The organism is Candidatus Baltobacteraceae bacterium, assembly GCA_035502855.1.
Taxonomy (GTDB): domain Bacteria; phylum Vulcanimicrobiota; class Vulcanimicrobiia; order Vulcanimicrobiales; family Vulcanimicrobiaceae; genus Aquilonibacter.
Map to the genome: position 1 here is coordinate 285,566 of DATJTX010000021.1, position 45,187 is coordinate 330,752.

The 45,187-nt window shown below is 64.8% G+C and carries 43 protein-coding genes (1 of these 43 only partly in view); 27 read left to right on the forward strand and 16 right to left on the reverse strand.

The window, feature by feature from the left end; translation table 11 throughout:
• Positions 1 to 965 carry the 3' portion of a sulfotransferase gene (locus tag VMF11_07650; GenBank protein ID HTU70182.1) on the forward strand. 280 nt of this gene lie to the left of the window's left edge, so only the last 965 of its 1,245 coding nucleotides appear in the window; its start codon lies off the left edge, out of view; its stop codon occupies positions 963 to 965.
• Between the two features lie 6 nt (positions 966 to 971).
• A complete protein-coding gene (locus tag VMF11_07655; GenBank protein ID HTU70183.1) occupies positions 972 to 2,186 on the forward strand; it encodes a hypothetical protein in 1,215 nt (404 codons plus the stop codon).
• Here the strand turns inward: VMF11_07655 and VMF11_07660 are convergent.
• Positions 2,171 to 2,839 (reverse strand): PilZ domain-containing protein, encoded by a 669-nt coding sequence (locus VMF11_07660; GenBank protein HTU70184.1) that lies wholly within the window; start codon positions 2,837 to 2,839, stop codon positions 2,171 to 2,173. The genes VMF11_07655 and VMF11_07660 overlap by 16 nt on opposite strands.
• A 115-nt stretch (positions 2,840 to 2,954) precedes the next feature.
• Between VMF11_07660 and VMF11_07665 the strand changes: the two genes are divergently transcribed.
• Genes VMF11_07665 through VMF11_07680 form a run of 4 tightly spaced genes read left to right on the forward strand, consistent with a single transcriptional unit; the run spans position 2,955 to position 8,217 of the window.
• Positions 2,955 to 3,725 (forward strand): alpha/beta hydrolase, encoded by a 771-nt coding sequence (locus VMF11_07665; protein HTU70185.1) that lies wholly within the window; start codon positions 2,955 to 2,957, stop codon positions 3,723 to 3,725.
• 38 nt (positions 3,726 to 3,763) lie between these two features.
• The gene (locus tag VMF11_07670) at positions 3,764 to 5,683 is read left to right on the forward strand and encodes a PAS domain-containing protein (GenBank protein ID HTU70186.1); all 1,920 of its coding nucleotides are present in this window, start codon (positions 3,764 to 3,766) and stop codon (positions 5,681 to 5,683) included.
• On the forward strand, positions 5,676 to 6,122 hold the full coding sequence (locus tag VMF11_07675; GenBank protein HTU70187.1) for a response regulator: 447 nt from the start codon (positions 5,676 to 5,678) through the stop codon (positions 6,120 to 6,122). The genes VMF11_07670 and VMF11_07675 overlap by 8 nt, the downstream gene beginning before the upstream one ends.
• A gap of 4 nt (positions 6,123 to 6,126) precedes the next feature.
• Entirely contained in the window at positions 6,127 to 8,217 is a 2,091-nt protein-coding gene (locus tag VMF11_07680) for an EAL domain-containing protein (protein HTU70188.1), read from the forward strand.
• Here VMF11_07680 and VMF11_07685 read toward each other — a convergent pair.
• On the reverse strand, positions 8,174 to 9,658 hold the full coding sequence (locus VMF11_07685) for an aspartyl protease family protein (GenBank protein HTU70189.1): 1,485 nt from the start codon (positions 9,656 to 9,658) through the stop codon (positions 8,174 to 8,176). The two genes, VMF11_07680 and VMF11_07685, sit on opposite strands and share 44 nt — an antisense overlap.
• 4 nt (positions 9,659 to 9,662) lie before the next feature.
• Here VMF11_07685 and VMF11_07690 point away from each other — a divergent pair, with 4 nt between their 5' ends.
• Genes VMF11_07690 through VMF11_07725 form a run of 8 tightly spaced genes read left to right on the forward strand, consistent with a single transcriptional unit; the run spans position 9,663 to position 17,269 of the window.
• Positions 9,663 to 9,971, forward strand: a complete 309-nt coding sequence (locus VMF11_07690; protein HTU70190.1) for a hypothetical protein — start codon at positions 9,663 to 9,665, stop codon at positions 9,969 to 9,971.
• 24 nt (positions 9,972 to 9,995) lie between these two features.
• Positions 9,996 to 10,334, forward strand: coding sequence for a hypothetical protein (locus VMF11_07695; GenBank protein HTU70191.1), 339 nt, complete (start codon positions 9,996 to 9,998; stop codon positions 10,332 to 10,334).
• A complete protein-coding gene (gene nagZ, locus VMF11_07700; GenBank protein HTU70192.1) occupies positions 10,331 to 11,806 on the forward strand; it encodes a beta-N-acetylhexosaminidase in 1,476 nt (491 codons plus the stop codon). The genes VMF11_07695 and nagZ overlap by 4 nt, the downstream gene beginning before the upstream one ends.
• On the forward strand, positions 11,793 to 12,836 hold the full coding sequence (locus VMF11_07705; protein ID HTU70193.1) for a serine hydrolase domain-containing protein: 1,044 nt from the start codon (positions 11,793 to 11,795) through the stop codon (positions 12,834 to 12,836). Before nagZ ends, VMF11_07705 begins: the two co-directional genes overlap by 14 nt.
• An 8-nt stretch (positions 12,837 to 12,844) precedes the next feature.
• A complete protein-coding gene (locus VMF11_07710; GenBank protein ID HTU70194.1) occupies positions 12,845 to 13,996 on the forward strand; it encodes an anhydro-N-acetylmuramic acid kinase in 1,152 nt (383 codons plus the stop codon).
• Positions 13,981 to 14,880, forward strand: coding sequence for a BadF/BadG/BcrA/BcrD ATPase family protein (locus VMF11_07715; GenBank protein ID HTU70195.1), 900 nt, complete (start codon positions 13,981 to 13,983; stop codon positions 14,878 to 14,880). Before VMF11_07710 ends, VMF11_07715 begins: the two co-directional genes overlap by 16 nt.
• Entirely contained in the window at positions 14,877 to 15,755 is an 879-nt protein-coding gene (locus VMF11_07720; protein HTU70196.1) for an N-acetylmuramic acid 6-phosphate etherase, read from the forward strand. The genes VMF11_07715 and VMF11_07720 overlap by 4 nt, the downstream gene beginning before the upstream one ends.
• 23 nt (positions 15,756 to 15,778) lie before the next feature.
• Entirely contained in the window at positions 15,779 to 17,269 is a 1,491-nt protein-coding gene (locus VMF11_07725; GenBank protein HTU70197.1) for a DUF4127 family protein, read from the forward strand.
• Positions 17,270 to 17,280: 11 nt separating this feature from the next.
• Here the strand turns inward: VMF11_07725 and mce are convergent, their stop codons facing one another.
• The 5 genes from mce to VMF11_07750 form a co-directional block, all read right to left on the reverse strand.
• On the reverse strand, positions 17,281 to 17,682 hold the full coding sequence (mce, locus tag VMF11_07730; GenBank protein ID HTU70198.1) for a methylmalonyl-CoA epimerase: 402 nt from the start codon (positions 17,680 to 17,682) through the stop codon (positions 17,281 to 17,283).
• The gene (locus tag VMF11_07735; protein HTU70199.1) at positions 17,679 to 19,256 is read right to left on the reverse strand and encodes a methylmalonyl-CoA mutase family protein; all 1,578 of its coding nucleotides are present in this window, start codon (positions 19,254 to 19,256) and stop codon (positions 17,679 to 17,681) included. The genes mce and VMF11_07735 overlap by 4 nt, the downstream gene beginning before the upstream one ends.
• A gap of 90 nt (positions 19,257 to 19,346) precedes the next feature.
• On the reverse strand, positions 19,347 to 21,155 hold the full coding sequence (locus VMF11_07740; protein HTU70200.1) for an acetyl-CoA carboxylase biotin carboxylase subunit: 1,809 nt from the start codon (positions 21,153 to 21,155) through the stop codon (positions 19,347 to 19,349).
• Positions 21,136 to 21,312, reverse strand: a complete 177-nt coding sequence (locus VMF11_07745) for a hypothetical protein (protein HTU70201.1) — start codon at positions 21,310 to 21,312, stop codon at positions 21,136 to 21,138. Before VMF11_07745 ends, VMF11_07740 begins: the two co-directional genes overlap by 20 nt.
• The gene (locus VMF11_07750) at positions 21,309 to 22,097 is read right to left on the reverse strand and encodes an enoyl-ACP reductase (GenBank protein HTU70202.1); all 789 of its coding nucleotides are present in this window, start codon (positions 22,095 to 22,097) and stop codon (positions 21,309 to 21,311) included. Before VMF11_07750 ends, VMF11_07745 begins: the two co-directional genes overlap by 4 nt.
• A gap of 57 nt (positions 22,098 to 22,154) precedes the next feature.
• Between VMF11_07750 and VMF11_07755 the strand changes: the two genes are divergently transcribed.
• Together VMF11_07755 and VMF11_07760 are read left to right on the forward strand one after the other, a co-directional pair.
• Positions 22,155 to 22,424, forward strand: a complete 270-nt coding sequence (locus tag VMF11_07755) for a YciI family protein (protein ID HTU70203.1) — start codon at positions 22,155 to 22,157, stop codon at positions 22,422 to 22,424.
• 3 nt (positions 22,425 to 22,427) lie between these two features.
• Positions 22,428 to 23,972 carry a glycosyltransferase family 39 protein gene (locus tag VMF11_07760; GenBank protein ID HTU70204.1) on the forward strand — a complete coding sequence of 515 codons (1,545 nt, stop codon included), beginning with the start codon at positions 22,428 to 22,430 and terminating at the stop codon, positions 23,970 to 23,972.
• On the opposite strand, the gene VMF11_07765 is transcribed toward VMF11_07760, so the two are convergent.
• The 3 genes from VMF11_07765 to VMF11_07775 are packed head-to-tail and all read right to left on the reverse strand — an operon-like array spanning position 23,969 to position 27,806.
• Positions 23,969 to 24,643: a hypothetical protein gene (locus VMF11_07765; protein ID HTU70205.1), complete on the reverse strand. Its 675-nt coding sequence runs from the start codon at positions 24,641 to 24,643 to the stop codon at positions 23,969 to 23,971. The genes VMF11_07760 and VMF11_07765 overlap by 4 nt on opposite strands.
• Positions 24,644 to 24,661: 18 nt before the next feature.
• The gene (locus VMF11_07770; GenBank protein HTU70206.1) at positions 24,662 to 26,215 is read right to left on the reverse strand and encodes an acyl-CoA carboxylase subunit beta; all 1,554 of its coding nucleotides are present in this window, start codon (positions 26,213 to 26,215) and stop codon (positions 24,662 to 24,664) included.
• A gap of 49 nt (positions 26,216 to 26,264) precedes the next feature.
• Positions 26,265 to 27,806 (reverse strand): DHA2 family efflux MFS transporter permease subunit, encoded by a 1,542-nt coding sequence (locus VMF11_07775; protein ID HTU70207.1) that lies wholly within the window; start codon positions 27,804 to 27,806, stop codon positions 26,265 to 26,267.
• Between the two features lie 58 nt (positions 27,807 to 27,864).
• Between VMF11_07775 and VMF11_07780 the strand changes: the two genes are divergently transcribed.
• Genes VMF11_07780 through VMF11_07790 form a run of 3 tightly spaced genes read left to right on the forward strand, consistent with a single transcriptional unit; the run spans position 27,865 to position 29,805 of the window.
• The gene (locus VMF11_07780; protein HTU70208.1) at positions 27,865 to 28,455 is read left to right on the forward strand and encodes a TetR/AcrR family transcriptional regulator; all 591 of its coding nucleotides are present in this window, start codon (positions 27,865 to 27,867) and stop codon (positions 28,453 to 28,455) included.
• Positions 28,443 to 29,315 (forward strand): alpha/beta fold hydrolase, encoded by an 873-nt coding sequence (locus VMF11_07785; GenBank protein HTU70209.1) that lies wholly within the window; start codon positions 28,443 to 28,445, stop codon positions 29,313 to 29,315. Before VMF11_07780 ends, VMF11_07785 begins: the two co-directional genes overlap by 13 nt.
• Positions 29,293 to 29,805: a PaaI family thioesterase gene (locus VMF11_07790; GenBank protein HTU70210.1), complete on the forward strand. Its 513-nt coding sequence runs from the start codon at positions 29,293 to 29,295 to the stop codon at positions 29,803 to 29,805. The genes VMF11_07785 and VMF11_07790 overlap by 23 nt, the downstream gene beginning before the upstream one ends.
• A 4-nt stretch (positions 29,806 to 29,809) precedes the next feature.
• On the opposite strand, the gene VMF11_07795 is transcribed toward VMF11_07790, so the two are convergent.
• Positions 29,810 to 30,121 carry a metal-sulfur cluster assembly factor gene (locus VMF11_07795; protein HTU70211.1) on the reverse strand — a complete coding sequence of 104 codons (312 nt, stop codon included), beginning with the start codon at positions 30,119 to 30,121 and terminating at the stop codon, positions 29,810 to 29,812.
• A gap of 232 nt (positions 30,122 to 30,353) precedes the next feature.
• Between VMF11_07795 and VMF11_07800 the strand changes: the two genes are divergently transcribed.
• Genes VMF11_07800 through VMF11_07815 form a run of 4 tightly spaced genes read left to right on the forward strand, consistent with a single transcriptional unit; the run spans position 30,354 to position 37,005 of the window.
• A complete protein-coding gene (locus VMF11_07800; GenBank protein HTU70212.1) occupies positions 30,354 to 32,852 on the forward strand; it encodes an ATP-dependent Clp protease ATP-binding subunit in 2,499 nt (832 codons plus the stop codon).
• On the forward strand, positions 32,849 to 33,829 hold the full coding sequence (locus VMF11_07805; GenBank protein ID HTU70213.1) for an AAA family ATPase: 981 nt from the start codon (positions 32,849 to 32,851) through the stop codon (positions 33,827 to 33,829). Before VMF11_07800 ends, VMF11_07805 begins: the two co-directional genes overlap by 4 nt.
• Positions 33,829 to 34,824 carry an aldo/keto reductase gene (locus tag VMF11_07810; protein ID HTU70214.1) on the forward strand — a complete coding sequence of 332 codons (996 nt, stop codon included), beginning with the start codon at positions 33,829 to 33,831 and terminating at the stop codon, positions 34,822 to 34,824. Before VMF11_07805 ends, VMF11_07810 begins: the two co-directional genes overlap by 1 nt.
• 42 nt (positions 34,825 to 34,866) lie before the next feature.
• On the forward strand, positions 34,867 to 37,005 hold the full coding sequence (locus tag VMF11_07815) for a SulP family inorganic anion transporter (GenBank protein HTU70215.1): 2,139 nt from the start codon (positions 34,867 to 34,869) through the stop codon (positions 37,003 to 37,005).
• A 6-nt stretch (positions 37,006 to 37,011) separates the two neighbouring features.
• Here the strand turns inward: VMF11_07815 and VMF11_07820 are convergent, their stop codons facing one another.
• From VMF11_07820 to VMF11_07835, 4 genes are read right to left on the reverse strand one after another with little or no spacing between them, the layout of a single operon-like run.
• The gene (locus VMF11_07820; GenBank protein ID HTU70216.1) at positions 37,012 to 37,464 is read right to left on the reverse strand and encodes a MaoC family dehydratase; all 453 of its coding nucleotides are present in this window, start codon (positions 37,462 to 37,464) and stop codon (positions 37,012 to 37,014) included.
• Positions 37,461 to 38,156, reverse strand: coding sequence for an acireductone synthase (mtnC, locus tag VMF11_07825; protein HTU70217.1), 696 nt, complete (start codon positions 38,154 to 38,156; stop codon positions 37,461 to 37,463). Before mtnC ends, VMF11_07820 begins: the two co-directional genes overlap by 4 nt.
• A gap of 7 nt (positions 38,157 to 38,163) precedes the next feature.
• Positions 38,164 to 38,721 carry a hypothetical protein gene (locus VMF11_07830; GenBank protein ID HTU70218.1) on the reverse strand — a complete coding sequence of 186 codons (558 nt, stop codon included), beginning with the start codon at positions 38,719 to 38,721 and terminating at the stop codon, positions 38,164 to 38,166.
• On the reverse strand, positions 38,718 to 39,332 hold the full coding sequence (locus VMF11_07835) for a methylthioribulose 1-phosphate dehydratase (GenBank protein ID HTU70219.1): 615 nt from the start codon (positions 39,330 to 39,332) through the stop codon (positions 38,718 to 38,720). The genes VMF11_07830 and VMF11_07835 overlap by 4 nt, the downstream gene beginning before the upstream one ends.
• Positions 39,333 to 39,350: 18 nt before the next feature.
• Between VMF11_07835 and VMF11_07840 the strand changes: the two genes are divergently transcribed.
• Both VMF11_07840 and VMF11_07845 read left to right on the forward strand, forming a co-directional pair.
• Positions 39,351 to 40,826 carry a hypothetical protein gene (locus VMF11_07840; protein HTU70220.1) on the forward strand — a complete coding sequence of 492 codons (1,476 nt, stop codon included), beginning with the start codon at positions 39,351 to 39,353 and terminating at the stop codon, positions 40,824 to 40,826.
• A 71-nt stretch (positions 40,827 to 40,897) separates the two neighbouring features.
• Positions 40,898 to 41,938, forward strand: a complete 1,041-nt coding sequence (locus tag VMF11_07845; GenBank protein ID HTU70221.1) for a WYL domain-containing protein — start codon at positions 40,898 to 40,900, stop codon at positions 41,936 to 41,938.
• Here the strand turns inward: VMF11_07845 and VMF11_07850 are convergent.
• Positions 41,896 to 42,600, reverse strand: coding sequence for a hypothetical protein (locus VMF11_07850; GenBank protein ID HTU70222.1), 705 nt, complete (start codon positions 42,598 to 42,600; stop codon positions 41,896 to 41,898). The two genes, VMF11_07845 and VMF11_07850, sit on opposite strands and share 43 nt — an antisense overlap.
• A 360-nt stretch (positions 42,601 to 42,960) precedes the next feature.
• Between VMF11_07850 and hutH the strand changes: the two genes are divergently transcribed.
• Both hutH and VMF11_07860 read left to right on the forward strand, forming a co-directional pair.
• The gene (hutH, locus tag VMF11_07855) at positions 42,961 to 44,505 is read left to right on the forward strand and encodes a histidine ammonia-lyase (GenBank protein ID HTU70223.1); all 1,545 of its coding nucleotides are present in this window, start codon (positions 42,961 to 42,963) and stop codon (positions 44,503 to 44,505) included.
• Between the two features lie 2 nt (positions 44,506 to 44,507).
• The gene (locus VMF11_07860) at positions 44,508 to 45,050 is read left to right on the forward strand and encodes an NTP transferase domain-containing protein (protein HTU70224.1); all 543 of its coding nucleotides are present in this window, start codon (positions 44,508 to 44,510) and stop codon (positions 45,048 to 45,050) included.
• The last annotated feature ends 137 nt before the right edge of the window (positions 45,051 to 45,187 follow it).

Consider the following 45,187-nt stretch of genomic DNA (forward strand, 5'->3'; position numbering starts at 1 on the left):
AGTTGGACGCGCTCACCCGCGATTGCGCGCTCGACGACGCCGCCCGCATCGATCTCTTCTTCGCGCTAGCGACTGCGTACGCGAGCGAGCGTCCGGAGCTGGCATTCCAACATCTCTTGCACGCCAACCGGCTCAAACGCTCGACGATCGCCTACGATGAGTCGCCCGAGCGAACCCTATTGGGATCGCTGTGCGCGACGTTCAGCCCCACGCTCGTGCGCGCGATGCGCGGGTGCGGAAATCCGAGCACGCTCCCTGTCTTCGTCATCGGGATGCCCCGCGCGGGAAGCACGTTGGTCGAACAGATCCTGGCTGCTCATCGCGACGTCCATGCCGCGGGCGAACTCGAGCTCTTCGAGCGCGCGTTCGGTCTTTTCCCGCCGATGCTCTCCGATCCGCGCGATGCGCGCGCATTTGCGGCTGAACTGCGTGACGCCTTGGCAAACCTGGGCACGCGCTATCTCGAGCAGCTTCCCGCGGTGCAGGCATCGCGCATCACCGACAAGATGCCGTCCAATTTTCGCTTTGCGGTACCGATTCATCTCGCTCTGCCGAACGCGAAGCTGGTGCACGTGCGGCGAAATCCACTCGACACGTGCCTCTCGTGCTTTGCCACGCATTTCGTCGACGGACAGCTTTACACATACGACCTACGTGAGCTGGGCCGATACTACCGGCTCTACGAGAAGCACATGCAGTACGTTCGCGCGCTCGTTCCTTCCGGCACGCTGCTGGAGATCGAGTACGAAGCACTCGTGGCGGACTTCGAGGTGCAGGCGCGCCGGATCGTCGCGCACTGCGGACTCGACTGGGACTACGCGTGTTTGGAATTCTGGCGCGTCGATCGTCCGGTCCGGACGGCGAGCGCCGTGCAGGTACGCCGGCCGCTCTATTCGGAATCGGTGGGACGATGGCGCCGGTACGAAAGAGAACTCGCGCCGCTGATCGAAGCGCTGGCCGAGTGATTGCGGTTGGAGACGACGCCTGAATCGATCGCGCGCGAGATCGAGCGCCTGCACCGGACGGGAAAGTCCGAGGATGCCTTCGCGCTCGCGCTCGAATGTGCGGCGAGCTTCCCACAAAGTTCCCTCGCGCTGACCAACGCGGGGTACTTTTATCTCCTGCGCGGCGAACCGTCGCTCGCGCTCGAAGCATACGAAGCCGCCATCCGTGCGAATTCGACCAACGCGGAGGCTCGCCGCGGCCTTGCCGTCGCGAAGACGCAGTGCGGTATCGCCGCGCAGGGCGATTCGACGACGGCGGTTCCATATCGCGGAACCGGCCGCCCGATCGAGGTGCTGGTCCCGATCACGCTGGGCAGCGGCAACGTCGTCACCGAGCGGCTCTTCGACGAGCGCGTCTTCGCGGTAACCAAACTCGCGGTTGAATTGCACCCGCCCGACGCGCCGTTGCCCGGTCACGACGTCGTCTTCAATGCGATCGGCGAAGCCGACAGTTCGGGCGCGGCGCTCGCGAAGGCGCGCGAACTGCTCGCGCGTTCGAACAAGCGCGTGCTCAACGACCCCGCTCGCGTGGCACGCACGGGGCGCTACGAGCAGACGCGGCGTTTTGCCGGGCTCGACGACGTGATCGTACCGAGGCTCGAGAGGGTCTCGCGAGCCCGCGTTCGAGATTTACCGATTCCGGTTCTACTGCGCGTTCCCGGATACCATGCCGGCGAACACTTCGCGCGCATCGAAGGCGCCGGCGACCTCGAGAGCGCGCTCTCGCGGTTACCGGGCGATGATTTCTTTGCGTTCGAGTATCTCGACGTGCGCGAGCCGGCCGGTACGTTTGCGAAATACCGCGTGATGATCGTCGACTCGCAGCTCTACCCGCTGCATCTCGCGATTTCCAACAACTGGAAGGTTCACTATTTCAGTGCGGCGATGGCGGAGGTTCCGACCTATCGAGCGCGCGAGGGAGCCTTCCTGCGCGATCCGCGGAAGACCGTCGGCGAACGCGCCTGGGCGGCGCTCGAGCGCGTTGCGAGCGCGACGGAGCTCGACTATGGCGGTATCGATTTCGCACTCGACGCGCAAGGACGGGTCGTGCTCTTCGAGAGTAATGCCACGATGGCGGTTCGCTATCCGCCCGAAGATCCGATGTGGGCCTACCGCCGTCCGGCGGTCGATCGCGTGATTGCCGCGATCAGCGCGATGCTGCGGCGCTATTCGTCGATCTGAACGTTGCCGCCCTGATCGTCGAAGAGAAAGCGCGTATCGAACGCCTTGACTTCGTGCGTGGCCGAATCGCGCACGCGCGAATGAATCGCGAGGCGATGCAGTGCGCGGCCGCTGCGCTTGACGACGCCGCCATACGCGTATTGCACGAGCGGTGTCTTGTCGTCGATCGGAGCCAATCGTCCCTTCTGCACCAGCATCGAGAGCATCGTGTCCTGCAGTTTCTTGGGAATCAAGCGCGCAACGTCGTCGGCCTTCAGGCGGACGAGTTCGAGTTCTTTCTGCGCCTTGTTCTCTACCGTGACCGCATCGTTGTTGGAGAACCGGACGACCGCGTCCCAATCGTCCGCGCTGATGCCGGTAAAGGTGAGCCCGTAGCGCCATGCCGGTTTGCCCTGCGCGGTTCCCGGCTGCTGCCACACGCGCTTGGCGCGAATGACGATGTTGCGGCCCTCGATCTGCACGCGGAAATTACACTCCTCCGGAAGGGCGGTTGGGGAGACGACTCCGAGGCCGCTGCCGGAGATGTCCAGGCACGCGCAATTTGCCCACTGCGTGCCAATAGCGACCCACGCCGGGAAGGGTCCCGCGCGTCGTGCGTATTTTCGCCGGTTCTGTGGTGCCCCGGTGAAAAACGTGATGAGGTCGTTCAGCATCTACCTCTCTATCATCGACGCTCTGGGCCAGAATTTGCATGCTTGCCTGGTAAGTCCCCTCTTCGAGCGTCCCGGGCGGCAGGATTGCGGGCTTACCCCGGCCGGATAGGTGCGCGTGCCGGCTTCGAGCTTTGAGATCGACGGAGCGACGCTGGAGGTCCTGCGGCTGCCCGGCGATTCGCCCGCGCGGCCGACCCTCGTCCTCCTCCACGAGGGGTTGGGATCGGTGGGTTTATGGCGCGACTTGCCGCAGCGCTTGCACGCGCGCACCGGCTGCGGGATTTTCGCATACTCGCGCCGCGGCAACGGATTTTCCAGCGTTCTCGAGGAGGCGCGCGCGCCCGACTATATGCATCGCGAGGCCCTGCAGACCTTGCCTCGTTTGTTGGACGCAGCCGGGATCGAACGTCCGATTCTCGTCGGACACAGCGACGGCGCGTCGATCGCGTTGATTTTTGCGGGTGCGCATCCGCGGGAGCCGCGCGCATTGGTGTTGCTCGCTCCGCACGTCTTCGTCGAGGAGATTTCGCTTCGCAGCATCGCCGCGATCGGCACAACCTATCGCGCCGGCGTGCTGCGCGAGCGGCTCGCCCGCCATCATCGCGACGTCGACCACACGTTCTACGCCTGGCACGATATCTGGCTTGCGCCTTCTTTTCGCGACTGGAACATCGAAGAATACTTGGCTCGCATCGAAGCTCCGGCCGTGCTCGTGCAGGGCCGCCAAGACGAGTACGGAACGCGCGCGCAACTCGATGCGATCGAACGCGCAATGCTCGCGCCCTGCGATCGCGTCGTGCTCGATCGCTGCGGCCACTCGCCCCATCGTGATCGGCCGGCGGCGGTAGAAACGATCGTTGCCGCGACGGCGCAGGCGGGCTGGTAACAGCACCAGAACCAGCGCTCATGGCGGATGCGTCAGCCTTGCGGCCCGATCTGTCACTGGTGCTCGAACGCATCACCGACGGGTTCTTCGCTCTCGATGCGCAGTGGCGCATCGCCTACATCAATGCGCAAGCGCGCCAGCTCTTACACGCCCCGCACGACTGTATCGGCGAGTTCTGGCTCGACGTGTTTCCGAAAGCGCGCGGGCGCCTCTTCGAGCGAGAGTATCAGCGCGCGATGCGCGATCAGCAGCCGGTTCAATTCGTCGAATATTCGGCTACCGCCGACCTTTGGTTCGAAGTGAAGGCGTATCCCTCGCCGGACGGGCTCTCGATCTATTTTCGCGACGTCAGCATGCGCATCCAAGCGCAGCGCGAGGTCGAACGGACGACCCGTCGCCAGCAGGCTCTGATCGAATTCGGCCGAGGCGCGCTCACCGGCGCGAGCTTCGATCAGACGTTGGCCGAGGCAATGGAGCTGGTTCGCGAGTTTCTCGAAGCAACCGTCGTGGATCTCTACGAATACGATCGTTCGCGGGGCGCGCTCGCGGTGACTCGAAGCTTTGGTTGGGACGTGCGCGCCGCCTTCGATCCGCAAAACCCGCCGCTCGATCATCTTACCTACATTCTGCGGACCGGCGAGCCGTTCGTGTGCTCCGACGTCCGGATCGATCCGCGCGCGCGGTCGCTCGCGGCGCTCGAGTCCGGCGGCGTTCTCTCGTGCGTAGCGGTCTTGATCGGCACGGCTCGCGCGCCGATCGGCGGCCTCGTCGCCTACCATCCGCACGCGCGAACGTTTTCGGTTGGCGACGTGCGCTTCGTGCAGGCGATCTCGCAGACAATCGCCGAGATTGCTTCGGCCTGGGAATCGAATCAGCGCATGACCGAAGTGTTGGAAAGCATTCACGACGCGTTCGTCGCCGTCGACCGCGGTTTGCGCATCACGTACGTCAATCGCCGCATGGCCTCGTTTTGGGGCCGTATGCCCGCCGAACTGATCGGCATGCCCCTTTCCGCCTTCACCGACGAGTTCGGGGACGGCGGGCGAGCCTACGAACAGTTCCGTGACGCGCTGCACGAACGGCGCTCGATTACCTTTGAGACGCTCTTTGCCGGACGCTGGTACGAAACGCGCCTCTTTCCGTTCGCGGGCGGCGTTGCGGCGTACGTGCGTGACGTGACCGCGCGCAAGAGCGAGCAGCAGCGCGTGCTCGAGGTGAACGCGGAACTCGAGCGGCGCGTTGCCGAGCGCACGATGCAGCTCGAGCTTGCCAACAAGGAGCTCGAGTCGTTCTCGTACTCGGTCTCGCACGACCTGCGCGCGCCGCTGCGGGCGATCGACGGTTTCTCGCAAGCGCTGCTCGAAGATTACGGCGAGGGGCTCGAGCCGCGCGGCCGGCGATATTTGGATCGCGTGCGGCGGGCAGCGCAGCGTATGGCCGATTTGATCGACGCGCTCCTGAAACTCGCCAAAGTCGCGCGCGCACCGATCGGTTACGCTAAGATCGATTTGAGCGCCATGGCCGCGGCAGCGATCGCGGAATTGCGCGAGGGCGAGCCGAAGCGCGCCGTCGCGGTCGAGATCGAGCCGGGTCTGCGGGCGCTCGGAGAGCCGCACCTGGTTCATATCATGTTAGTCAACCTGCTAGGCAATGCATGGAAATTTACACGGCGCACACAACACGCGCAGGTTTGCGTCGGCAAAAACAGCGAAGGCGAGTTCTATGTTCGCGACAACGGGGCCGGCTTCGAAATGGACTACGCGAACAAGCTATTTGGAGCGTTCGCGCGGCTTCACTCCAGCGACGAATACGAGGGGACCGGAATCGGGTTGGCGACGGTAGCCCGCATCGTTCATCGTCACGGCGGCGTGATCCGCGCCGAGGGCGCGCCCGAAGCGGGCGCAACGTTCTACTTCACCTTGCCGGGAGAGGAAGCGCCGGAGACGCACGATGAGTAGACCGTACATTCTCCTGGTCGAAGACAATCCCGACGACATCGATTTGACCGAGCGGGCATTCTCCAAGAACCACATCGCGAACGAGGTGGTCGTCGTGCGGGACGGAGCGCAAGCCTGCGATTTCCTCTTCGACGAAAAGCTGATGGCGCAGCGCGGAATGCCGGCGCTGATCTTGCTCGACTTGAAATTGCCGAAGGTCAGCGGGCTCGAGGTGCTCGAGCGCATTCGTAACCACGACGGAACCCGTCTCTTGCCGACCGTCATTCTCACCTCGAGCAAACAGGAAGAAGATTTGCTCGAAGGATACCGTCTCGGCGTGAACAGCTACGTGCGCAAACCGGTCGACTTCAACGAATTCGTCGATGCCGTGCGGCAGGTCGGGCTTTACTGGCTGGTGCTCAACGAAGCGCCTCCTCCGGCGGGAGGGGGAGGAATGTAGCGGCGTGACACTGAGGGTGCTCTGCATCGATGATTCGTCCGACGATGCCGAATTGAATGTCCTGGCACTCGAGCGTCATGGCTTCACGGTGGAAAGCGCGCGCGTCGACGAGCGGGACGCCGCGGCAAGCGCCTTGGCGGAACATTCCTGGGATCTGATCCTGTGCGACTATTCGATGCCCCGCTTCAGCGCGCAGGATATGTTGGAGATGTTGCGGCGGATCGGAGCCGACGTTCCTTGTCTGGTCGTTTCGGGTGCAATCGGTGAAGAAGCGGCGGTCGAGACGATCCGTCTGGGCGCCTATGACTACATCTTCAAGAACAACCTCAAACGATTGGGGCCGGCCGCCGAACGCGCGTTACGCGACGCGGAGCTGCGACGCGCCCGCGCGCTGATGGAGATTCAGCTGCGCGAGCGGGAGACGCGGCTGCGGCTGCTCTTCGAACAGCTTCCCGCGCTGGTGATCTCTTGCGACACGACGCTGACGGTGACGTCCGTAGAAGGAGCGCAGCTCGCACAGGTTCCCGACGATCCCGAGTCGCTGATCGGCATGCACGTCGCCGGGTCGGCACTGCTCGCCGACGAATCGCGCTTTCCGATCCGGCACGCACATCTGCAGGCGCTGCAAGGCGGGTCGGCCGAGTATGAGATGATTTGGGGCGGCAAGACCTTCCGGGGTCACGTGGAGCCGTTGCGGGAGGTCGACGGGCGCATCGTCGGAACGATCGCCGTGGCGTTCGACATCACCGAACGCAAGATCGCCGAACAGCGCATCGCCTATTTTGCGCAGTACGATCCGCTCACCGATCTGCCGAACCGTGCACTGCTCGAGGATCGTCTTACGCAAGGCATTGCGATGGCGAAGCGGCATCGCACGCCGGTACTCGTGATAACGACCGACATCGACGACTTCGTGGAGATCAACGAACTCTACGGATCCGCCAACGGCGACGAGGTCTTACGGTTGCTGGCCGCGCGTATGCGCCGGCTGGTCGACGCCGGCGCCACGGTTTCGAGAACCGGCGAGGATCAGTTCGTAACGCTGCTCGTCGACGCGGCGGATGCCCGTGACGGGACCGCGTTTCTCGAACGGCTTCACGCGATCTTCGAGGCGCCGTTCGTCATCGGCGACGTCGACGTCTACGTGAACGCGAGCTCAGGGCTGGCCGTCTTTCCCGACGACGGCGACGACACGCAAACGCTGCTGCGCTCGTCGGAGGCCGCGATGCAGGCGGCGAAAGCGGGCGGCGGGCACGGCTTCCGGCTCTTCCTGCCGAACATGATCGCCTCGTCGTCGGAACGGCTTGCGCTCAAACGCGACCTGCGCGGCGCCGCGGCGCTGGGCCAGTACCGGCTGCATTACCAGCCGATCTTTCGCACGTCGGATCTGTCCTTCACCGGATTCGAGGCGCTGGTGCGTTGGCAACATCCCGATCTCGGACTTCTGCCGCCCGAGCACTTCGTCCATCTCGCTGAAGAGTCGGGTGCGATCGACGACCTCGGCCTGTACGTATTGCGTGAAGTCTGCAACCAGCTGGTGATATGGGACGCGCAAGGCATTACCGTGCCGCGCGTCAGCATCAACATCTCAGCGCGTCAATTCGAGCGCAGCGGATTGACCGAGTCGATCGCGCATACGCTCCACCAGCACGGCATCGCGCCCTCGCGCCTGGAGGTCGAGCTCACGGAAAGTTCGGTGATGCGGGATATTTCCGGCGGTATCGCGGTGCTGCACGAACTCAAGAGTCTGGGGGTACGCATCTCGGTCGACGATTTCGGCACCGGGTATACCTCGCTCAGCTATCTGCGCCGTTTTCCGATCGACGTGCTCAAAATCGACAAGAGTTTCTTACGCGATATGCTTCCCGGCTCGCAAGACGAGGCGATCGTCAAGGCGATCGTCATTCTGGCCGAAAATTTGGGCCTGACCTCGGTTGCCGAAGGCGTCGAATCGCGGGTAACGCTCGAACAGCTTCGCCGGATCGGCGCCTACGAAGTCCAGGGCTTCTTCTTGGGCGAGCCCGTCCCCGCCGAAGATGCGCTGGACGCGCTCAGTGATTTGCAGGCTGGTCCGCGTCGCTCGCGAGCGGAATGAAGTGAATTTCGCTGGACGCGTAGTCGATCGTCACGTCGAAGCGCGAGAGCAGCGCCGCACCGAGATGACCGAGCGCCGTTCCCGCAAGAGTTTGGGTGGCGCCGATCGTCGATGAGCGAATCGAGAGATTGCCGATCTCGACCTGGGGAATCGTGCCGAGGATTTCGACGCTCGTTCCGCCGACGCCCTCGACGGGGCGCTCGCTGGTCGGCGGAAAAAGATCTCGATGTGCTTGGTAAAAATCGTAGGCGAGGTTGATGCTCGACTCGTCGCCGGTATCGAGGGCGAGTTGGGCCGGAAGCGACCCGAGCAGAACGTCGACGACCGGCACGAATTGTTCGAACGCCAACGGCACGGTCACGCTGCGCGGCGGCACCGGAGCGCCGAAAACGACTTGGTGCGAGGCGTTGTTCAACTCCACCGTCGTTGCGGCGAAGACGTCGGCGCCGAGCACGACCTGATAGCCGAACCGGTCGATATCGCGCAGCACGACATAGTTCGCAGGCGGCAGCGTCATGCTCCCCGCGCGCAATTCCCCGGCGTGCACGACCTCGGTCGTGTAGTTGCCCAGCCCGCGCACTTGAAATGAGCCGACCGCCTGCGCCCGGATCTGCTGCGCGAGCGACGGGCTAATTGCCATGCCGGAGTTTCCCGAATCGAGCAGGCATTTGGTGACGACACCAGAGAGCGTGCACGGGAAAATCGGGGTGACGTACTCTTGGTCCGTCGCGACCGTGGCGGGACGCGAGGAGAAGGTGGGAACCAGCCCACGCGGGAGTTCGAGATTGCCTTGCGCCGGTTCTCGCCGGTCGTAGCGTTCGAGCAAGGCGCCGTTTTGGTAAACTTCGAGCGGCAATTGGTAGCGCTCGCCCACGGGTACGTAATCGTCGTAGGCGATCGTGGTGTCAGCGTTGACGTCCCGCATGTACGCGACGGCGAACGTCTTCGGGTCCACGTACACCAGCATCGGCGTGGCGTCGCCGTTGGTTACGAGCAGCGTGCGGTAGGGAACGTTCGAAATCAGCGTGAGGCCGTCGTCGTAGACGTGCCCGCCGGTTTCGGCGAAGTCCGGCGCAAGGAAGGAGAGCGAGGCGATCGTGCGCTCCGCGCGCAGGAACGGGTCGGCGCCGTGGGCCTGTGGGAGCATCGTGCCGTTGATGTTGATCGAGTAGAGCCGTTCGCCGTCGAAGTACGTGCCTTCGCACAGGCTCGCGGTGCAGTCGTAACTCACGAAGCGCAGGCCCTGCGACTCGCTCTTGAGGTCGACGGTCTCTCCGCTTTCGGTGACGTGCGAGACCGATGCCAGATGTGCGCTCCAGACCGGCCCGCTGTGTAGGCGCATCGCGGCCAGAAACTCGGCGAGCGAGTCGTGCGGCGGTGCGGCGCCGACCGTCAGGGCGGCGACCGCGAAGAGCAAACCGAACCGCACGGCGAAGGCCATCGCCATGCACTTCGAGTTGATCGATGAGTATCTTCTCACCGGGACGCCGCGCAAGTCCGAGGTGATCGAAGCTTTGCTTGCAAATCGCAGCGAGTTGGCCGCCGCGGCGCCGTTCTACGAGGGAATCCGGATGCTCGGAGCACGCACGCCGGATTTGACCTTGGTTGCTTTACGGCTCATCTTGGCCGGCAAACGGGCCGATGACGCCGGTGTGGTGGAATTGCGCGAGCTTGCGGAACGTTCTCGAAGCGGAGGGCTCGACGGCCTTTCGGCGCGCGAGGCCTATGTGCGTCTACTTGAGAACGGGGACTGAATCGTGCAGGTCAAGCGAGCGGCAGTGATTTTTGTCTGTATCGGCGCGTGCCTCGCGTCGAGCGCTGCCGCTTTCGCACAGGCGCAGACGGCAACGCCGAACGTGTACCGCTCGCTCGACTCGGGGAGCAGAGCGCGCCCCGCCAACGAGATCCGCGGACGAATCGAATCGGTCGATTATCCGGGCGGTATGCTCGTCGTGCGCGACGGCCCGCACCGCACGCTCGTGGCGGTCGTGCCGTCCACGACGATCTACCGCCGCGGCGGGTATGGCACGCTCTCCGATCTGCGGCGCGGAGAGCACGTCGATATCTCCGTCTACATGGTGGGCGGCCGGCTCGTCGCGCAAACGATCCGCATTTGAGAACGTCCTTGACCCTGCTCGAACTCGCGAGCGGCGTCATCGTCACGGGCTTCTCCGGCACTTCGATGGATGCGGAATTGGAGCATGCGCTGTGTCGCGTGCCGTTTGCCGGGTTCATTTTATTCGCGCGCAATCTCGAAGAGCCGCGGCAGGCGCGCGCGCTCACCGACTCTTTGCGCGCGCGCGTGGAACCGTCCCCGATCGTTGCCATCGATCAGGAGGGGGGACGAATCATGCGTCTGCGCGCGCAGGTCGAAGGGCTCCCGTCGATGATGGCCGTAGGCGCGGTGGCCGATCAAGCGTTCGCGGCGTCAGCGGGCGAGGCGGTGGCGTACGATCTGCGGCGCATCGGCTGCACGCTCGATTTTGCTCCGGTCCTCGATTTGGCGATCGATCCGCGCAATACCGTAATCGGCACGCGCGCGTTCGGGTCTTCCCCGGATTTGGTGACGCGCCTGGGCGGGGCATTTGCGCGCGGCCTGATGCGCGGCGGAATCACCCCGACCTTCAAGCACTTTCCCGGTCATGGCGCGACTTCATTTGATACGCATCTCGGCGGCGCGCGGCTGGATGTCGATGAAGCGATGCTGCGCGGGCGTGACCTGGTTCCGTTTCAAGCGCTCGCGCGCGAGGCCGATGCGATCATGGCGGCGCACGTCGCCGTGCCGTCCGTCGATGACGAGCGGCCCGCCTCGCTCTCACGTCACTTTCTGACCGGTGTGCTGCGCGAAGCGTGGCGGTACGACGGCGTCGTCTTTACCGATTGCATGCAGATGGACGCGATTGCCAAGAGCGTGGGCACGGTCCGCGGCGTGACCGAAGCGATCGCCGCGGGCGCCGATTGCGCCTTGGTCAGCCACGATCCCGAACTCGCATTCGAGGCAGCGCAGCACCTTGCGGCCGCGGTCGAACGCGGGGAGGTGCCGCTCGAGCGGCTGCAGGAGGCGCACGGGCGGGTGCAGCGATTGCGCGCGCGCGCGCAGCCGCCGCTCACCGACGACGTTCCCGCGCCCCATCCGGGTATCGGACGACGCATCGCTCGGGATGCGATCACGCTCGTGCGCGGCGTACCGCGAGCCGATGCCGTTGCCGACATCGCTGTCGTATTCGGTGAAGGATCCCTCGCCGAACACGTGCCGGTGCTGGAAGAACGGCGCGTCGCAATCGATCCCGGCGAACGCGACCGAATGCACCTGCTCGAAGCGCTCGCCGCATCGAACTTGCGGCCGCTCGTGCTCGCTCACCGCGCGCATCTTCATGACGGGCAACGGCACGCGATCGAGGCGATCATCGATCAGGCCCCCGACACGTTGGTTGTCTCGACCGGCGAGCCGTACGACGTACCGCTGCTGCACCGAGCGCGTCACCTGCTCGCCGCATACGGCAACGACGCGACGAGTTTGGCCGGTTTAGCCGACGTGATCTTCCACGGTGTACCGTCGTTCGGGGTGTTGCCGGTTGCGCTCGCTTAGCGCGGCTAGCACCTTCGAGGCGGTCGACGACGTCCTGCGTGCTGCGCTTGGCCGGCGCTTCACCGCTGCGGTGGCACGCATCGAGCGCGGCGGCGAACTCGTCTACGAGCGCGCGTTCGGCACGACCCGCCTCGATGCGTGCGGACGCCCGGTGTACGTCGATACGCGCTTCGACCTCGCGTCGATCACCAAACTGTACGTCGCAACGTTGGCGTTGGGGCTGGTTGCATCGGGGTCGTTGACGCTCGATGCACCGCTCTCCGGCCACATTACGCAGTGGAAGGGCACGCCGCACGAAGCGATCACGCTGCGCATGCTGCTCGCGCACACGTCGGGCATGAACTCGGGCGCCGACTATCGCGCGATCCTCAACGACGACGTGCGCAGCTTCGCGCTCTCGCGGCCGCTGGTCGCGCAGCCGGAAGCACGCGTGATCTACAGCGATCTCGGTTTCATCGCGCTCGGCGTCGTGCTCGAGCGGACGAGGTCGCGCTCGCTCGCCGCGCAAATCGGCCGCATTTGGGGAGGCGGCGTCGGGTTCAATCCCCACGAGCGCGAGCGGCTCGCTATTCCGGCGACCGAAGATGACGGCTGGCGCGGGCGCGTGCAGGGACGGGTGCACGATGAGAAGGCGTATCTGATGAACGGCGCCGCCGGTCACGCCGGGCTCTTCGCCGGCGCGCGCGACGTAGCCGCACTGGTCGAACCGTATCTGGCCTCGGCCTGCGGGCGCGCGCAAAGCGCGTTACCGTCCAGCCTCGCCCGCGAAGCGATCGCATGTGCGGCCGACGATCCGGTGCTGCGCCGCGGTCTCGGCTGGGCGCTCAAGACGACCGACGAAAATTCATGCGGCGCGCGCTTCGGGCCGCGCAGCTTCGGGCACACCGGTTTTACGGGAACGTGCGTGTGGGCCGATCCCGATCGCGACCTCCAGGCAGTGCTGCTCACCAACGCCGTCTATTTCGGGCGCGAAGATTCCCGCCCGCTGCGAGCGGCGTTTTACGACGCGGTCATCGAAACGTTCGGCTAGGGGGTCTGGTGATTGCCATCGGTTTGATGAGCGGTACGTCGCTGGACGGTATCGATGCGGCACTGGTGCGCATTGCGCCGCGCGATGACGGCTATGCGATCGGCCTGATGAACTTCGTTACGCTGCCGTACGATCGGGAGCTGGCGGGCGCGCTGCGGGCCGCGCTTCCGCCCAACGAGGCGAATGCGCCGGCGATCGCGGATTTGCACCGGCGGCTCGGGTCGGCCTACGCGCGGGCTGCGCGCGCCGCGTGCGGATCGCTCACCGTCGACTATATCGCTTCGCACGGACAAACGATCTTTCACGACGGCGCCGCGCACGTGACCATGCAGATCGGCGATCCGTTCGTCTTGCGTGAGGCTCTGCAAGCCACCGTTTGTTACGACTTCCGCAGTGCCGACTGCGTCGTCGGCGGAACCGGCGCGCCGCTCGTGCCCTACGTCGATGCGATGCTGCTCGCGGACGCGAACGAGGATCGCGTTGCGGTGAACATCGGAGGCATCGCGAACCTCACCGCGCTGCCCCGGGGCTGCACGCCGCACGACCTGACGGCATTCGATTGCGGACCGGGCATGATGCTGATCGACGCCTTCGTGCAGCAGCGTACGGAGGGCGCGCTCCGATACGACGAGGACGGCGCGCTTGCCGCGGCAGGGACGGCGAACGAGGCCGCCTTGATCGCGATGCTCGGCGATCCGTACTTTGCGCAGCCGCCGCCGAAGTCGACCGGGCGCGAGCGTTTCGGCGCGCAGTTTCTGCAGGCATACGCGCAGGAGTTGGATCGGCTCTCGATCGAGGACGGCGCCGCAACGTTGACCGAACTGACCGCGATTGCCGTTGCCGGTGCGATCGCGTCGCTCGGCCTGGCGCAAGCGCGCGTCCTGTGCAGCGGCGGCGGTGCGCGGAATCTTGCCTTGATGCGCCGCATCGCGGAGCGGCTTCCGCAGGCTCGCGTCGAACCGAGCGACGTCGTGGGGTTGCCGGGCGACGCCAAAGAGGCGATCGCCTTCGCCGTCCTCGGCTACGAAACGCTGCGCGAGCGCGCTGCAAACGTGCCGCGCGTCACCGGTGCGTCGCGAGCGGTGCCCCTGGGTGCGATCGCGCCGTTCGAATTGCGCCGGCTGATCTCGGAGGTGGAGAAGGAGTGCCAATCCTCGTAGGCATCGATGCCGGAGGAACGTCGATCGAGTGCATCGTCGAGCGTGACGGTGCGCGCACGCAGCATCGGGGCGACGGGGCCAACGTGCGAACCGCCGGTATCGAGTGGTCGGCGCAGCGTATCGCGCAAGCCGCACTCGAGGGATTGGCGGGCTTGGCGCTCGACGTGCTCGCGGTCGGCGCGGCCGGCGCCGGGGATCCGTCGCGGGCGCAGGCGCTCCAGGCGGCGCTGCGCGGTCATTTTCCCGGTGCGACGATCGCGGTGTACGATGATGCCGAGATCGCGCTGCGCGCCGCGATTCCGCACGGTGACGCCGCCGTGCTCATTGCCGGAACCGGATCGATCGCGTATGCACGGATCGCGAACGTCGCCTACCGCGCCGGCGGGTACGGCTATCTGCTCGGTGACGACGGCTCGGGATTTACGATCGGGCGCGCCGCGCTGGCGCAGCTCTTGCGCAACTACGACGGACGGACGGCGCACGAGCCGCTCTTTACCGCGATCGAGGAGCGTCTCGATGCACGCGACGGCCAAGCCATCCTGGATCGCATCTATTCCGGCGGCGACTCGGTCAGCACGATCGCATCGATCGCGCCGCTGGTGATCGAACGTGCGAGCGCGGGGGAGCGGCTCGCGACCAAGATCGTGCAGGCGGCTGCGCTCGAACTGGTCGATCTGATCAAGGCACTGGTGCGCCGTGCGCAGATCGAGGGACGCGAGTTACCGCTCGTCTTTGCGGGGGGACTGCTGCGCGAGAACTCGGTGCTTTCGTTTCTGATCGAAACGCGTCTGGGGAGTGACTTTCCGCTGCTGCATCCGATCAAATCACCGCCTTCGCCCGCGCACGGCGCGCTCGAACTGGCCCGGCGGCTGCACGCACGGTGAGCGAAACGCTGCCGCCGACCGAGGGCCGCAACGCCCGAAGCGAAGGGCTCGATCTCCTACCGACGCGCGAATTGGTCGATTTGCTTGTGCGCGATCACGCCGACGCGGTGGCTGCGGTGCGCGCTCAAAGCGCCACGATTGCGCGCGTCGTCGATGCCATCGCCGCGCGCCTAGAGGCCGGCGGGCGGCTCCACTACGTCGGCGCCGGAACGAGCGGGCGTCTGGCGACCCTGGATGCCGCGGAGATGCCGCCGACGTTCGGCACCCCGCCCGAGTTGGTATGCGCGCACATCGCCGGCGGCGCCGCGGCGCTTCGCACCGCGATCGAGGGTGCAGAAGACGACGCGGAAGCGGGCGATGCGGAGATGCGCGATCACGTGCGAAGCGCCGACGTGGTGATCGGACTCTCCGCGAGCGGCGGCGCGCGCTTCGTCGTCGCGGCGCTCGAGCGCGCTCGAGCGATCGGCGCGCTCACGATCGCGATCACCAGCAGCGCCTCATCGGCGCTCGCGCGAATCGCGGACGAAGCGATCACCGTACCGACCGGCGCCGAAGTGGTGAGCGGTTCGACCCGTTTGAAGGCCGGAACCGCACAGAAGATCGCGCTCAACGCGATCTCGACCGCCGTCATGGTTCGGCTCGGAAGAGTGTATGACAACCTCATGGTCGACATGGTCGCGACCAACGAAAAACTGCGCGCGCGCGCCGTGCGTTTGGTGCGCGCGCTCACCGGTGCCGACGAGATACGGGCGCGTGAGGCGCTGGCTGATGCCGGCGGCCGCGTGAAGGTCGCCGCCGTGATGATCGCACGCGGGGTGCGTGCCGATGAAGCGCGAGCACTCTTGCAGGGGGCGACGCTCCGATCGCTGCTCTAGCTTGCTTCATTCGCCTGCTCGCGATGATCGTCGCGCCGATCGTGTTCGTACCGATGGACGATCGTCCGGTGACGCTGCAGCTTCCGCTCATGCTGGGACCCATTGCGGGCCGTCCCGTCCTGGCACCACCGCGAGCGTTGCTCGGAAACTACTTACAGCCCGGCAAACCCGACGCGATCATCGCCTGGCTCAACGGCACGGCGCCGCGCGGAGGAGCCTACGTGCTCTCGAGCGACATGCTCGCATACGGCGGACTGACGGCCTCGCGGGTTCCGGGTCCAAGCTATCTCGACGCATATCAACGGTTGCGTGAACTCGATGCGTTGCATTCGCGGTATTCCGGCGCATGGATCGGCGTGTTCGGGACGATCATGCGTTTGGCTCCGACCGGAGTACCCGCCTGGACACCGTACTTCGCGCCCTATCCGGCCTGGGCGTACCTGCAGCAATACGCCAATCTTCACGACCCGCTCGAACCGTCGGAAGAGGCCGAAGCGGCGCATCTGCGCGAGCTGATCGGCGCACCGCTACTCGAGGCGTATCTGCAGACGCGCGCCCGTGATTACGGCGTCGATCATCTATTGATCGACAAAGCCAAGGCCGGTGCGATCGATCGCCTCGTGCTTGGCCAAGACGATGCCAAACCGTACGGGCTGCACGTTCCGGAAGTCGATGCGCTGCAGCGGTATTTGGCGAGCGCCGATCTCGGTTCGCGCGCCTCGATCGAACCGGGCGCCGATGAACTTGGGATGTCGCTGGTGGCGCACGCGCTTGCGCGCGCCGCGCACTGGACGCCGCACATCGCCGTGCGGTACTCGACGCCGCTGGGCGCGCAATATCAGGACCCGCTCGAGTTCACGCCGATCGGCGTGACGATCGACGACCTGATCGCACTCTGCGGCGGCGTGCGCGACGATGCTGCCCCGCAGATCGTCCTCTACGTGCATCTGCCGAACACCGGCCCCGCGCTCGATGACGCGTTCATGGCGGCGATGCGCGGCGATCTCGATGATGGACGTTCGGTCGCCGTGGTCGATCTCTCGTTCGAAGGAAGCTATGCGCAGCAGCAGGCCTTTGCTCAAGCGCTCTTGAGCTCGGGTTTGGCGCGCCGTCTCGATGCGTACGCGGCCTGGAATACCGACGCCAATAGCACGGGAACCGCACTGGCCGAAGCGATCGCGGCCGGAGCCGGGCGGCGCTTACACAGCTACGACGCGCTTGCGCACGAAACGTTCACGTTTATGCGCTTCGTCGACGACGTCGACTTTCACGACGCCGTGCGGCCCGACCTCAACGATTGGCTCGCGGCACAGGGCGTGACCGATCACTCGCTGCTCGCTCCCGCGATCGCCGCACCGACCGCGCAGCGCGACCGCGCACTACTCTGGAACGACGCGGAAGCAACGCTCGCGCAACTCTATCCGAACTTGCACATCACCGCGATCGCGATCACCCTTCCTTGGGATCGCACCTTCGAGACCGGTCTCGACGTTCGGCTGGCGCCCAATCTCTGACGTCGACTCGGCTACGTGTGGTCGCGCTGGCAGAGCTCGATCAGCACGCCGCCGGTCGACTTGGGATGAAGGAAGGCGATCAGATTCCCGTGCGCGCCCTTGCGCGGATGCTCGTCGATCAAACGCACGCCCTTGGCCTTATAGTCGGCCAACGCCGTAACGAGATCGTCGACGCGGTAGGCGGTGTGGTGGAGCCTCGTCTCCGCTTCGCCGCGAAAGCGCGCGATCGGCGAATTCGGGTCGAGCGGACGCAGGAGTTCGATCGCTGAGTCGCCGGCTTGCAAACCCACCGCTTCGACACCTTGGTCCGCGATCGTCTCGCGGTAGATCGGTGCGAAGCCAAGTGTTTGCACGTAGAGCTCGAGCGCGGCATCGAGGTCTTTGACGACGATCGCGATGTGATCGATGTTCACGCGACGACCTCTTTGGCGCGATAGACGCCGAAGACGTCGCGCAAGACGTTGCAGATCTCGCCCAGTGTTGCGCCGGCATCGACCGCTTCGATGAAGGGCGGAATCAGATTCTCGCCGCTGCCGGCGGCAGACCGCACCTCGGCCAGCCTTGCTTCGAGCCGCGCCCGATCGCGCGCTGCACGGAAGGCCTGGAGCCGCGCGATCTGTTCGCGTTCGATCGCATCATCGATCCGTTGCAGTGGAATCGACGCGCTGCTCTCGCTCTCCCCGAACGCATTGACGCCGACGACGATGCTCGTTCCGCGCTCGATCGCCTGCTGCGCCTCGTAGGCGGAGTCGGCGATGCGGGATTGCATCCACCCGCTTTCGATCGCGGCGATGCTCCCGCCCAGATCGTCGACTTCTTTGATCAGCGCGCGCGCCCGCTCGATCAGCTCGTTGGTCAGCGTTTCCACGTAGTACGATCCGGCCATCGGGTCGACCACGTCGGCAACGCCGGATTCGTAACCGATGATCTGCTGGGTTCGCAGTGCGACCTTAGCGCTCTCCGCCGTCGGCAGTGCGAGTGCTTCGTCTTTGCCGTTGGTGTGCAGCGACTGTGTTCCGCCGAGCACGGCAGCCAGCGCCTGCAGCGTGACGCGCACGACGTTGTTATCCGGTTCTTGCGCGGTGAGCGTCGACCCGCCGGTCTGGGTGTGGAAACGCAGCATCTGCGAGCGCGGATCGGTGCAACCGAATTCGTCGCGCGTGATGTGCGCCCACAGATAACGAGCAGCGCGGAATTTGGCGATCTCTTCGAAGAAGTCGTTGTGCGCGTTCCAGAAAAAGGAGATGCGCGGCGCGACCAGGTCGAGATCGATCCCGGCCGCGCGCGCGGCTCTCAGATACGCCTTGGCATTGGAGAGGGTGAAGGCGATCTCTTCGACCGCGGTCGATCCGGCCTCGCGAATATGATAGCCCGAGATCGAGATCGTATTCCACTGCGGAACCTCGCGCGCACAGTAGGCCATCACGTCGGTGACCAATCGCATCGAGGGGCCGGGCGGGTAGATGTAGGTTCCGCGCGCGACGTATTCTTTGAGCACGTCGTTTTGAATCGTGCCGCCGAGCTCGTCGAACGAAATGCCCCGCCGGCGCGCAACTGCGAGGAGCATCGCAAGCAGAATCGAAGCCGGCGCGTTGATCGTCATCGAAACGGTGACGCTCTCGAGCGGAATGCCGTCGAAGAGCGTTTCCATGTCGGCGATCGAGTCGATCGCGACGCCGACCTTTCCCACCTCGCCGCGGGCGAGCGGCGCGTCGGAATCGTGGCCGAGCTGAGTGGGCAGGTCGAATGCGACCGAGAGTCCGGTCGTCCCATGCGCAAGCAGATAGCGGTAGCGCGCGTTCGATTCGGCGGCGGTTGCAAAGCCGGCGTATTGCCGCATCGTCCAGAGCCGACCGCGGTACATGTCGGCGCGGATACCGCGCGCAAACGGAAAGTCGCCGGGCTCCCCCAGCTCGTGAGCTTTGCCTTCGATACGATCGTAGCGAGGTTCCAGGGGAATGCCGCTGGCGTTGAACTTGCGTGCCATACAGACAGCTTTCGTCGCCCGCCGCGGTGCCTCATCCGCTCGGCGCTCGGTCAGAACCTAGCTGAGATAACCGACGGGACCTGATCGTCTCTACTCGACCGTCACGAGCGGTGCGCGCGACTCGATCGTCGCGCCCGCCGCCGCGTGAACGGCGCTGACCGTGCCGCTCTTGTGCGCGCGGATCTCGTTCATCATCTTCATCGCCTCGACGATCGCCACGACCTGACCTTCGGCAATCGAGTCCCCGGCACAGACCTTCATCTCGACGACGACGCCGTGCATCGGCGAAACGACGTCGTTTCCGCTCGCTGCGCCGCGCTGTTTCTTCCCGGTCGATCGCGGCGCCAGCCGCTGCGCGCCATTTTTTGTGGGCAATGAACCACGCTGCGGCAAATCGAAAACGCGAACTCGATACAGTTTGTCGTTGACCTGCACCCGTAGGTCTTGCGGCGGCGAAGGTTCAGCGCCCCCTCCGTAGCCGAGCGCGAGTTCGATGGTCCCTCCTCCGGCTCGCTGAGTCTTGTTACGCTCGCCTGCGGAGGAACCATCGAACAATTTCGCGGCGAAAGATTCGAGTGTCGCGGTACCGTACGAAGCGTCGCGAACGCTCGGCTCATCGCACAATGCGCGCAGCAGCGGCAGCGTCGTCGGCACGCCTTCGATCGCATACTCGTCGATTGCGCGGGCGAGACGTGCAATCGCCTGCGCGCGCGTCGGCGCCCAGACCACGAGTTTGGCGATCATCGAGTCGTAGTCGGGTGAGATCGTGTAGCCCGGATAGGCAGCGGAGTCGACGCGCACGCCGAGCCCGCCCGGTTCGTGATAGGCGGTGACCGTGCCGGGGGCCGGGCGAAAGTTGTCGGCGGGATCCTCGGCGTTGACTCGGCCTTCGATCGCGGCGCCGTGGAAGGTGACCTCGTCTTCAGTGAAGCCGAGTTCGTCGCCGGCGGCGACGCGAATCTGCTCGCGAATCAAGTCGAGGCCGGAGATCATCTCGGTGACGGTGTGCTCGACTTGTATGCGCGTGTTCATCTCCAGGAAGAAGAAGTCGTCGCCTTTGACCAGACACTCGATCGTGCCGACCGAGTCGTAGCCGATCGCTTGCGCGGCGCGCACGCCGGCTTCGCGCATCGCGCGGCGCACTTTGAGCGGAATCTGCGCGGGTGCCTCTTCCCAGAGCTTTTGGTGACGCCGCTGTAGCGAGCAGTCGCGCTCGCCGACGTGCAGCACGTTGCCGTGCTTGTCGGCGAGAATCTGCAGCTCGACGTGTTTGGGATTCTCGAGATAGCGCTCGGCGTAGATCGTGCCGTTCTTGAAGTACGATTCGGCCTCGCGCCTCGCGGTGGTGAAGGCGGATTCGATCTCGTCGAGCGTGCGCGCGACCTTGAGCCCCTTGCCGCCGCCGCCGCCCGAGGCTTTGAGCGCGAGGGGTAACCCGTAGGCGAGCGCGGCTTCACGCGCGCCGGCCACGTCCGCGATCGCTTCGGTTCCGCCGGGAACGAACGGCACGCCGGCCTTGGCCATCGCTTGCCGCGCGCGCAGCTTGTCGCCCATCGCGTCGATCGCATCGGGATGCGGGCCGATCCAGGTCAATCCGGCGGCGATGATGCGCCGCGCGAACGCCGCGTTTTCGGCGAGGAAGCCATATCCCGGATGAATCGCTTGCGCACCCGCGCGTCTGGCCGTCTCGAGAATCGCGTCGATGTTGAGATAGCTCGCGGACGGCGCAGCGGGGCCGATAAGGTAGGCTTCGTCGGCCATCCGCACGTGTATCGCGTCGCGATCGGCCTCGGAGTAGACGGCGACGGTCGCGATCGACATCTCGCGCGCCGTGCGGATGATGCGCACCGCGATCTCGCCGCGGTTGGCGATGAGGATTTTAGCGAAGGGCGCGGACATCTTCGATCTCGAGTTCGGGATTGCGATCGGCGAGCTTCCAGCGCGATCCTTCGCGTCCTTCGAGGCTCGCTTGCGCTCGCGCCTCAGGATGACGTCGATCCGCGATCAACATAGCCAGCGCAGCAGCGATGGCCGCGAGCTCGTCGTCGCTGATCACGAGCCGAAGTCGGGTGGGTACATGCCGACCGCGTGGTATCCGGCGTCGACGAAGTGCACGTCGGCGGTGACAGCCGCGGCGAGGTCGGACGCGAGGTACACAGCGGTGTTGCCGACGTCTTCGGCGGTCACGTTGCGGCGCAGCGGCGCGACCTGCGGTACGACGTCGAGCATTTTCGTTGCGCCCGCGACTTGCCGCATGCTCGCGGTCTTGATCGGACCGGCCGAGATCGCGTTCACGCGAATGCCGCGCCCGCCGAGATCGTAGGCCAAATAACGTACCGATGATTCGAGCGCCGCTTTCGCGATGCCCATGAGATTGTAGTTCGGCACGATCTGCGTAGCGCCGAGATAGGTCATCGCGACGATCGACGCGTTGTCATTGAAGTCCTCACGCAATGCGGAAACGAGCGCGATCAACGAGTAGGCCGAGACGTCGAGTGAGAGCGCGAAGCCCTTGCGCGAGGTGTCATAGACCGTGCCGCGCAGATCGTCCTTGTCGGCAAAGGCGATTGAATGGACCAGCGCATCGAGTGCACCGAAATGCTGCCCCACCCGGTCGCGCATTGCTTCCAGCGACGCGTCGCTGGAGACGTCGCATTCGATGACCGGACCACCACCCAGTTCCGCGGCGAGCTTCGCAACCTCGTCGCGCACCCGCTCGCCCTGATAGGTGAACGCGAGCTGTGCGCCGTGTTCGTGCATCTTGCGCGCGATGCCGGTCGCGATCGACCAGCGGTTGGCAACGCCGGTTACCAGGGCGCGCTTTCCTTCGAGCAGTTTCACGTGGGGTTAGATACCAGCGCAAGGGCCCTCGTCCTCTCGCGCGAATCGGAAAGCCTCATGTTCGTACTGATTTCGCGCTACCTCAAACCCCTCGACGAGGTGGATCGCTGGGTGCCCGAGCATCGGGCCTTTCTCGAACGCCATTTCGAGGCGCATCACCTGTTGACGTCAGGTCCGCAGAATCCCCGGACCGGCGGCATCATCGTGACGCACGATATGACGCGCGAGCAGGTCGACGCGATGCTGGCTGAAGATCCCTTCGTGCGGGAAGGCATCTCCGAGTATCAGATCATCGAATTCAACCGGACACGTCCGATCAATCCGTAGCGCATGAGCAGGGGTGCGCGCTGGGCCGCCGGCATCGTTGCGGCGGTGGTGGCGATCGTTCATTTGGCGACGGCCGGAGCGTACCACCTCTTCGCCAACGAACTCTACTTCATCGTCTGCGGCCGCCATCCGGCCTTCGGCTACGTCGACCAGCCGCCGCTCGTGCCGCTCCTCGCGGCGCTCATGCAGATCGGCGGCGTGAACGTCTGGCTCGAGCGTCTTCCCGGCGTCCTCGCTACGATCGCGCTGGTCCCCTTGACCGTCGCCTTCGCGCAATTGCTCGGTGCCAGTACGCGCGGGGCATGGCTTGCCGCGGTTGCCGTCGCGAGCGCGACGCTCGTCACCGCCATGTCGGGGACGCTCGGTACCTCGACCTTCGAGCCTCTCGGGTTCACCGCGGTTGCCTACTTGATCGCGCGCGCGCTGCGTCGCGATGAGCCGCATCTATATTGGTGGGCCGGCCTCGTCGGAGGCCTTACCTTCGAAACACGGTACGGGATCCTCATGTGGGGTGCCGGCATCGCGATCGGCCTGTTGCTCTGCGGTCCACGTTCGGTGTTCCGGTCGCGCGATCTCTGGATCGGCGCTGCAATTGCCGCGGCGATCGCACTGCCCAATGTGATCTGGCAAGCCGCGCACGGCTTTCCGTTTCTGGAGTTGGTGCGCAACGACAACTCGGGCAACTTCACCGGCGGCCCGATCGGCTTTACGCTCGGGCAGATCTTTCTGTTGAACGTCGTGCTCGCGCCGCTCTGGATCACCGGCATCATCGCGCCGTTCGTTCAAGGTCGCCTTGCACCGTTTCGTTTTCTCGCCGTCACCTTCGTCGTGACGGGCGCGCTGATCGTGATCACGCACGGCAAGGCGTATTATTATGCGGGCGCCTATCCGACGATCTTTGCGCTCGGTGCGGCTGCCTGCACGATGGTGCCGCGCGCGCTGGTCGCGCTCTGGGCCGTTCTCGCGGCTGCGAATGCTACGCTCGCGCTCCCGTACGTGCTCCCCGTCATGCCCGTCGCGCGCTTCAAGGCGATGCTCGATCGCAGCACGTTCAAGCCGCCGCCGATGGAGCGCGCCGGCATTGGCGCGCCGCTGATGCAGGTCTACTCCGGCGAGTTCGGCTGGCGCGAACTGGCCCGGATCGTCAGCGACGTGTATGCCTCGCTGCCGGAGGGCGATCGCGTCAGGGCGGCGATCTACGCACCGACCTACGCCGACGCGAGCGCGATCGACATCTACGGCACGAACCTGCCGCCCGCGATCAGTGGCAACAACCAATATTACCTGTGGGGTCCGCGCGGGTACGACGGTTCGGTCGTCATCGCGGTCAATGCCGATCCGGCCTATTGGGCCGGGATCTGCGCCTCGGCGCGCGTCATCGCGCACACGGAAGAGTCTCCCTACGCAATGCCCTATGAAGTGAACCAGCCGATCGTGCTCTGCCGCGGCATGCACCCGCCGCTGCCGCAGCAATGGGCGAATTTCAAACACTACGGTATCGAGAATCCGGGCGTCGGTGCTCCATCATGGGAGCATCGGCGAGCTTAAGCATTCGGCGCCAACGACGTCTGCAGCAGCGTGAAGCGCTGCTCTTGGATGGCGTGAATCGCCCATACGCCTGCCGGTACGAGCATCGCGTTCGGCACCAGGTGGCGGGTGAGATCGTCGTACACGGTGTCCTCCGGTTTATCGACCGTTCGCGCGAACATCGCGGCGAAGCCGTGCGCGGCATTGTTGCAGATAAAGAAGTACGCGCCGGCGTCGGCGATGAGCGCGCTGATCGAGGCGTCGTTTTTTCCGCCCTGGCGACGTAGGCACGGGTTGCCGGTCCCGCCGTCGCTGCGCACGGAGGCAATCTGCTTCCCTAGCCTGTTTGCCAGGTTCTTTTGCTCGAACGGAATGACGTAGCGATTCCAGATCCAATCGTCGAAACCCAACAGAATCGCAGGGCCGTGATAGAGCACCGCGACCGGAAAGACGTCGCCGGACGCAACGCCGACGTCGTGATATGCGCTCAGCGTGTTGCGCATTGCGCCGAAAACCTCGCCGCCGTCAATCTCGACCGAGGCGAAGAGATGTTTGTGCGACTGCGCTCCATCGAGCAGTTCGGTAAACGCCGTTAGATCGAAATCGAGCTTCGCGCCTTTGGCCCCGGCCGCGACCGGTATCGCCGCGGCGGCTAACGTGCCGGCGATGAGAAAATCCTTACGCGAGGTCATGCGTGCTCCTTGACGGGTTTACAGTGGGATGTTGCCGTGTTTGCGTTTGGGGCGCTCGACCCGTTTGTTTTCGAGCATTTCGAGCGCGGTCGCGATCACTCCGCGCGTGCGATGCGCTTCGATCACGTCATCAACGTAGCCGCGCTGTGCCGCGATGTATGGATTCGCGAAGCGCTCGGTATATTCGTCGATCAGCTCTTTGGTCTTTGCGCTCTTGTCCTTGGCGGCGGCGATCTCGCGCCGGTTGATCACCTTGACCGCCCCCTCTGCGCCCATCACCGCGATCTCGGCGGTCGGCCACGCGAGATTGACGTCCGCTCGAATGTGTTTGGAGGCCATGACGTCGTACGCACCGCCGTAGGCTTTGCGGGTGATGACCGTGATCTTCGGGACGGTTGCCTCGGCGAAGGCGTAGAGCAGTTTGGCGCCGTGGAGGATGATGCCGCCGTATTCTTGGTCGGCGCCGGGTAAGAAGCCGGGAACGTCGACGAAGGTCAGCAACGGAATGTTGAACGCGTCGCAAAAGCGCACGAACCGCGCGGCCTTGATCGACGACTTGATGTCGAGCACGCCGGCGAGCACGCTCGGTTGATTGGCGACCACGCCGACGCTGCGGCCGGCGATCCGGCCGAAACCGCACAGGATGTTCTGCGCGTAGAGCGGCTGGATCTCGAAGAAGTCGCCGTAATCGAGAATCCCTGCGATCACCGCATGCATGTCGTACGGTTTGTTCGGCGCGTCGGGCACGATGTCGTCGAGCTGCATATTTTCGCGTTGTGGATCGTCGTCGGAGGCGAAGTGCGGCGGATCTTCGAGATTGTTCTGCGGAATATACGAGAGCAGCGTCTTGGTCTGCAGCGCGAGGTCGTCCTCGTCGGAGGCAACCACGTGGGCCACGCCGCTGCGCGTCGCGTGCGTCATCGCGCCGCCGAGCTCTTCGAAGGTGACGTCCTCGCCGGTCACGGTCTTGATGATCTCCGGTCCGGTAATGAACATCTGCGAAATCTTCTCGGTCATGATGATGAAGTCGGTGATCGCCGGCGAGTAGACGGCGCCGCCCGCACACGGGCCGGCGATCAAGCTGAGTTGCGGCACCACGCCGCTGGCTTGCACGTTCCGCCAGAAAATCTCGGCATAGCCGCCGAGCGAGACGACGCCCTCCTGAATGCGCGCACCGCCGGAGTCGTTGATGCCGATCATCGGCGAGCCGGTGCGCACCGCCAGATCCATCACTTTGCAGATCTTCTCGGCGAAGGCTTCGCCGAGCGATCCGCCCAGGACCGTGAAGTCTTGCGAGAAGAGAAAGACTTGCCGCCCGTCGATCGTTGCGCGACCGGTCACGACGCCGTCGCCGAGAAATTCCTTTTCGTCCATGCCGAACGCGCTCGTGCGATGGACGACGAATTGATCGAGTTCGGTAAACGAACCCGGATCGACGAGCGCGGCGATGCGTTCGTGCGCGGTGCGCTTTCCGCGCTGGTGCTGTTTCTCGATTGCCTCCGTTCCCGCCGGAGCCTGGGCCAGCTCGCGCTTCGCGGCGAGCTCACGATAGCGTTCCTCGTGCGTCCTCACCGAATCGGACTTGCACGAGAAATGAGGTTGCCCCTGGCGGTGGCTCGGATCATTCCGCGCCGATGGCCACCGGCGCGGGAGCGCCGTGAGCGACCCGCGCGGGACGCAGCAAGAGCACGAGCGGGGTGAGAATGAACGTCACGACGCCGAGGAAGTAGAATGCATCCGCGAATGCCATCGTATTCGCTTGCTGCGCCACCAGCGCGGCCACGCTGGTGAGCGGCGCATGCGCCTGGAGAGCGTGCTGAACGGCGGGACTTGAAAGCGTGATCTGCGCCGCCAGGTGATCCTGATGAAACGCACCGCGCCGGTCGAGCAGCGTCACCAACACTGCGGTCGAAACCGAACCGCCGAGTTGCTGGCACAGATTCAGCAGCGCCGTGGCCTTTTGCGTCTCGATCCCGTGGACCGAGGTCAGGACGGTAACCGCAAGCGGAACGAAGATCAAACCGAAGCCGATGCCGCCGAGAACCAGCGGAAAGATGAACGTCTCGAAGACGCTGTTCGTGGTCAGGACTTTCGCCGTGTCGATGTTGGCGATGCCGACGATGATGAAGCCGACCGCGAGGAGCACTTGCGCGGGGATCTTCAACCGGTTCAGAAGGCCGAGCGTGATGAAGGTCATGACCATGATCCCGAGCGCGCGGCACAAGATCGAGAGGCCCGAGAGCGTTGCGGTGAAGTTCAGGAGCAACTGCTGGAATTGCGGTGCGAGAATGATCCCGCCGAAGAGCGAGAATGCCAGCGCCATCCCGAGCAGACAGCCGGCGGCAACCGTTCGATTGCGGATCAGGATGCCGATGTCGACGATCGGGTTTTTCACGACCCGCAGCTCCCAGTAGATAAAGGCCGCGAGCGAGGAGACGGAAAGCGCGGCGGTCAGGAGGATGTTCGTGTCGCTGAACCAGTCGTACCGTTCGCCCTCGTCGAGCACGTATTGCAGACAACCCAACCCCGTCGCCATGAGGGCGAGCCCGACCCCGTCGACCGACGGGCGTCCGTGGCGCGGCGGATCGCGCAGCAGCATCGCGCAGAGAACACCGGAGATGACTCCCGGGACGATGTTGACGTAGAAGATCCAATTCCAGGAAAGCGAGTCGGTCAGCACGCCGCCGAGCGTCGGTCCGATCGACGGACCGACCACCGCACCGATCGAGGTGAGCGCTTGACTCAAGCCGAGTTGCCGGGCGGGAAACGTGTCACGCATGATCGCTTGGCCGGTGGCGATCAATCCGCCGCCGCACAGACCTTGCAGGACGCGAAAGAAGATGAGCGAGCTCAGCGTCGTCGCGGTCCCGCACAGTCCCGAGGTGATCGTGAAGCCGACGATCGCGCCGACGTAGTAATTGCGCCGGCCGAAGACCTGCTGCAGCCAGGGCGTGAGCGGGATGACGATCACCGCCGCGATGATGTACCCGGTGACGATCCAGGCGCCGTCGTCGAAGTTTGCGCCGAGGTTGCCCTGAATCGTCGGGAGTGCGACGTTGACGATGGTGGCGTCCAGCACTTGCAGGAGTGTCGCCGACATCACGCCGACGACGATGAGCCACCGCCGCGCGCCGAACTCGACCAGCTCCTCGTGTGACTGCATGCCGTTCGTGCAACGCCCTCAAGGATGTCAAAGGTTACAGACCGAACGGTCTGTTTTTATGAGGGGTTCGAAACGGCGGGCCGCGATCCTCGCGTCGGCCGCCCCGATCTTCAACCGGCGCGGGTTCGCGGGCACGTCGATCGCCGACATTCTCGAAGCGACCGAGTTGGAGAAGGGCGGCCTCTACAACCATTTCGCGAGCAAGGAAGAACTTGCGGTGGAAGCGTTCGACTATGCTTACGCGCAAGTCGACGCGTACTTCACCAAAGCGTTGCTCGCCGTCGCGCCGGGACTGGCACGGATCCGCGCGTACATCGACGCGTTCGAGCGGTATTGCGAGCGGCCGGTTATCGACGGCGGCTGTCCGGTGATGAACGTGTGCATCGAAGCCGACGACGCGCTGCCGTTCCTGCGCGAACGCGTTGCTGACGCCTTTCAGGTGATGCGCGCGCTCGTGCATCGGAACTTGCGGCGCGCCGTTTCCACCGGCGAGTTGCGCGCGACGATGGATCTCGAGCAAGCGACGGATTTCGTCGTCGCCTCACTCGAGGGGGCCGTCTTACTCGTCCGAGGGTTGCGTTCGCGCGCGCATTCGCGCAACGTGTGCGGCGCGTTGCGCGCTTGGCTCGACGAGCAATGTGCGACCTAACCATTCCCGCGCTCGACGGCGCCGCACTGCGCGCCACGCTGTTCGAGCCGCAGGAGGCGCGCGCCGCGGTGATAATCAGCGGCGCGACGGCTGTGCCGCGCGGTTACTACGGCGGCTTGGCAGCCTATCTCGCGACGCTGGGCGCGGCGGTTGTTACCTATGACTACCGCGGATCGGGCGAGCCGCCGTCCGTGTTGCGCCGCTCGAGAGCGCGCATGCGCGATTGGGGGGAACTCGACGCGCCCGGCGTCATCGCGTGGATGCGCGAACGCTACCCGCTTGCGCGGCTGCATCTGGTCGGACATTCGTACGGCGGTCACGCACTCTTGCTCGCGCCGAACAATCACGAGATCGCGCGTGCCGTCACGATTGCTTCCGGTTTGGGCTATTGGGGATACGTGACGCCGCGCGAGCGCTATCGCGTCTACCTGCTGATGCGATTCGTTACGCCGCTGGCGGTCGCGATTTGCGGCTATTCACCCGGATCGCGGATGGGTTTCGGCGAGGACCTGGCGCCCGGCGTGGCGCGCGAATGGAGCCGCTGGGTCATGAATCCAAGGTATTTCCTCGACGATCCGACGCTGACGTCGTTACGCAACGGCGCGAACTATCACGGCTCGCTGCTCATGTTGGCGCCGAGCGATGACGCGTGGATCACGCGTGCGGCGATCGAGGGATTGGCGGCGGTGTTTACCGGTACGCAGCCGGAGATCCGCGAGATCGATCCGCCCGCCTACGGCGTGAAAGCGATCGGACACATGGGATTTTTCCGCTCCGCCAATGCGGCGGCGTGGCGGATCGTCAGCGACGCACTCTCTTTGGAGGAAGATCATGCAAGTGGCGCACGAGCGCACGTTTAACTGGACCGATTTTCGCGAAGTAGCGCGCGGCATGGCAGGGCGCCCGCATTTGGAATGGATGCAGGCGATGATCGCCGGCGAAATTCCGCCGCCGCCGCTTGGCAGCGCCTTCGAGTTCGCCTTCGAAACGGCGGAACCGGGGCGCGTCACTTTTTCGGTTGCAGCCCATGAGTGGGCCGCCAACCCCGCCGGGGTGGTGCACGGCGGATTTATCTCGACGCTGCTCGATACGGTGCTGACGCTTTGCGTGCAGACGAAGCTCCCGCAAGATCGGTTGGCAACGACGACCGATTTGCACGTGCGCTTCGTACGGCCGGCCACGCCGAACGGCCAGCGCCTGCGCGCGGAAGCGACCGCGGTCCATATCGGCTCGACGATGGCCACCGCCGAAGGCCGCGTTTACGATGCGGCCGGGAAGATGGTCGCGCATGGGACGACAGCCCTCGCGATCATTGCTTTTCCCGGTGCGAGCGACGCGGGCAGGCGCTAGTGCCCTACCAAATCCCCAGCATCGCTTTGACGTCGTCCGACGCCATGGTCGCCGGATCCCAGGGCGGCGAGAAGGTAATATCGATGGTCGCTCCCTTGACCCCCTCGACCGCAAGGACGTGGTCCTCGACCGACTTCTTGAACATCGGACCGACCGGGCACATCGGCGAGGTTAGCGTCATGACGACGCTCACGTACTCCCCGGCGTCCCCTTCCACGCTTACGTCGTAAACCAAGCCAAGCTCCAGGATCCCCAAGTTCAGCTCGGGGTCCTTCACGTCGGCCAGGGCGGTACGGATTTGATCGGTCGTCGGCATACTTCTCATCTTAATACAGGACGGTCCGCTCGGCCTACGGCCGACCGCGCATCCGGCGCTGCGGACCTCCAGCCGCATCCTGCGGCTCGGCCGAGGCCCGGAGCGATGCGGGGGCGTACCGCCCGATACAAAAGAGTAAAGGGCGTCACGAAACCCGTCGTCGATGGGTAGCGTTAGAGTAAAATACTTGCGCGGGGCGCAAGGCCCGATTTCCCGGAGGAAAAGCCAAGCAATGTCAATGTGGGAACCGTTCACCGAGCGCGCGAGACGCAGCATCGTGCTGGCTCAAGAAGAAGCGCAGCGCTTGGGGAACAACTACATCGGTACCGAGCACATCCTGCTCGGTATCATCTCGGAAGGCGAAAGCCTGGCCGCAAAAGTTCTCGAGTCGCTTGGCGTCAATCTGGCCAAGGTGCGGCAAGAGGTGGAAGCCATCGTCGGGCGCGGCGGTCAAACCGTGCAGCAAGAGATGGTCTTCACGCCGCGCGCGAAGCGCGTGATCGAACTTGCCTTCGAAGAGGCGCGCCAGCTCAACCACAACTACATCGGCACGGAGCATCTGTTGCTCGGCCTGATCCGCGAGGGCGAGGGCGTGGCCGCGCGGGTGCTGACCAACCTTGGCGTCGACCCGGCCAAAGTGCGCGTGCAAACCACATCGCTGCTCGGCGCCGAAGGCCAGCCGCCCGCGCCCAAGGGCAAGAGCAAGACGCCGACGCTCGATGCGTACGGCCGCGATCTCACGCAGCTCGCGCGCGAGAACAAACTCGATCCCGTGATCGGACGAAACAACGAGATCGAGCGCGTGATTCAAATTCTCTCGCGGCGCACCAAGAACAATCCGGCGTTGATCGGCGAACCGGGCGTCGGTAAGACCGCGATCGCCGAAGGTCTGGCACAGCGCGTCATCAAGGGCGATATTCCCGAGCCGCTGCGCGAGCGGCGCGTGATCACGCTCGATCTGGCGGGACTCGTTGCCGGAACGAAGTACCGCGGTGAATTCGAAGAGCGGATGAAGCGCGTCATGGACGAAATCCGCGGCGCGGCGGGCGAGATCATCCTGTTCATCGACGAGTTGCACACGCTGGTGGGCGCCGGCGCAGCCGAGGGCGCGATCGATGCAAGCAACATCATCAAACCTGCGCTCGCGCGCGGCGAACTGCAGTGCATCGGCGCGACCACGCTCAACGAATTTCGCAAGCACATCGAGAAGGACTCGGCGCTCGAGCGGCGCTTCCAGCCGGTCATGGTCGGCGAGCCGTCGGTCGAAGAGACGGTCGAGATCCTGATGGGCCTGCGCGATCGTTACGAAGCCCATCACAAGGTGCAAATCACCGACCAGGCGTTGGCAGCGGCGGCAAAGCTTTCGGACCGCTACATCACCGATCGCTTCCTGCCCGACAAGGCCGTCGACCTGATCGACGAAGCCAGCTCGCGCGTGCGCCTGCAGGCCACGTTGCCGCCGGCGGAGATTCGCGAGGTCGACGCGCAACTGCGCCGCGTGATCGCCGAGAAAGAATCGGTCGTCAAGAACCAGGAGTTCGAGAAGGCTGCTTCGATTCGCGATCGCGAGGAGAAGCTGCGGCTGGAGAAGTCGCGCCTCGAGGGCGAGTGGCAAGAGAAGAAAGCGCAGAACGCCGATAAGCCCTTGCGCGTCACCGAGGAAAACGTCGCCGAGATCGTCTCGTCGTGGACCAAGATTCCGGTCAGCCGTCTCGCCCAAGCCGAGACCGAAAAACTGCTCAACATGGGCGCGAAGCTGCACGAGCGCATCGTCGGTCAGGACGAAGGAATCAACGTGATCACGCGAGCGATCCGGCGCTCCCGCGCGGGGTTGAAAAACCCGAATCGTCCGATCGGCTCGTTTCTCTTTCTCGGCCCGACCGGCGTCGGCAAAACCGAGGTCGCGCGAAGCCTGGCCGAGTTCATGTTCGACGACGAAGAGTCGATGATCCGCATCGACATGTCGGAGTACATGGAGAAGTATTCGGTCTCGCGCCTGGTCGGCGCACCTCCGGGATACGTCGGCTATGAGGAAGGCGGCCAGCTCACCGAAGCGGTGCGCCGCCGTCCGTACTCGGTCGTGCTGCTCGATGAAATCGAAAAGGCGCACCCCGACGTCTTCAACCTGCTGCTGCAAGTGCTCGACGACGGCCGCCTGACCGATTCTCAAGGGCGCCAGGTCGATTTCAAAAACACCGTGATCATCATGACCTCGAACGTCGGTGCGGCAGGAATGCAAACGACGACCGACATCGGGTTCCGGCCGCAAAAAGGCAGCGAGGACGACGAGACCAAGGGCTACGAACGGATGAAGAACAAGGTGCTCGAGGAGGTCAAGCACACCTTCCGGCCCGAGTTCCTCAATCGCGTCGACGAGGTCGTCGTCTTCCATCAGCTCAGCAAAGCGCAGATCGAAGAGATCGTCGGACTCGAACTGGAGAAAGTGCTGCGCGAGGTTCGCGCGCAAGACATGCATCTCAAGGTTACCGACGCGGCGAAGACGTTGCTCGCGAAGAAGGGCTGGGACCCGCAGTTCGGCGCGCGTCCGCTGCGTCGCGCGATTCAACGCAACGTCGAGGATGAGCTGGCCGAGGAGATGCTCAAGGGAACCTTCGTCGCCGGCGATCACGTGCTGGCCGATGTCGATTCCGACGATCCCGAGAAGTTGAAGTTCTCGAAGATTCCGTCGATCGAACTCCCGGCGGAACCGAGCGAACCCGCCCACGCATGACGACCGGCCTCGCGGCCGGCAAGTTCGACCCGCCGCACCGCGGGCACGCCCTGTTGATCGACACGGCGCGCGCGCGGTGCGATCGTTTGATCGTGCTGGTCGTGGACTACGCACGGCAGACGGTGCCGGCGGCGCTGCGCGCCCACTGGCTGCGCGAGATCCATCCCGGCGCCGACGTGCGAGTTATTCCCGACGATCCCGCGATCTCGGCCGAACAGACCGATGAAGAGGCGCAGTGGATTCGTGCGTTCCTCGGTAACGAGGCGATCGACGTCTTCTTCAGCTCGGAGCATTACGGCGAGGCGCTCGCACGTGCGCTGGGAGCAAGCCACTACATGGTCGACCGCGAGCGCGCGATGGTGCCCGTCACCGGGACGATGGTCCGCCGCGATCCGGTTGCGATGCTCGACTGGCTCGAACCGTGCGTGCGCGCGTACTATGTGCCGCGGGTGGGGGTCGTCGGTTCGGAGTCGACCGGGAAGAGCTGGCTCTGCGAGCGGCTTGCCGCGCACTACGGCACGGTTTGGGTTGCCGAATACGGACGTGAATACACGCTGGAGAAGGCGCGCTCGGGAAAGCTCGGCCGATGGGTCGACGACGAATTCGTCCATATCGCGTTCGAGCAGCAGCGGCGCGAGGACGAAGCCGCCCGGCGTGCCAATCGCGTACTGTTGTGCGATACCGACGCGCTAGCGTCGAAGATATGGTTCGAACGCTACATGGAGCGCGAACCCACGCGCTGGCCGCTCGATCCTACGCGCATCGCGCTCTATCTGCTCACGTATCCGGACGTGCCCTTCGTCGCCGACGAGATCCGTGATGGCGAGCACAAACGCTACTGGATGTACGAACGATTCATCGAGATGCTCACGCAACTAGGTCATCGTTTCACCGTGTTGCGGGGAACGTATGACGAGCGCGATCGCCAAGCCGTCGAAGCGATCGACGCACTGCTCGAACACGAGGTGAAGCCGTGATGATCCAACGACGCTTGGGAGCGACCGGACCGCTGGTCGGCGCGATTGGTCTGGGATGCATGGGCATGTCGGACGTCTACGGTCCGAGCGACCGCGCGGAGAGTTTGGCCACGATCGCGCGCGCGCTCGAGCACGGCGTCAATCTGCTCGACACCGGCGACTTCTACGGCATGGGACACAACGAGATGCTGATCGCGCAAGCGCTGCGCGGACGCCGACGCGAGGACGTCGTGATCAGCGTCAAATTCGGTGCGCAGCGTGGACCCGACGGAGCCTGGCTCGGTTACGACGCTCGGCCGCAAGCGGTCAAGACCGCGCTCGCGTACTCGCTGCGTCGCCTCGAGACTGATTACATCGATATCTATCGTCCCGCGCGCGTCGATCCGAACGTGCCGATCGAGGAGACCGTCGGCGCGATCGCCGAGATGGTCGAACGCGGCTACGTTCGTCACGTTGGGCTCTCCGAAGCCGGCGCCGATACGCTGCGCCGCGCGAGCGCGGTGCACGTGATCTGCGATCTGCAGATCGAATACGCCGTGGTGACGCGCGGCATCGAGGCACGTATCTTGCCCGCCGCTCGCGAGCTTGGAATCGGCATCACCGCGTACGGGGTGCTCTCACGCGGATTGATCAGCGGTCATTGGAACGCGGATCGCGCGCTCCCGGCGAACGATTTTCGCGCCTACAGCCCGCGCTTCGCCGGCGAGAATCTCGGCCGCAACCTGCAGCTGGTGCAGCGGCTGGCGGTGCTTGCGGCAGAGCGCGGCATCACGCCGGCGCAGCTTGCGATCGCATGGGTGCTGGCGCGCGGAGAGGACATCGTGCCGCTGGTCGGCGCGCGCCGGGTCGAACGGCTGGAAGAATCGCTCGCCGCGCTCGAGGTGGAGCTCACGGCTGACGACCTGCGCGCGATCGCGGAGGCAATTCCGGCTGACGCGGTTGCCGGCGAGCGTTACGCCGGCGCGCAAATGGCGATGCTCGACTCGGAGAAGTAGGCAAGCAAGATTCATAATCGTGCTCTCGAAAGGATCAGCGAGTTGCAAACTCGTCTGACGATCGAGCGCGGGCTTCATGCTCTGGTCGCTGTTGCTCTCGCGCTCGCGTACGCGCTGTCTTTCGCGGCGCTGATCTTCTCCGGTGACCTGCGCGCCGGGCTTGGATACGGTGTCTTTTCCGCGTTGGCTGCAGTCGCTGTCGGCGGCCTCGTCATTGCGTTCTTCAGCGAATTTCCGATTGCCATGGCGGGGCCGGATAACAATCCGACCGCGGTGTTGATCCTCGTCGCGTCGGCGCTCGCCGTCGTCGCTCCGGCGAAACGCGTGCCGACGATGCTCACGATCATCGCGCTTGCGACGCTGGTGACCGGGCTGGTCTTGATCGTGCTCGGCTCGACGCGAACCTCCCGGGTCATCCGCTTCATCCCCGAGCCGATGGTCGGCGGATTCAATGCGGCATCGGGCGTGCTGGTATTGCTCGGTTCCCTCCGCGTGCTCACCGGACATCCTTTAGGGCTTGCTGCCGCGCGAGGGCTATTTGAAGAGCCGGTGCCGGCGCAGTTTGGGTTTGCCGTCGCGCTCGCAATCCTGCTCGTGCTCCTGTCACGACGCTTCGGCGCGGTCGCAATCCCTATGACGTTTCTCGCCGCGATCGTTGCGGCGCTAGCCGCTATCCCGATACTGCACCTTTCGCTGGTGCAGTTGCGCGGTGCCGGGTGGTTCTTCAGCATGCCCGCGACGGCGGCGCCGTTTTACGGTTGGTCGGTGCATGCGCCGATCGACCTTCACGCCACGCTGACGAGCGTTCCGGCGATGTTCGTGATCGCGATCGTCTCGGCGGCAACGCTGTTATTCAATGAAACGGGACTCGAACTGCTCACCGGAAAAGATGTCGATCTCGATCGCGAGCTGCGTGTTACGGGATGGGCGAACGTGGCAGCATCGCTGCTCGGCGGGATGGTCGCGTACGTTTCATTTGCGCGCACGTCGATGAATCACGCGCTCGGTGTGCGCGATCGCTCGATCGGCGTGGTCGTAGCCGTGGTCGCGATCGCGGCCATGATCGTGGGCCCGTGGCGATTGATTGAGTTCCTGCCGGTTTTCGCACCGGCAGCGCTATTGATGGCGCTGGGCGGCGGTGTTGCGTACCGGTGGCTCATACAGAAGCGCGGCGCCCGATCGACCGGGGATCACCTGACGTTGTGGGCGATCGTGATCGTCATCGTCTGGCTCGGCTTCATTCCGGGCATCATCGTCGGGCTCGCCATCGGCTGCATCACCTTCGCGGTACGATATGGGCGCGTCGATGCCGTGCAGCACCGCTGGTCGGGAGCGGTTATCCGCTCGAGCCTGCAGCGATCGCAGCGCGAATCCGAAGTGCTCGCGCTGCACGGCGATCGCATCCGGATTTTTCGTCTGCGCGGCTTCGTGTTCTTCGGCACCGCCGATCGTCTCTATCGAGAGTTGCTCGAGTGCGCGCGTGCGTCCGACGGCGCCGTCTGGATCGTTGCCGATTTCGGCGGCGTAACCGGCATCGATTCGTCCGCAGTGGCGGCGTTCATCAAGCTCGCTCGCAATGTCGATGCGGATCGCGTGCGGTTCATGGTTTGCTCGATGGGGCCGCAAGTCGCTCTCCGTTGGAACGCGTCATTTGAAAGCCATGTCGGCCCGCCCGACTTCGCCGACCTCGATCTCGCACTAGAATTCTGCGAGGCGCAATTGCTGCACATCTTCGGTGCGCACCTGGAGGAGGCGGCCGGCTTGGAATCGTGGCTTACCACCCGGTACGGCTCGTCGCTCGCGAAACTGATCGGCGATCGGGTCGAGCGCATTGAATTGTCGACCGGTGACGTGCTCTGCGCGCAGGGCGAGAGCTCCGACCGCATGTTCTTCGTCCATTCAGGACGGCTTGCCGTGCTCATCGACGATTGCCGCATCCGCATACGCAGCCTCGGGACGCAAACGACGCTCGGAGAGATGGGCCTCTATCGGAACATGCCGCGCGACGCCACCGTCGTGGCCGAGACTGCCACGGTCGTCTATGCGCTCGGGCGCGAGGGTCTGCATGGAATCGAAACCGCCGATCCGACGGCGGCAATGGCTTTCCATGCGGCAATCGTGCGCCTGCTCGCCGACCGTATCGATCACCAAAACGAGGTGATCGCCTCGATGACGGCGTGAGCGCCGCTAGTCGCGCATCGGGGCGACCGCGTTTGCGATGTAGGTCATTACCACGACGTCGTCTTGATTGATCGTTTCATTCCGAAATCGGATGATGCCGCGGCGTTTTCCGCCGGGCCAGGGTGCTTTTTCGATCACCTCGCTGCGGACGTGCAGTTCGTCGCCCGGAGCGACCGGAAAGGTCCAGCGCAGCTCGTCGATACCGGTTCCGATAATCGGGCTCTCCTGGCCCTTGCGCGCGTCGACCAGCAGGCGCATCGAGATTGCCGCGGTTTGCCAGCCGCTGATCACGAGCTTCTTGAAAAAGCTCGATTCGGCCGCTTTGGCGTCGAGATGAAAGGACTGCGGATCGTAGGCGCGCGCGAATGCGAGCCCCTCCTCCTCGCTGATGCGATAGCGCCCGGTCTCGCGAACGTCGCCGACCTCAAAATCTTCGTAGTAGCGTTTGGCGTCGCTCATGTCGTCAACTCGACGCGTTCGAATGAAGCGGTGCTCGGATGAGCGGTCGTGGGAACCGTTTCGTCTTCGGGCCGGGCGAGCTGCACGGTTTGTACGCCGGCCGCGCGGGCGGCGTCGAGTTCGGCGACGTTGTCGGAGAAGAAGATCACCTCGCTCGGCGCAACACCGATCTCGTTCACGATGCGTTCGTACGACCGCGCTTCGCGCTTGCCGCCGATCGTCGTGTCGTAAAATCCGGAAAAGAGCGCAAGCAAGTCGCCGGCGACGCTGTGCCCGAAGAGCAGTTTCTGCGCCGCGACGGATCCCGAGGAGTAGATGTAGAGTGATGCGCCGGCATCGTGGAAGCGGCGCAGGGCATCGATCGCGTCGGGATAGAGGTGGCCGCGCAATCCGCTCGATTCAAAGCCTTCCACCCAGATCAACCCTTGCAGCTGCTTGAGCGGCGTAACTTTGACGTCGCGGTCCGACCAATCGTGGAGTGCCCGCAGCAGCGCGGGAAGATCGCCGCGCTCCACGCCGGTCTCGCGCGCGGTTTGGTCGAGGATCTCGCGCACCGCCGGATCGGATTCGTGCTCGCGGACGTACGCGTCGATGCGTGCCGACGCATACGGAAAGAGTACGTCGCGCACGAACGCGATCGAGCCGACCGTTCCTTCGATATCGATCAGCGCGACTCGAGCGCGGAAGCGCATTCCGAGGTTAATCGAGCTTGGGGAAATTTTCCGCAATCGGATCGCCGGTGAAGTTGGCGACCCAGCCTTCTTGATTGTCGAAGAGGCGAATCGCGGTGAACTCGGGATCCGATCCCATGTCGAACCAATGCTTCGTACCGGCGGGGACGCCGATCAGATCGCCCTTGACGCAAATCGTCTGATAGACGCGGCCGTTCAGATGAAGATAGAACGCGCCGCGCCCTTCTACGAAGAAGCGCACTTCGTCTTCGGAGTGCTGGTGCTCGTTCAGAAACTTGTTGCGAATCGGTTCGGTGTTCGGTGTACCGCGTTCCAGGCGCAGCACGTCCATCGACTGATAGCCGCACTGCGCGACCAGTTTGTCGATCGAGCTGCGATAGGCGTCGAGCACGGTCTGCTGATCCGCACCCTTGGGCAACTCGGCGTCGGCGGCCCAGCGCTCGAAGCGGACGCCGACCGCGCGCAGCTCCTGTGCGATCCGCTCTCCGTCGGTCGTATCGAGCACGAGTTCGCCGGGATTGGCTTGCTCGAAAATGCGAAGCGTCGTCGTCGCAGTCATCGTCATCGGCGTAACCTCCGTTCCTCTAAGGAACACGCAAGCAAAAACTCTAGGCCTTCCAGGTGGCGCTGCGCATCGACCATTGTCGCACCCCAAGCATACAACCCGTGTCCGCCCAGCAGGTATCCGGGCACGACGGGCTCGGCATCGAGAACCGACTCGATGCGTTCGGCCAGCGCCGCTGTGTCTTGGTCGTTAGCGAAAATCGGCAGGCGCAGCGTGCTCTCGTGCGTGCGCAAGCCGACCGTTTTGTGCATCTCGAAGCCGTCGAGCTCGACGAAGCCCTGCGGCGCGTCGGCGCGCGAGAGCACGGTTGCCGCGACCGTGTGCACGTGCAGAATCGCGCCGGTGGCCGGCCCGCGCCGATAGCGCGCGACGTGCAGCGGCGTTTCGGCCGAAACACCCGGCGGCAGGGAGCCGGCGAGCGGCACGGCGATCACGTCCTGCGCGGTGATGCTGCCCTTGTCGATACCCGAGCGAGTGATCGCTACATAGTCGGCATCGATCCGAGAAGAGAAATTACCGGCGGTTGCCGGCACCCAGCCGCGGGCGGCAGCGAATCGTCCGAATGCCGCCAAGTCGGCGGCGACTCGGGAGGGAACGGCTACGTCGAGCATGGCACTTGATTCTAACACATGCTCCCAGCGGCTCTCGCGCTCGCGCTCCATCCCTTCCAGCAACGGTTCGTGCCGGTCGACGGTGTTGATGGCACGCTCTCCGTTGCCTCCGACACGCTCGTGCGCGTTCAGGTCGATCCGGTGACCGACGTGATCGCGGTGCGCGCCGGCGCCCAGACGGGCACGACGACGCTGCATCTGAGCGATAGCGGCGGCGACCGGTTCGACCTACCGGTTCGCGTGGCGCTCGATGCCGGGGTCGCGCCGGCGCGGCTCGCGCTGACGGTGACCGGCCAGCCCGTCCAATGGCCGTGGCTCTGGTCGCAGGTGCAGAACGCGATCGCGCAGCGCTCGAGCCTGCAGCCCGGCGCGAGCGAGACCGTGGCGCAGCCCGCGACCACGCCCGTGCCCCCGCTTCCGAACGCGCAGCTCACCTTCGACGTCCCCGTCGCCATCGGCGGCAATGCCGCCGATTACGACGTCAGCACGACGGCGCGCGTGCGCGTCGACAACGAGGCAGTCGAGCCGTTTGCGCCGCCGACGCTCTTCTACGACGACGACCCCGAACGCGTCGACGCCGACGGCGTGATCTATCGCACCAGCGTGAGCGCGGCAAATCCGGCGCGGCTCTACTACTACCATGACGACGGCGGCCCGCCGCGCCGATTAGTGGTGGCTTTGCAATCCACCGGGGTTCCGGCGCTGGTGCAGGTCATCGACTCGTCGGCCGGCCCGAATATCGACGTGCTCAGCGTCGGACACGCGGTGAGCAAAGGTATGCTCGAGATGAAGCCGCGCAATGAAGGCGAGGTCGTTTCGGTCGGCATCACCCAGCCGCTCGTACTGCACGACGTGCTCATGACGGCAAAGCAGTGCGTGGCCGGCAGCGTCGATATCCAGGTGCTCGCCGGCGGTCCTCTCGAGGTGACCGTACTCTCGCTCGCGCAGAGAGAAGACGTTGCGGGCGCACTTGACGGCCCGCTGCTTCCGCGCGACGGCCACCATCGCACCGGCGCTTTTTCGATCGATGATTTCGGAACGACCTCGCTCGCGTACAGCGTCGGCGGTCCCGACGCGATTACGCAGTACGGCGGCCGTAACCAGGCTCCGCCCAACCGCGTGCCGGGCGGACGCGGCACGGATTACGGCGACTATGGTGTCCTCCAGACGCTGCTCTTTTCGCTTGCGAATCCAACCGCACAGAACGCGACGGTCTATCTCTACGAACGCCCGCTCGGCGGAGTGGTGCGCTCGAGCTTCCTCGTCGACGGTGTGCTGCACCAGGTCGGCTGCGTTCGTGACAGCAGCGAGCGGTACGGGATCGCCGCCTTCGAACTTGCGCCCGGGTCTCGCTACCAGCTCCAGGTCGACACGATGACCGACGGCAGCTCGAGTTATCCGCTCGAGGTCGGCTTGACCGCTACGCCGCCGCTGCCCGGCGCCCCACCGATCTCGGCCCCTGACGGCTGCTTTCCCAAGCGATCTCCGAATTGATAGAATTTTGAGCACTAGGCCGGGCAGTTGGCACACCACGGGGTCACGATCTGCGCTAGAGTATGGAATCAGTGGAACGCACAACGGAACCCAAAATCGTGCTGCTGGTCCGCCTCCTCAGCGCGATCGACGAGGGGCGTCACTCGTTCGAGAGCCTCAAAGAGCGGATCGCGGAAGGCGCACGGCGTCCCAGCACGCGCAGCCTGCGCCGCTATCTCGCCGTCTTGGCCGACGCCGGTTTCCCCTGGTATTTCGACCGTGCCGCCAACGCCTATCGCTTCGCCGAAGGGTACAGCCTCAAACGTCTCGACCTCTCGAACGGCGAACTGTTCGGCTTGGTCGCGCTCCGTTCGTTCGGCGCGTCGATCGGCGGCGCGATCGGAGCTTCGATCGACGAGATCACCGATAAGCTCCTGGGCTCGGCTCGCACCGCCGTGCGGGCACGGGTCGACGCGCCTTCACCGGTTTCGTTCCGGCTCTCCGAAACGCGGCTCGACGAAGACGGTGAACGCGCCTTTGGGCTGTTTGCGGCGGCCGAGCGTTCCTCGCGCAGCGTGCAATTCATCTATCAAGACAAAGAGGGAAACCGCAGTGCGCGCGAAGCCGATCCGTACGGTTTCATCGTCAGTTTGGGGCGCATCTATTGCGTCGCCTACGATCACGCGCGACGCGACAAGCGTGTCTTCGCGATCGACAATATCTCCGACGTGCACGTGACCGCGCATACGTTCACCAAACCGAACGATTTCGACGTCGAGGTGTTCGCCGCCGGCTCGATCAGCGGCGTGATGCACGGCGGGGAAACGACCCTCGTGCGCGTGCGCTTCGCATCGCGCGTCGCCAAAGCAGCGCTGGCCGCGCGCGTGGTGGCCGAGCGTCAAACCGAGCGCTTCGACGACGGCAGCGTCGAGATCGAATATCGCGTGAGCGACGTCGACGAACTCGTGCGCTGGGTGCTCGGTTGGGGCTCGCAAGCCGAAATACTCACGCCGCCGGACGCACGCGTTCGCATCGCGTCGCTTGCCCGGGAAATCGCCGAGAAATATTCCGCCGGCGCGGAGGTTTTGGACTACCACGCGGGGATCCGAAAGGTCGCGGGACACGTGTCCTGATCGGTCGGCGTATCCATCAGCGAGACGGGTCGTGGGAACGCGTCGATTTCGTTTGCACGGATCGTGATCCAGAATTGGGTCAGGACGATTTCGCCGGACGAGGTCTTCCCGCACTCGAGCTGGAGCGCGCTTCCACGGCCGGTTGCAAAGCCGGCCTCGAATCGATCGACGACGCTCGCGTGGCTGACGTCGTGTCCGGCCTGCTGCATCAGATACCGTCCGAACGAGCTCGAGACCACCGCTTCGCGCATGGCGAGTTCGGTGCGAAAGAACCGGGTGGGATCGAATCCGAAACATTGAACGTGCTTGTCGTATTCGTGCGTCAAGAGGTCGTGGGTGAACTGCGGCATCACCGCCTCGAGCTGCGCGTGCAGCGCGGCGTCGATCGGCGGCGCCTCCCGGTCGCGATCGTAGAAATCGCAGCCCTTCGACCACCACGCTCGATCGACGATGCCCTCGTCGATGAGATCCCGCGGGCGCGAAGCCCACAATCCATGGAGGCCGATCAGTGGGGTCTTCGGTTGATCGCGCCGGCAGCCGCCGTCGGTCGCGCAAATACCCGGTTGCCAGGTGAGCGCGAACGTGTAGTGTTCGAACGTGCCGTGCTGCGCCGGCGCGAGCACGAGCGCGAGAAGGCAGGTGGCGAGAAATCCGTTCAGCATCAGTTCCCTCTTCGGCGGCATTCCCTCAATACAAAACTCGCCGGCGTATAGCCGGCGAGTCTCGACGTATTCGCGCACCGCGATCGCCTATCGGGCTCCCGGGTGGGAGAGCCCGACTGACGCCGCGGCGGTTCGATCGTCGCGGCGGATGGCTACCAGCGCAGCCATCACGCGCATTGCTTCCGATCGCGACCGATACGTGCGTCGCACTCCGATGAATTCGAAGTGAGGTGATGGTAGCACCGTCGCTAGAGCGCATCAAGCGGGCGAACCGCGCAATGAACACGCTATCCACAAGTTTTTTGCGGTTATGCACGGCAGGCGTCCGGTTATCCACTTTGAACTATGGCGTGTACCGCTATGTCCCAAACAGTCTCGCAGCGGCGCGTCGAGCTCGACGGCCGTCATCTCGATCTCGAATCGATCGAGGCGGTGGCCGGCGGCGCCTCCGTTACGATTGCCCCCGCTGCGCGCGAACGCGTCGCGCGTGCGCGCGCGTTCGTGGAGGAGCGCTTTGCGCTCGGCGATGCCATCTACGGCGTCACCACCGGCTTCGGTCGTTTGGCGAACGTCCAGATCGACCCGGCCGACGCCGCGGCGCTGCAATTGAATTTGGTGCGTTCTCATGCATCGGGAACCGGTGCGCCGCTCGATGCGCGGCTGGTTCGCGCTGCCGGCGTGCTGCGGGTGAATTCGCTGGCGGCCGGTCATTCCGGCATAAAACTCGACACGCTCGATCTCTTGGTCGAGTTGCTCAATCGGGGCGTGACCCCGGTCGTGCCGTGCCAAGGATCGGTCGGCGCCAGCGGCGATCTCGCGCCGCTCGCGCACATGAGTTTGACGCTTATCGGCGAGGGTGAAGCGAGTTTCGCAGGCGAGCGGTTGCCGAGCGCGGCGGCGCTCGAACGCGCGGGCTTGCGGCCGGTAACGCTCGGGCCGAAGGAAGGTCTCGCGCTCATCAACGGCACGCAGGTGATGACCGGCATCGCCGCGCTTGCCGTCTTGCGTTCGCTGCGGCTCGCTGCCGCCGCCGACGTCATCGGCGCGCTCTCGCTGGAGGCGTTCTTGGGTACGGATCGTGTTTTCGACCGGCGCTTGAACGATTTGCGTCCGCATCCCGGTCAAGAACGCGTCGCCTCCAATTTGCGCGCGTTGCTCGCGGGCTCGGAGATCATGCTGTCGCATCGCGAGTGCGGACGCGTCCAAGATCCGTATTCGTTCCGTTGCATTCCGGTCGTTCACGGCGCGGTGCGCGACGCGATCGATTACGCGCGCACGGTCACGCAAATCGAAGCGAATTCGGTGACCGACAATCCGCTGGTCTTTCCGGACGACGGTGAGTTTCTTTCCGGCGGAAACTTCCACGGTGAGCCGATTGCGCTGGCGATCGATTTTCTCAAGCTCGCGGTCTGCGAATTTGCCTCGATCGCCGAACGCCGGCTCTATCTTCTGCTCAACGCGGAGGATCGCGGCTTGCCGCTCTTTCTGACCGGCCGCTCGGGATTGCAATCGGGTTTGATGATCGTGCAGTACACCGCGGCCGCTCTGGTCAACGACAACAAGGGACTGGCTTGGCCCTCGAGCGTCGACTCGATTCCGACCTCAGCCGGTCAGGAGGATCATGTCAGCATGGGCATGACCTCAGCCAATAATTTGATGCGCGCACTCGACAACGTGGAAGGCGCGCTCGCCTGCGAACTCCTCGGCGCGCTCGCGGCAACCGATTTTCGCCGGCCGCTGCGATCCGGAACCGGAACGCAGGCGGCGTTCGATCGCGCGCGCAGCCGTATCGCGCCGTGGAGCGCCGATCGTTCGCCCGCACCGGACATCGCGATCGCACGCGAGCTGATCGGAAGCGGTGCGCTGGTCGAGGCGGCGCAAGACGCGATCGGCGCGCGCTTGTAACGATGCTCACGGTGGTCGTGCTCGCGGCGGGACGTTCGCGGCGGTTCGGCTCGGACAAACTTCTTCACGGTTTGCCGGGCGGCGAAACCCTGCTCGAGCGGGCCGTGCGCGCCGGCGGCGCGTTCGACTCGGTGTTGGTGTGCAGTCCGGCGATCGCGGCGCGCGCGCGAGCGCTGCATCCGCACACGATCGTGAATCGCCATCCCGAGCGCGGCATGTCGTACTCGCTGCGCTTGGCGAATGCGGCGATCGCCCCGGAAAGCGCGATCGCCGTGTTGCCGGCGGATCTGTTGCTGATCGGCCCGCACGACGTCGCGTGCGTTGCCGCGTCCATCGACGGCGCCGACGTGGCTTTCCCCGTGCGCTCGGACGGGACGCCGGGCCATCCGGTGGTCTTCGCCGCCGGCGCGCGGCCGCTGATCGAACAGCTTTGCGACGGCGAGCCGATCGCATGCGTACGCGACCGGGCCGGTCTCACCCGCCGCCTGGTGGCGATCGAGGAGCCGTGGCCCTATCGTGACGTGGATACCCCGGCGGACATCTAGGGAAGCTCTGAAGAAGTCGCTGTACCGATCGCAAGGAGCATTTTCCGGTGCGAATCGAGGCGCATCCGAGGGAGCATAGCAACGCGCTCTGTGACCGAGGATGCAACGAAGACCCGCACCGGAAAATGCCCTTGCCC

Excerpts from the sequence above, each read along its gene's own strand:
- VMF11_07660 (HTU70184.1), bottom strand. The coding sequence starts at position 2,839 with ATGCTGAACGACCTCATCACGTTTTTCACCGGGGCACCACAGAACCGG.
- VMF11_07675 (HTU70187.1), top strand. The coding sequence starts at position 5,676 with ATGAGTAGACCGTACATTCTCCTGGTCGAAGACAATCCCGACGACATC.
- VMF11_07685 (HTU70189.1), bottom strand. The coding sequence starts at position 9,658 with ATGGCCTTCGCCGTGCGGTTCGGTTTGCTCTTCGCGGTCGCCGCCCTG.
- VMF11_07690 (HTU70190.1), top strand. The coding sequence starts at position 9,663 with ATGCACTTCGAGTTGATCGATGAGTATCTTCTCACCGGGACGCCGCGC.
- VMF11_07725 (HTU70197.1), top strand. The coding sequence starts at position 15,779 with ATGATCGTCGCGCCGATCGTGTTCGTACCGATGGACGATCGTCCGGTG.
- VMF11_07735 (HTU70199.1), bottom strand. The coding sequence starts at position 19,256 with ATGGCACGCAAGTTCAACGCCAGCGGCATTCCCCTGGAACCTCGCTAC.
- VMF11_07740 (HTU70200.1), bottom strand. The coding sequence starts at position 21,155 with ATGTCCGCGCCCTTCGCTAAAATCCTCATCGCCAACCGCGGCGAGATC.
- VMF11_07755 (HTU70203.1), top strand. The coding sequence starts at position 22,155 with ATGTTCGTACTGATTTCGCGCTACCTCAAACCCCTCGACGAGGTGGAT.
- VMF11_07760 (HTU70204.1), top strand. The coding sequence starts at position 22,428 with ATGAGCAGGGGTGCGCGCTGGGCCGCCGGCATCGTTGCGGCGGTGGTG.
- VMF11_07765 (HTU70205.1), bottom strand. The coding sequence starts at position 24,643 with ATGACCTCGCGTAAGGATTTTCTCATCGCCGGCACGTTAGCCGCCGCG.
- VMF11_07775 (HTU70207.1), bottom strand. The coding sequence starts at position 27,806 with ATGCAGTCACACGAGGAGCTGGTCGAGTTCGGCGCGCGGCGGTGGCTC.
- VMF11_07780 (HTU70208.1), top strand. The coding sequence starts at position 27,865 with ATGAGGGGTTCGAAACGGCGGGCCGCGATCCTCGCGTCGGCCGCCCCG.
- VMF11_07785 (HTU70209.1), top strand. The coding sequence starts at position 28,443 with ATGTGCGACCTAACCATTCCCGCGCTCGACGGCGCCGCACTGCGCGCC.
- VMF11_07795 (HTU70211.1), bottom strand. The coding sequence starts at position 30,121 with ATGCCGACGACCGATCAAATCCGTACCGCCCTGGCCGACGTGAAGGAC.
- VMF11_07800 (HTU70212.1), top strand. The coding sequence starts at position 30,354 with ATGTCAATGTGGGAACCGTTCACCGAGCGCGCGAGACGCAGCATCGTG.
- VMF11_07805 (HTU70213.1), top strand. The coding sequence starts at position 32,849 with ATGACGACCGGCCTCGCGGCCGGCAAGTTCGACCCGCCGCACCGCGGG.
- VMF11_07810 (HTU70214.1), top strand. The coding sequence starts at position 33,829 with ATGATCCAACGACGCTTGGGAGCGACCGGACCGCTGGTCGGCGCGATT.
- VMF11_07820 (HTU70216.1), bottom strand. The coding sequence starts at position 37,464 with ATGAGCGACGCCAAACGCTACTACGAAGATTTTGAGGTCGGCGACGTT.
- mtnC (HTU70217.1), bottom strand. The coding sequence starts at position 38,156 with ATGCGCTTCCGCGCTCGAGTCGCGCTGATCGATATCGAAGGAACGGTC.
- VMF11_07830 (HTU70218.1), bottom strand. The coding sequence starts at position 38,721 with ATGACGATGACTGCGACGACGACGCTTCGCATTTTCGAGCAAGCCAAT.
- VMF11_07835 (HTU70219.1), bottom strand. The coding sequence starts at position 39,332 with ATGCTCGACGTAGCCGTTCCCTCCCGAGTCGCCGCCGACTTGGCGGCA.
- VMF11_07840 (HTU70220.1), top strand. The coding sequence starts at position 39,351 with ATGCTCCCAGCGGCTCTCGCGCTCGCGCTCCATCCCTTCCAGCAACGG.
- VMF11_07850 (HTU70222.1), bottom strand. The coding sequence starts at position 42,600 with ATGCTGAACGGATTTCTCGCCACCTGCCTTCTCGCGCTCGTGCTCGCG.
- hutH (HTU70223.1), top strand. The coding sequence starts at position 42,961 with ATGTCCCAAACAGTCTCGCAGCGGCGCGTCGAGCTCGACGGCCGTCAT.
- VMF11_07860 (HTU70224.1), top strand. The coding sequence starts at position 44,508 with ATGCTCACGGTGGTCGTGCTCGCGGCGGGACGTTCGCGGCGGTTCGGC.